At 47.1% G+C, this 57,671-nt stretch carries 35 protein-coding genes and 1 pseudogene (2 of these 36 cut by a window edge); 2 read left to right on the top strand and 34 right to left on the bottom strand.

All coding sequences use genetic code 11. The annotated features are described in order from the left end of the window. The 8 genes from AC58QO_RS00380 to AC58QO_RS00345 all read right to left on the bottom strand — a co-directional run. Positions 1-2,652 carry the 5' portion of a hypothetical protein gene (locus AC58QO_RS00380; protein ID WP_497262994.1) on the bottom strand. It extends 1,152 nt beyond the left edge of the window, so the window shows 2,652 of its 3,804 coding nt (coding positions 1-2,652); it begins with the start codon at positions 2,650-2,652; the stop codon falls past the left edge of the window. A 166-nt stretch (positions 2,653-2,818) separates the two neighbouring features. Then, entirely contained in the window at positions 2,819-8,008 is a 5,190-nt protein-coding gene (locus AC58QO_RS00375) for a fibronectin type III domain-containing protein (RefSeq protein ID WP_497262992.1), read from the bottom strand. Positions 8,009-8,209: 201 nt separating this feature from the next. Then, positions 8,210-9,832 (bottom strand): type 2 periplasmic-binding domain-containing protein, encoded by a 1,623-nt coding sequence (locus AC58QO_RS00370; protein WP_497262990.1) that lies wholly within the window; start codon positions 9,830-9,832, stop codon positions 8,210-8,212. A gap of 33 nt (positions 9,833-9,865) precedes the next feature. Next, positions 9,866-12,157, bottom strand: coding sequence for a glycosyl hydrolase family 28-related protein (locus tag AC58QO_RS00365; RefSeq protein ID WP_497262988.1), 2,292 nt, complete (start codon positions 12,155-12,157; stop codon positions 9,866-9,868). A gap of 125 nt (positions 12,158-12,282) precedes the next feature. Continuing rightward, on the bottom strand, positions 12,283-13,314 hold the full coding sequence (locus AC58QO_RS00360; RefSeq protein WP_497262986.1) for a Gfo/Idh/MocA family protein: 1,032 nt from the start codon (positions 13,312-13,314) through the stop codon (positions 12,283-12,285). 21 nt (positions 13,315-13,335) lie between these two features. Next, positions 13,336-14,367, bottom strand: a complete 1,032-nt coding sequence (locus tag AC58QO_RS00355) for a glycoside hydrolase family 5 protein (RefSeq protein WP_497262984.1) — start codon at positions 14,365-14,367, stop codon at positions 13,336-13,338. A 20-nt stretch (positions 14,368-14,387) separates the two neighbouring features. Further along, positions 14,388-15,035 (bottom strand): GntR family transcriptional regulator, encoded by a 648-nt coding sequence (locus AC58QO_RS00350; protein ID WP_497262982.1) that lies wholly within the window; start codon positions 15,033-15,035, stop codon positions 14,388-14,390. Between the two features lie 184 nt (positions 15,036-15,219). Further along, positions 15,220-16,101, bottom strand: coding sequence for an AraC family transcriptional regulator (locus AC58QO_RS00345; protein WP_497262980.1), 882 nt, complete (start codon positions 16,099-16,101; stop codon positions 15,220-15,222). 124 nt (positions 16,102-16,225) lie between these two features. Here AC58QO_RS00345 and AC58QO_RS00340 point away from each other — a divergent pair, with 124 nt between their 5' ends. Both AC58QO_RS00340 and AC58QO_RS00335 read left to right on the top strand, forming a co-directional pair. Next, positions 16,226-17,110 carry a sugar phosphate isomerase/epimerase family protein gene (locus AC58QO_RS00340; RefSeq protein ID WP_497262978.1) on the top strand — a complete coding sequence of 295 codons (885 nt, stop codon included), beginning with the start codon at positions 16,226-16,228 and terminating at the stop codon, positions 17,108-17,110. Between the two features lie 24 nt (positions 17,111-17,134). Then, positions 17,135-18,151: a Gfo/Idh/MocA family protein gene (locus AC58QO_RS00335; protein WP_497262976.1), complete on the top strand. Its 1,017-nt coding sequence runs from the start codon at positions 17,135-17,137 to the stop codon at positions 18,149-18,151. Between the two features lie 152 nt (positions 18,152-18,303). On the opposite strand, the gene AC58QO_RS00330 is transcribed toward AC58QO_RS00335, so the two are convergent. The 26 genes and pseudogenes from AC58QO_RS00330 to AC58QO_RS00205 all read right to left on the bottom strand — a co-directional run. Continuing rightward, entirely contained in the window at positions 18,304-18,531 is a 228-nt protein-coding gene (locus tag AC58QO_RS00330) for a hypothetical protein (protein WP_497262974.1), read from the bottom strand. Positions 18,532-18,541: 10 nt separating this feature from the next. Next, positions 18,542-18,886, bottom strand: a pseudogene (locus AC58QO_RS00325) (sigma factor); the annotation flags it as partial. Between the two features lie 74 nt (positions 18,887-18,960). Next, complete coding sequence (locus AC58QO_RS00320) at positions 18,961-20,133, bottom strand: oligogalacturonate lyase family protein (RefSeq protein ID WP_497262972.1); 1,173 nt, start codon at positions 20,131-20,133, stop codon at positions 18,961-18,963. Positions 20,134-20,188: 55 nt separating this feature from the next. Then, on the bottom strand, positions 20,189-22,792 hold the full coding sequence (locus tag AC58QO_RS00315; RefSeq protein ID WP_497262970.1) for a hypothetical protein: 2,604 nt from the start codon (positions 22,790-22,792) through the stop codon (positions 20,189-20,191). Between the two features lie 48 nt (positions 22,793-22,840). Next, positions 22,841-25,027, bottom strand: coding sequence for a glycoside hydrolase family 88/105 protein (locus AC58QO_RS00310; protein WP_497262968.1), 2,187 nt, complete (start codon positions 25,025-25,027; stop codon positions 22,841-22,843). A 142-nt stretch (positions 25,028-25,169) separates the two neighbouring features. Beyond that, positions 25,170-29,195 carry a LamG-like jellyroll fold domain-containing protein gene (locus AC58QO_RS00305; RefSeq protein WP_497262966.1) on the bottom strand — a complete coding sequence of 1,342 codons (4,026 nt, stop codon included), beginning with the start codon at positions 29,193-29,195 and terminating at the stop codon, positions 25,170-25,172. Positions 29,196-29,270: 75 nt separating this feature from the next. Beyond that, the gene (locus AC58QO_RS00300) at positions 29,271-29,894 is read right to left on the bottom strand and encodes an SGNH/GDSL hydrolase family protein (RefSeq protein WP_497262964.1); all 624 of its coding nucleotides are present in this window, start codon (positions 29,892-29,894) and stop codon (positions 29,271-29,273) included. 68 nt (positions 29,895-29,962) lie between these two features. After that, positions 29,963-32,212, bottom strand: a complete 2,250-nt coding sequence (locus tag AC58QO_RS00295) for a helix-turn-helix domain-containing protein (protein ID WP_497262962.1) — start codon at positions 32,210-32,212, stop codon at positions 29,963-29,965. 90 nt (positions 32,213-32,302) lie between these two features. Next, on the bottom strand, positions 32,303-33,850 hold the full coding sequence (locus tag AC58QO_RS00290) for an extracellular solute-binding protein (RefSeq protein ID WP_497262960.1): 1,548 nt from the start codon (positions 33,848-33,850) through the stop codon (positions 32,303-32,305). A 75-nt stretch (positions 33,851-33,925) separates the two neighbouring features. Beyond that, a complete protein-coding gene (locus AC58QO_RS00285; protein WP_497264342.1) occupies positions 33,926-34,768 on the bottom strand; it encodes a carbohydrate ABC transporter permease in 843 nt (280 codons plus the stop codon). Positions 34,769-34,839: 71 nt separating this feature from the next. Next, entirely contained in the window at positions 34,840-35,730 is an 891-nt protein-coding gene (locus AC58QO_RS00280; RefSeq protein WP_497264341.1) for an ABC transporter permease, read from the bottom strand. A gap of 191 nt (positions 35,731-35,921) precedes the next feature. Then, positions 35,922-37,100, bottom strand: a complete 1,179-nt coding sequence (locus AC58QO_RS00275; protein ID WP_497262958.1) for a TolB-like translocation protein — start codon at positions 37,098-37,100, stop codon at positions 35,922-35,924. Then, positions 37,088-38,377 (bottom strand): glycoside hydrolase family 28 protein, encoded by a 1,290-nt coding sequence (locus tag AC58QO_RS00270; RefSeq protein WP_497262956.1) that lies wholly within the window; start codon positions 38,375-38,377, stop codon positions 37,088-37,090. Before AC58QO_RS00270 ends, AC58QO_RS00275 begins: the two co-directional genes overlap by 13 nt. 728 nt (positions 38,378-39,105) lie before the next feature. After that, positions 39,106-39,777, bottom strand: a complete 672-nt coding sequence (locus AC58QO_RS00265; RefSeq protein WP_497262954.1) for an ABC transporter ATP-binding protein — start codon at positions 39,775-39,777, stop codon at positions 39,106-39,108. Between the two features lie 76 nt (positions 39,778-39,853). Continuing rightward, positions 39,854-40,357, bottom strand: a complete 504-nt coding sequence (gene sigK, locus AC58QO_RS00260) for an RNA polymerase sporulation sigma factor SigK (protein ID WP_497262952.1) — start codon at positions 40,355-40,357, stop codon at positions 39,854-39,856. 197 nt (positions 40,358-40,554) lie between these two features. Then, positions 40,555-43,116, bottom strand: a complete 2,562-nt coding sequence (locus AC58QO_RS00255) for a glycoside hydrolase family 2 protein (RefSeq protein WP_497262950.1) — start codon at positions 43,114-43,116, stop codon at positions 40,555-40,557. 29 nt (positions 43,117-43,145) lie between these two features. Then, positions 43,146-44,615, bottom strand: coding sequence for a sucrose phosphorylase (gene gtfA / locus AC58QO_RS00250; protein WP_497262948.1), 1,470 nt, complete (start codon positions 44,613-44,615; stop codon positions 43,146-43,148). Positions 44,616-44,652: 37 nt separating this feature from the next. Beyond that, on the bottom strand, positions 44,653-46,167 hold the full coding sequence (locus AC58QO_RS00245; RefSeq protein WP_497262946.1) for an FGGY-family carbohydrate kinase: 1,515 nt from the start codon (positions 46,165-46,167) through the stop codon (positions 44,653-44,655). A gap of 25 nt (positions 46,168-46,192) precedes the next feature. Beyond that, a complete protein-coding gene (locus AC58QO_RS00240) occupies positions 46,193-49,231 on the bottom strand; it encodes an FAD-dependent oxidoreductase (protein WP_497262944.1) in 3,039 nt (1,012 codons plus the stop codon). 32 nt (positions 49,232-49,263) lie between these two features. Next, the gene (locus AC58QO_RS00235) at positions 49,264-51,402 is read right to left on the bottom strand and encodes a Sip1-related alpha-galactosidase (protein ID WP_497262942.1); all 2,139 of its coding nucleotides are present in this window, start codon (positions 51,400-51,402) and stop codon (positions 49,264-49,266) included. Between the two features lie 14 nt (positions 51,403-51,416). Then, positions 51,417-52,388: an ROK family protein gene (locus AC58QO_RS00230; protein ID WP_497262940.1), complete on the bottom strand. Its 972-nt coding sequence runs from the start codon at positions 52,386-52,388 to the stop codon at positions 51,417-51,419. Further along, positions 52,385-53,017, bottom strand: a complete 633-nt coding sequence (locus AC58QO_RS00225) for a D-sedoheptulose-7-phosphate isomerase (protein WP_497262938.1) — start codon at positions 53,015-53,017, stop codon at positions 52,385-52,387. The genes AC58QO_RS00230 and AC58QO_RS00225 overlap by 4 nt, the downstream gene beginning before the upstream one ends. Before the next feature lie 24 nt (positions 53,018-53,041). Next, positions 53,042-54,328: a four-carbon acid sugar kinase family protein gene (locus AC58QO_RS00220; protein ID WP_497262936.1), complete on the bottom strand. Its 1,287-nt coding sequence runs from the start codon at positions 54,326-54,328 to the stop codon at positions 53,042-53,044. Continuing rightward, entirely contained in the window at positions 54,325-54,984 is a 660-nt protein-coding gene (locus AC58QO_RS00215; protein ID WP_497262934.1) for a class II aldolase/adducin family protein, read from the bottom strand. Before AC58QO_RS00215 ends, AC58QO_RS00220 begins: the two co-directional genes overlap by 4 nt. After that, positions 54,985-57,417, bottom strand: coding sequence for an alpha-mannosidase (locus AC58QO_RS00210; RefSeq protein WP_497262932.1), 2,433 nt, complete (start codon positions 57,415-57,417; stop codon positions 54,985-54,987). A 16-nt stretch (positions 57,418-57,433) separates the two neighbouring features. Beyond that, positions 57,434-57,671, bottom strand: the 3' end of a protein-coding gene (locus AC58QO_RS00205) for a class II fructose-bisphosphate aldolase (protein WP_497262930.1). 683 nt of this gene lie beyond the right edge of the window; only the last 238 of its 921 coding nucleotides appear in the window; the start codon falls outside the window, past its right edge; it ends in the stop codon at positions 57,434-57,436.

Raw genomic sequence — 57,671 nt, 5'->3', positions numbered from 1 at the left:
ATTCAATTGACGGTGGGTGACCACGGTCAGAAAGTCGCCAAACCCGTCAAAAACGATTCCCTTCGATCCCTGAGGTGTATCCGTTGGCTCTTGTGCACGATCGGCTGGTATGCCCGGATTAACGCGGACTCCCATAGCACCTGGTTTGAGTTGATCGATATGTGGAAATGGCTCTCCGTCTTTGACAAACCAAGCGAATCTACCTCTCACGCGCATATCACCAACCTGATCGTAGACCACCATATAGTCATTGCCGCTAAGCAGCACGCTTCTGGATTGATAGAACGGCTTCGCATATTCGCCTGCATTAGCTTGCACGAACTGCGCAAATCCAAAGTCGTACATCGGCTCGGTCAAATCATTTCTACCAATACTTCTATACTCGTGGCCTACAAGTACACCAAAATTACTGCTCGCTTGCACATCTCCCATATCATAATCGCCGACATCTTCCGCCCTGTTATAGCTGTAACGTTTGCCGGCCGCATAGTAGTAGAGGACGCCGCAGCCCCCTTGGCCTGCTCTGCCCCATCTGTAATTAGGGCCTTCATCAATTTGCTGAAGGTGTACGGAAACTTCACTTTCTTCTTCCACCGCCGCTCTTAAAATATAGCCATACCCCGTATACTTTGCAGATTTCAGTGGGGGTCTGGTTCCACTGTTCGGCTTCAGTCTACGGTCATAAAGCCATTTATACATGTTGGAGCCTGGAATTCGCTCTTCATGTGCAACAGCATCGGGCTTACAAATGTACATGAGATATTCAGCCAATAACGGTTCATATCGTTCCAGCCGCTCCGCGAGCAGCCGCACGGAATCGGTGGGAACCATCGGATCTAGATGCACGCCGCTATGTGCGCCCTGTGGCGGGTATGTCCGAGATCCATTGACCGGGGCGCTCAATGTGTTCAACATCCATTGCGTCCATTTGGTAATATTGGGATACATCAGCACATTATCCCCAAAGGTTCGATACACAAGTGCGCTCGTTTTCATCATGGGAACCAGTGCAGCCCAGTTATAGCAACCTAAATTTTCTGTCCATCTTCCTCCGTCGCTGCCCCACAAAGCCACATCAGGACGAATATGATATTTCATATTGCGTGCCATCGCGGTTTCGAACTGATCCACCCAGTTGAGGGCATGAGGATGGTTGGGAAACAAGGATGCCATTAGGGCAGGTACAGATCGGGCATCTGCGAGAAAATTGGGATGTCCCGATAATGTACATTCGATCGGCATAAAGCTTTCATCGCTATGGGCATAGGCCATAAAGGCGCTGCACGCCTTGAAATCATCAAACTGCTGTTGCGTCATCCTCGGAGCCGACATATCGAATACATAGACCCAACTAAAAAATTCTCTAGCCGACACAGGACCTGCTTGGTAAAGCTGGTTCATATTATGGGATAGATGATAAATAATCTCTTCCATAAAAGATGGGGTAAACGGCTGTTTCCTTACACCGTAATGCCACACCTCTACACCTGAAGCTGGCAAGCTTTCATCAGGAAAAAAGCGTGGAAATTGCTCCTTATCTTCCTCCCAGCGAAGAATCCAATTTTTCACTTTATTCAGATTCAGGAATTCATACCAATACCAGAGGTATTCTATATAGTTCTTTTGCTCGTATTGGGCATTTTTTTCACTGTTATACATGGCGAGAGCTGTTGTTCTAGAGCCGTTCATAAGCGGGTATTCCCATGACAGCGTGCCAACCAAGTCCGAAGACATGCTGTAACGGAAACGAATAGCTGTACCTTCAGATGACCCCCAAAGCGCATAATCTTGACTCTTCCATTGTTCGGACTGCTTCACGAAAAGACCGACGCTTATTCCATTTTGTACATCAGTAAATGACGCAACCGGTGTACCCCACCAGCTGTTATAACTCGCATAGGGCAGTAATTTAAATGGCAAATACCCCTCTTCATCCCTATACAGGTCGATCTTTTCATTCTCCCGATGCCGAGCATATCGGATTTGCGGTTGGAATGTATGCCAGTTGAGCACTAGCTTCGCTTGCGTTCCCTCCTCAAATCCGTTAAAATCCTCCTGCATTTCTAGGAATTCCATCTCATCAATGATTCTAAGCTTCAACTGATAGCTGCTCCCATCGATAAATCGAGCCCTGATGACGCAATCCGTGTAAACGCAACCTTTCGTCGGCAAGTCCAGCGAATAGGACTCCAATTGTTGGTCGGATTGTAAATAGGCAGTGCCTGCAATTTCTGCGTTAGCGCTCCGAATCATGAAGACAGGGTAATTGCCACTGTTGTCGCGTGTAGTATTTTTACGGATGGCTACAGAAAGCGTAGATGATTCTACAATTAAATTGTCGGGGTCATTTTCCTCAATCAATAGTCCCTTGTGTTCGGAATGCCCTAACGAATCGGCACCTGCAAGTCGATACGTACGCATAGTTCCAGTAGGTAGATCAGCCGTGAAATATAGTGATGCACGAGCTCCACCCTCTGGATGATCCTCCCTATCGGACAGCTGAAAGAGATGGTTATTCTCCTTCTCATCCTTCAACTGTAAGGAGTTGGCTCTCATGTCCACGTTGTTCAATTCAACGGGGTAAGACAAAAGCGTCTTAGGCCAGCGATATTTGTGATGGTTAAGTTCATCTTTAAGTATAATTTCATTCATCGGTTAGTCCCTCTCTCCACTAGTTGATTGCAGCTTTAGTCTAGTGACTTTAGATTTCCACTTCAATAATCACATTTTAAGTGCGACAACAGCGCAAAAAAACAACTGCCTCACGGGAATAAATACCCGGAAGCAGTTGCTTTATTTGTAGAGATGCCTGGCTTTCCTAGTGAGTAACGCGAACCGTCAGCACATCACTGGAGGTTATGCCAGCAGCATTGACCAGTTCGGCGCGATACTCGTACGTACCCACCGGCTTATTGCTCAAACTTGTTGCAGCCGTTTGGGCAGCTGGCGATCCACTTGTCAAAGATTGCGTATCAATTAGCACGCCATTCTCGTACAACTTGTAAGTGGTACCATTCGTGCCCCACCACATATTCATTGTAACTTTAAAGTTTCCGATGCCAGCCCAGTTATCCTGAGACAGTACGGGCTTTCCAGGTGTGGCATGATTCACTTGAACGACGTGTGTACTGCTTGTTGTTGTTCCGAAGCTGTTGATCAACTCCGCATAGTAACGATACGTACCATTCGGTTTCCCTGTTATGGCAGTCGACAAAGCTTGTGCATGCGGCGCATCATCCGTCAAGGTCACTTCTTTAATAAGCACGTCATTCTCATATAACCGGAAGAGGCTGCCGTTATTGCCATACCACATGTTCATCATGATTTGATAGGCACCATCCAGCAGACCTGTGTCATAACCGTTATCATCAGAGAGTACGGGGGTACCTGGCTTCCCTTGGCTTTTAGGCAATGGTAGTGTTTGTACGTTCAGATATAACGGCGTTGTACTTTCATAGCTTGCTGCATCAAGTGCTCTTAAAGTAAACGTGTACGATGTAGCTGGTGACAATCCCGACACCGTGAAGGCAGAGGCATCAGCGGCGGCTGTCCCCACCAAGCTGTTATTCGCATAGATGTGATACCCTGTCACGTGGATGATATCCAAGGCAGGTGTCCAATCTAAGCTGATTTCCGTGCTTGTGATCGAGGCAGCTGAGAATGAGCTTCCCGCTGGGAAGAATGGTCCTCGCTTATCTGCATACGGACCAGGCACAGTCACAATTCGCTCACCCGGACCATTCAAGTTATTGATCTCAACTTGAGGCGTCACATTCGACAGCACATTCCCCTTCAACACATGCCCGTAGTTAGCTTTCGTCATAACAATGCCACCATTGGCGATGTTCGCTAGACGATTGTTCTCAATAATCAGGTTCGTTGTATCGCCTACCTTATTATCGGACATCGTATCACTGCTGTAAAAAACAGCCGTTGTCACAATGCCGTTATACGGAGGTGCTTCTGTTTTAGGCGTTGGCACCCGCGTTGGGTCGCCAATGACCTGATTATCCCTGATATCAATGCCATACACACTGACGGCGTTGTATTTACCACTCGTGCCTTGTCTCGCTGAGTTTACCGAGATCGCGCCAATGTTGCTTCTCCTCGACACCCCGCTAATGAGATTGCCTTTTACAGTAACAAAATAAGCAGGAGTTAATCGGGCCGTACTTACAACTTGGGATGAATAGACATAGATGCCCTCTGAATCAATGCTACGGTTGTCTGCGGCTACGCCGTCGATTGCGTTACCATAGAACCATATCCCTTTGGCAGCATTCATTGCCGTATTTCTGTGAAATGTCACGTTGTCATTTAACGAAATCAGCGTAAACTTGCTTGTGCTATCAGGGATAATATCCCAAGGCTTGTCGAGTTGCAGTCTATTGCCCTGACGGCTGACAACTTTCCTTGCCTGTCCAAGTCCTTGCCCATCTGTAATGGTCATGTAGAGGCCTGACCAATTAATTACATAATCCGTCAGCGGTATAATAGGAGCAATCGTGATGCCTGTAGGAGTTGCGCCTAGTACAGCGCCTTCATTAAAATAACCGCCTGGCATTTCCACACAGAACGCTTCGCCGTCATTAAAAGTAGCGGCATCAGGTCCCGTACCTTCTACAACATTGTTAGCCATATGCACATTACTGCGGGCAAAAATTCCGTGTGTTTCATCCTGTGACTCTGGATGTGCGATGACATGGTTATTTTCGATAAACGCATAGCTAGCCGTCGTGACATTGTAACCATTGCTGTACTCCAAATCGTTGTTTCGCATACTGAGGTAGTAATTAACATAAGCTCTGTTCAGCTCAGCGGCCCACCCTCTGAAGTCATTGTCCTGGAACAGGAATCTTTCCTTCGCCAGTACGAGCACACCTAGACCTCTTCCGCTATTCCCCTTGGTCGTCAGGTCATAATCCAGCTTCACATGAGCGACAAACAGCTGCGTTGAAGTCCGTTTCGACATGTCATTATTATAGCCGCTGCCCCAATCGTGACCCAGCCAAATGAACGCATCTGGTCGATAATTGTTATTACTTAATTGAATGCCCAGCTTAGCTATTCCATGGTGTCCGATACTTTTCCCATCACCGGAGGACTGAATAAAGTTAGCGCCATTCGTCCCATTATAGAAGAGTACGGTATCGTCCTCGCCTTCACCCAAAATGACGATTTCGGCAGGGACGTCGATTCTCGAAGCATAATACGTGCCTTTGGGAAGCAGCACCACGCCTCCGCCACTGCTTTTCGCAGCTGTTATCGCACTTGCTATGCCAGCTGTGTCGTCTTGTGTATCATCTGGCGTCGCGCCATAATCTGTCGCCTTGAAGATCGCGTTCCACTTAAAGTTATTGGCCCATGCTACACCCAGTCCAAGTGGATCGGCACCCGCAGGGACAATTGTAAGCTTCTGTCCATTGTTCAATCCAGACCAGTGTGCCCCAGCATCGTTGGATATTTCTACGGCATACTCACCAAAGGCAATGTCAGGTACTTTAAATTTAGCAGAGTACGACGTCAATTCTTGTAACTCAGCTGTGAATGCATTCCCCTGCGTATTCACTAACCGAACAGCGGAAGCAGAGGCAGCACCAAATTCCGCAGCATCTAGATTTCTACCTGACATCTCAATCGTAAGACCCGCATAAGCTTCGTACTCGGAAATAAACAACGGTCTTGCTGCATTTAAAAGAGAAGATCGGCTCCAGCCATATGCATTTTTCACCCAAAGATCGTATAAACCGGCAACCGCCGTGTCAGGCAATCTAGTGACAAGGAAATTTCCATTGGTTGGATCGCTCTGTTCGATGGCGAGGCTAATCGCATCAGCCGGCGGCTCCGTAGATGGTTGACCCGTTGACAATTTGGCCTTCACTTCAACTTGACCCATATCAGCGCTGATCATGGCATTACCATTGATCGAAACTAGCGTACCTGGTTGCGCAGCATCCGATACTCGAATTACGACTGGCGGCTTGGTCCAGGATTCTCGATTCACTTTTAAAGGAATAGCGCTCTGAGCCTCATTGATTTGATTAACATCGTCGCGCAGCGCAGTACCTTTAATCGTATACTCGCCAGCAAACTCTGGTATGTATGCGAGTTGCAACTCCCCATTCGCGTTCGTTGTTGCAGAACCCACAGCTTTATCGATATAGGTGCCAACATAAGGCCCCCCTAGCTCGAAGGTAACAACACGGTTTGCAAGCGGAAGGTTCTGACTGTCATGTAGACGAGCGAGAATTTGAATGGTTTCCCCAGGTTTGCTCGTTTCCAACTGCGTACCTGTATAGGTCAGAATCGCTTCTTGATAGGAAGGTGTCGTCAATGGCATTACAGCTGTTGGCGGTGAGTACTTAAAGTTAACCATATTTCGAAGCTTATATTGATAAACCGTTCCTGCCTGCAAATTGCTATCGGTATACGTTGTTGAAGATCCGCTTACAACGGCAACCTCTGTAAATGCACTTTCCGCAGCAGATTTTCTCAAAATACTTATTTGGCTGGCTGAATTTGCATTACTCCAGTCCAGTTTGGCTGACATCGGTGTAACATAGGCAACAGAAGGATTGGAAATCGTATTTGCTGCAAAGGAATCGAAGAAAAATCCTTCCGCATACGCACCGCTGCCCGCAATTTGGGTCGCTCTGAGTGTGAAGCTTCCATTCACTTTGAAGGTTATATAAACACCTTTGTTAATACGAGTTACTGTTTTGGACTCGATGACATTTCCTTTTAGATCAAGGATCTCAAACATTTCGGTTGTTGCCTCTGTCGTCGCAAAGTCCGTGCTATACAAGGTGAACAGGTGATCATTCGTGTCTGTTAGTGTAAAGGTATAGCTGAAATTCGTTCCACTATACACGGTAAACTTCTTTCTTGGCTGCCCGCTGGTTGGGTTTTGCAAACTCCGAATATCTGTCGATGGGTTCTCTGAGACATAATAACTGCTTCTTACTGAGGTATATCCGGAAACGTACCCCGGTAGGCTCGATATGTCTGCTGCCAAAGGTGTATCCCGGCCACTGCTTAATTGTGTTGTATAGAAGGGTAGCAGGTAACCATCGCCGCCATATACACCTTTCCAATTCCCTTGTGTCGTTCGGTTTTCACCTAAGTATTCAGCTATCGTACTTTGTGTCGGTGTCGGTGTTGGGGTAGGCGTTGGTGTAACGGTTGGTGTTGGGGTAACAGTTGGCGTTGGTGTTGGTGTGACTGTTGGTGTTGGTGTAGGGGTTGTAGATGTTAGTTGTTCCGCCGATATTTGAATGTTATCCCAGTCAACGACCATTGGATTCGCATTCGTTCCAGAGAAATTCACAAGTCTCAAGTCGAAATTAGTGAAAGACCCCGCAATAAATTCATCGGTCTTCCCGTTCGCATCATCATTAGAAGCGCTAGCATTTCCGAAAATTTGAACAGGAACTGTCGCTGAATAGTGCGTAAATTTATTATCGCCTATAACCGTTGAAGAGCCGTTTTCCATGTAAACATTGCCTAAAAGTACATATGTCGAGTTCGCCAAACCTGTAATGGCATTCGTTCCATAAAAGCGCAAGAATAGGCCGGGCGACCTTGCATCATTTCTGGCAACAATGTCGTAATCCACATTAATTTTGATGTTCCACAATCCTGGGGTTAACGTATTAAGGGCATTTTTAGCGCTCGTTGCTTGTGATGAAGCTGGGGTTACGTTGACAGGAGCAAGGCTTTGACCAGGGACAGCTGCTAATCTTGCATAGGTTCCCGAAGCATTTGCACCAAGTGTGTTGCTTTTGCCCATTTCCTCGTAGACCTGACTGGACACGGTTAGCTTGGATGCGTCTGGATTGGATAAAACAACGGATGGTGAATTGGCTCCTTCAAAATCAAGATTCAAAATCGTCTTGTTGGTATCGCTTCCACTAGCCTTTACTGAGTTGCGTAGAACGGAACCGTTGCCTATGAGTAGACTTCCTATGATGATTAGGCTCAATGCAAAAACCATACATTTTTTCAACATTGTGATCCTCCTGTAAGAATTATTTGTCATCTAAAACAGGAATCTGTTAATTCTCATCAATCATCTCCCCCCCATGACGTTTGGTTCTCCGCTATTATATAAATGCAGGCAATTCCATTTCCATTGTCATTTATTAATGACATCTTTTCGCCGAAAAAAAGGAGAGGCGATCAATCCGCCTCTCCTTCTTCCAAGCAAAGCCTATTTCTTCATGCTGGCATATAGTTGGTTTGCTTCCATCTCCAGCTGTGCACCGCCATTATCGTTCCATTGTTTTACGAAATCGTCGAAGGCAGAGACTGGCATATCACCTCGTACGATGGCCGCGAAAGTATCCGTCTTCAGCTTGGTCAAATCGCCCCAAAACTTGCCAGAGGACGGCAAGCTGTCGGATTTGCCAAACAGGTCGCTTACAGGTTTGTTATACAGTTGGAAACGACCCAATAGATCCTTATTGTAATATTTGCTGATAATATCGGTATTTGCTTGAGCGCCCCATGCGGTAGTCCCGTTCGACCCGTCCGGTATGCCATCGGCCTGGAGTTTGGTCACGTCGTCATATGGCGCGATCCTCACAAGCCCGCCGCTCTCGCCTGCCGCCTCATCCGTATACTTCCAGTGCTTGTTTTTCTCTCCCCAAGCCAGAGCCAGCCATACCTTTTCATTGTTTTGAATTTCATCGATCATTTCCAGCGCTTTCTGCAGCTTCTCGGGCTCATTCTCCAGCTGTTTCCCGAAGGCCCATATATTGCCCGCTGTGCCCCAAGCCCAACCGCCGGATTTGCTTGCAGGTCCTGTAGGAGGAGGTCCAAATTCCGCAGTGCCGCCAGCATTTGCAGCATTCAGTGCACTGATGATAGAGTTCGGATTCTTCTCATCCAGCGAGCCTACATTGGCGGTATCGTTGAAGGCATACTTTCCTTGTGTAAATTTTGGCACCAGATCCTGGCCTGTGACAAAATCTGGATCAATATACCCTGCATTGTACCACTCTGCAAGCTTGGTGAGCGCTTGCTTCGTCTCAGGCTGCGTGGCAGCATTTACTACTTTGCCATCCTTGGTCATCCATTGCGTCGGCATGACACCATAGGCGCCAAAGATCGTATGGAATTGGTTATAGAACGAATTGCCGTTGGTGCTCATACCATATACACCAATTTTCTTGAGGGCAGCAAAGGCATTAGTAAACTCGTCGATCGTCTGCGGAATTTTATCGATACCGGCTTTCTTCAGCAGGTCCGTCCGCCACATTTGTTTGGTATTGAATTGACCTGAGAAATAAAACGTCGCAAGACCATAATTTTTCCCAGCTATGTTGCTGTAATACCAACCTTGAGGTGCTTGTTTATCCATATTGGCTTTGGTCCGGGGTGCATACTTCTCAATGGTTGCGATCGGCACTTCCGCCAGTAAGCCCTGGGAAACGTATTTGTTCAACTCTGCCGGATCCAGGACAAACATAACATCAGGAATATTTACGGAAGATAACTGCAATTGAAGCTTCTGGGTATAGTCATTGAAGGCTGTCGTATAAACCTTCTTCAATTTGATATTAAAATGATTCTCCAAATACTGCGATGCATAATTCGATGCGGTTGAAACTCCGGGATAGTTGACCCAATCCAATGTAATCGGGGCCTTAGCCGCCGGGCTTGAATTTACTTTGGTATTGGCGCTCCCCGCCGGGCCTGAATTCGGACTTGTGTCTGGCGTAGTATTGCCATTGCCGCAGCTCATCAGCATCATACTCGCGATCCATAGCAGCAAGCCACCTTTTAGCCACCCTTGCATCCAATTCCCTTTAATTTCTCTTTCGTTCTGCATCTTACTGCCTCCTACCACCGGACCTAGAACGTTTTAATACCCGCTAATATCGTTATTTGGAACCGTCACACTGGTAAATGTATTGCCGACCTTGATCAACCCGTTGCTGTTCAAATCCTTTGTAATGCCATTATTCAATGTATTCAGAGAATTTTTCTGTATATTGACTGCCTCGGAAATCGTCCGCAATTGGCTCCAGCCCGTATTACGGTAAGCATAGATCCCATTGATATCTGGTGCCTCCGAAAAACCTCCCACAGCAGGTGCAGGCAGCACGCCGGTGATCTGATTGCCTTTAATATCCGTGCCGTAAGCGAGGTTGCCGAAGATATATGGAGCCATGTTGTCTTCGGGAGAGAGACGCAGTCCGACACCAGCGACTTTGGATAAAGGTGAATATCCAGTTACAATATTGCGTTCCAGTCGGTTGAAATAGCTGATGTTGAACCGTGTCGTGTTCGGATTGTATACGGTGTTGGCCAATACTCCCTCGCTGTCGATAGAAGTATTCTCCGCAATGACGCCGCCAATATTATCGCCGTAAAACCAGAAGCCCTTGCCATTGTTGGTCGAAGTATTTTTATAATAAACACTTTGGCGCAAAGGGAGAAAAACGATAAATTTGCTGGTAGAATCGGGTGCTACCTTCCAATTGTCTTTAACAGTGATTGTACTTGCTGTTTGATTTAATGCCGTAACTTCATTTAACTGGCCCATCCCTTTGCCGTCAACAATCAGCATTGACCATTTATCCCATCTGTGATTCGTAACATCCCAATCCAAAGCCGATAAACCGGTTCCCGTAATCACTTTGCCCGATATCGATGAGACCGAACCGTACATCTTGGTTCCTCCGCCCGCCGATTCCCCCATGATCGCTTCACCGTCATTGTTGTTGATTCTGCCGAGATTCCGAATGTCGTTGTTAGTTAAGTAAGCTTGAGATCGCACGGTGAAACCATGGTTATCACCGCGATTATATTCGGGATGGCCGATAATCGTATTGTTCTGAGCAATACTGTAGTTAGCTAGGAGATGCACAGCCCCACCGGTGTATTCGAACACATTATTCGAAATATCGAGAAATTGCGTGACATAAGAGCTAGACATGGCAGCAGCCGTCGTCTTGAATGTACTCCCTTGGATCGCCACATTTTTGAAAGCCACAATGTTCAAACCAATGCCCCGCTGACCCACTGTCTGATCACGGTTAATTGTGAAATCCACAGTGACATCCTTCACGAAAATATTGATAGCCGTGCGAGCGTCGGAATGCGTTACGTTGGAATCGAAATCATGCCCCAATTTCAAGGCCATATCAGGGTAATTGGTGCCTGCCACATGGATGGTTAACCGCGCTACACCGACTTTGCCTAACGTAGTTCCATCATTCTTCGTATTGATTACGGAGACACCGCCGGTTGCGTCGTATTTGATAATAGTTCCTGTCTGGCTTTGTCCCTGAATGCTAACACCGGAAGGGAGTGAAAGAGTATCAGTAATGCGGTAGGTACCGTTCGGCAAATATAGTACACCGGCGCCCCAAGTGCTCTCAATCGTATCAATACCGGCTTGCAGGGCAGCCGTATCGTCGGTGGTCCCATTGCCTGTTGCACCATAGGACAGAGCGCTGTGCTGGCTCCAGACCAAATCAGTGGCCCAGAAGACGCCCAATCCCAGCGGATCAAAGCCTGCAGAGCGGGTCGAGTACGTTTGGTTGCCACTGAAGGTATACCAGGTGGAGCCCCCATCGGTACTGACTTGCACGGTATATCCCTGATTTGGGCAGGTTGGCACCGTGAAATCAACGGCATACGGGTTAACGGACGTCACGGTTGCATTGTACGTATTAGCACCATTAACCATCCGTACCATCGTATTGGTCGTACCCCCATATTCAGCAAAAGCCAAATTTCTGCCAACCAGTTTGGAAGTCTGCCCTGTCCATGGATTATTATTGTAAATCCAGTCAATGAACGGGGCGTTAACTTTAAAAGAACTGCTCCAGCCCAAATTGTTGCTCGCTTCCATGGTATAGATGCCCGGCGATTGCGATGAAGGTACCGTACAGGTCACATAGTGACCACCCGGATCGATATAAGAAATCGGACAATACGTGCTGGTTCCTGTAAATCTGACCTGTGTGACACCGCTTTCAAAATATTCTCCGTAAACCGTCAATAACTCCCCTGGCTTAACAGCCTCCGATACACGATAGACAACAGGCGCAACAGTTGGTGCGGCAAAAACCTGAAACGGCAGAAAAAAGCTTGATAAAAGCACCAGCAATACGGCATTGATCCATACTTTGCTTAACTTCATCATACAACTCCCTCTCATTTGGTTTGCAACGAGGCTTCGTCACCGGAGCCTTATCCCGTTGTAGAATGAGTATACCTTCGGATGCCATTCCACTTCTATTATCATTTTTTAAAGGGGGGATGTGCCAGTCAAGACGGGATATGGACAACTTGTTTCTTGGCAGCTGACTCGTAACAGGCATACATGACATGGATCGTTTTTAAATATTCTGCACCTGACGATTCATAAGTTAAAGGCTTACGCAATCCGTCAATAAAATGCTGCTGTGTGGCAATGGTGCTGCCGCCTTTCCATCCGTTCTGTGGAATTTCGTAGCTGTACGCTTGCTCCGTGCCTCCACGCGGTGTGTAGAAGATTGCACCGTTTTCATTCAATCTCAACTTTCCCTCCGTTCCTTCGACCGTCATATACCCATAAGTTGGACTGCGTACCTGTTCCATATAGGTAACACGATTAGCATCATAAATACCGATAACACCGTTTACAAAATTAAGGTGTATGACAGCTAAATCCTCTCCCGAGATGACTGAATTAATCGTCTTGGTGCGGCAATAAACACTTTCTATTTCACCAAACAGGTAGCGGTATGTGTCGATAAAGTGGATACCCGTCTCGAATAGCAAAAACTTCTCCATATGCTTAAAATACGGTTGAATCTGATAAGGATTATTCCCCCACCCATCGCCAGGCCGCATGGCAAAATAAGCAGTGAATACCTCGCCCAGCATCCCCGAGTTGATCATTCGTTTGATTTCCCGGTACCATGCCTGCCAACGCCAATTTTCGTTGATCATTAACGTGACGTTTTTATTCCGGCAGTAGGCGACAAGCTCCTCACTTTCTTCCAACGTAGGTGCCAAAGGCTTCTGGCACAGAACCGGCAACCCGAGATCTGCCGATAAACGGGTGTAAGCCAAATGCGATGCAGGCGGTGTGCAGATATCGATAAAATCCGGCTGTACCGCCGCAATGGCTTGATCCCACTGATCATACGACTGCAGCCCGTATTTATCCGCTAATTGCTTTGCATTGTCCAACGTCAGACTGAGGATAGCACGAATCTCGGCTCCTTCCACGGCTTGCCAGGCTTCCAATTGAATTTCAGCAAAATGGCCAGCGCCAATCATGATGCCAATCAAAGGTTTCGCACTTGCAGTCATAGGACGATGGCTCCCTCCTTGTTATACACCTGTAATTTCCTTGAGCTTGCTGAAAAATTGCTGTTTGCGTTCCGTATTGATCCCCCACTGTACCGGCGGGCATTGAAAGCCATCGCTGTAATTGTTTTCTCCCGGATCAAAGTAGCCCCATGATACGCCCCGCTTAATCGAAATCAGCATGTGATTGGTTGGTTTATCGAAATCGAAATGATCATCTTCGTTATTGAGAATCGGCTGACCCCGATACGCTTCGCGATCTTGGATAATATCGATTTGCTGTGAAGCCCACAACTCATTGCTGGTATTGCCGTGGATGAGTATAAAATCGGATACGGCGATCACGTTATTCGTAGGTATTGCCGATCCGCAGAAACTTGTACCAATCAACAATGGCAGGTCAGGATTGACTGCTCGGCCCACGATGCGGGCTAACTCAATTAACTCATGCATTCTACCGTTCAAGATGACGTCATAGGAATAGACGATATTGCATTCATTCGCAATCTCGATTAAAACATTCGTGTAGCCTTGCCGTACTACCCACGCCGTTGCATTTGCTACAGCTTGCTTGACTGCGCGTTCGCCACTAAAACGGATATCCTGGCCAAAATATAAGAATCCGAGAATGACGACCATCCCCAACTCATCTGCCCGATCCATGATAGCCTCAAGCCGGCGCATATAAGCCGGGTCCAGCTCCCCGTTGGAACTGTAGGCAGAATTATGCCATGGCTGAAGCCTGGAATATCCCTCTGGACTTCCTCCCTGGAGGTTCAAAGTAATGGCCAGCAAGCCGTGTTCCTTCCATATCGGCATTTGTGCGATAAATTCCCTCGTATTCCTATCCGCATCCCATACCCCTGTATCCGGGTAAGCCCATCTTTGGAAAGTTTCTGGATTCTTATCGTCATAAATCCCTTGCACCATCCTGCTGTTCATTAATAAACCTTCAATTCGCAGTCCGTCCCAATACCGGCCATGATAAGTCCATTCCCCATTAATCCGAAAGCGCCCGCTATCAATCGAAATTTGAGTGTATCGTGTTTTTCTCATTTTGTTATCTCCTCATTTACTTATTTGTAAATATGGTAGGTACCTAATCGAAGATGGGGAATCGTGTTCTGAATATGCTCCCGCATTTGAGCTTCCGCCTTACCCCCATCTTTCTTACTTAACGCCTCAATAATTTGGAGATGTTCGTCGAAGGTTTCATCCGGATTTCTGTATAGACCCTGCAATTGGCTTGTCACCAAAACTTGTGTGGAACGAATGGTGTTTGCTAGAATCGGATCTCCAGCTATCGCCACCAGCATCGTATGAAATTGAACATCTGCTTTGTAGTAGGCTTCTGCACTTCCTTGTTTAAATTGTTCATAGGCTTCCTCAAACAAGATCTTCATATAGGCGACATCCGCAGCACTTACACGAGATGCGGCCAAGCGGCACACAAGACCTTCCAGCACGGCCCGAATTTCAAAGACAGAAATCATATCTTCCACAGTAAATTCTTTGATGTACCAGCCTTTTGGCGTAGCAACAAGTAGGCCTTCCTTTTCCAATTCGCCGAGCGCTTTGCGTAATGGGGTTCGGCTGACACCCAATGTTTGAGAAAGCGAATTTTGGATCAGATATTCATTGGGTTTCAATTCCTTGTTGATGATCATTTCCTTGATGCGCTTATAGACAGCGGCATCTAATGTATCGGGAGATTGCAATAACATACATACATTTCCTTTCTATATGCAGAATATCGAGTCATTGCCCGATAACGTTGCGAATTTACATATAAGTATGAGCAGCGCCTCCACATGATTGTATTCATTGTATACAATACAGCTTTAGGATATGCCTAATCCCAAAACTTGTCAATCTCAGGAGGAAAACTTCCCTCCAAAGACATGACAATTATTTTTTACATTGTGAAGGACTGTAGTATTTGAACTGTTTAAAGATGCGAATAAAATAGTTAATGCTTCCAAAACCAACCCGATCCGCTACCTCAGTCACCGAAATGTCAGTTGTTCGTAACAAGTGTTCCGCCACGTTAACACGGTGCAAATTGACAAATTCTACGAATGTACGCCCCGTCATGCGCTTGAACGTTTTGCAAAAATGATGGATGCTCATATTGACCATCTGTGCGGCCTCTTCCAAGGCGATGTGCCTTGCGTAAGCTTCTCGAATGAATGCGAATAATAGATCAAAACTTTTCGTTCGTCTACGTTCATCAATAAGCTGCGTGCCCCTGTCTTCTATGTGCTCGAGATTATTATTCCGTCTGATTGCTGCAGTAAGAATCAATTGTAAATACGAGCGAACAGCTAATTCGTAGCCAAGTTTTTTCTCTTCAAACTCACTGATGATTTGAAGAACCGCTCTTTCAAATTGTCCATAGTCCAGTTCTTCAGCGCTCAATTTTACAGGAAACCTCTTCTGTCCTAACATAAATGGCAAGATCATGGCACCGTATAAAGGATCACCAGCATCACTACTGAACAACGACTTATTAAAAACTATCGCATAAAAATCAACATCCATATTGTTAACTGAATAGCCTGAATGCAGCTCACCCGAATGTACAAACAGCAAGTCACCCGGCGAACTTTCGTAGGGGCTCCCTCCGATATCAAATACGGCATGTCCTTTTACTATGTAAATGATTTCCAGATGATCGTGCCAGTGTAAATATAACACTCGTTCACCTGCGCCAAAATTATGAAACACGTTGATAGGGAATTGTTTTTCAGGCAAATATGTCATTTCTTTCAGTTCCTGATTAGCCGTCACCGTTTTCTTCCCTCCACGCAATAACAAAATTGTGCAACTTTTCAACACGATCATGTATAGATCAGAATTTCTTGTTTCGTTATCATTAATTATATACTCGCTTTACAACAGGGAGGCAACTATTTTGCAAAACATTCGTATCGGAACGCTTGTCAATGGCCAAGATGCCGTAAGGGTCATACCACAAATTGTAAAGCACGGATTTGAAAGCTTCCAACTTTCCTTTTGGCAATCAACGGGGACGTTAGATTTGAAGGAAACTGCCAATAAAATTCAAGATTTGATGCATGAACATGGAACTGTCATTTCCAGTCTATCTATCTTCGGTAACGCGTTGACAGGGCACGATGGAAATGCGGATACACTTGCCAGTTGGGAAAGGTTAATTGATCATGCCCACTTATTTGGCGCTGATACGATAACGGGGTTTACAGGACGTTTGGTCGACCAATCGATACCCGAATCTATTCCAAGGTATAAGGAAGTGTTCGGTGAATTAGCCCGCCGTGCTGAAGCGAATGGCGTCAAAATCGCATTTGAAAATTGTCCAATGGGTGGAACCTGGCACAAGGGAGATTGGAACATTGCCCATAACCCAACGGCATGGGAGTTAATGTTTAATGCAACCCCGTTTGACAATATCGGTCTTGAGTGGGAGCCTTGCCATCAGATGACACAGTTGATTGATCCAATTCCCCAGCTGCGCAAGTGGGCTCATAAAGTGTTCCACGTACATGGGAAGGATGCCACGATCGCATGGGACATCGTGAAGGAAAATGGTATTAACGGACCCAAAGAATTTGTTTGGCACCGAACGCCAGGGTTCGGAGATACGAATTGGACCGATATTATTACGATCCTTCGCCAGTCAGGTTACAAGCAAACCATTGACATTGAGGGATGGCATGATCCTGTCTATCGTGATGAGTTAGAAATGACTGGTCAAGTACATGCTTTGAATTACTTAAAAAATTGCCGAGGCGGCTCTTTTGTCCCTAACCCCATATAAACTCTACACAGGAGGAATTCAGCTATGAAAGCAATTAGAATTGTCCAAGCCGGTTGCGGTGGAATGGCGAATGCATGGATTCGATACGCTTTAGAACGTCCAGACGCGGAACTCGTTGCCTTGGTAGACATTTATGAAGATGCTGCGAACAAAATGAATGAGAAATATGGACTTTCCCTTCCTTGGTATTCGACTGTCGAAGAAGCTATTCGCTTATCCAATGCAAACGTTGTCTTTGATTGCACAATTCCAGCAGCTCATAAAGAGGTTGCAACCGCTGCGCTCCATGGCGGTTGCCATATCCTTAGTGAGAAACCAATGGCCGCTACGTTAGAGGAAGCCGAACAGCTTGCCGAATTGGCATCATCTCAACCAGAATTGCAATATGCGATTATGCAAAATCGTCGCTATTTGAAGGATATCCGAGCGCTGCGTGGACTCATAGCTCAAGAAGTTATTGGTCATGTGAGCTTCGTTACCGCAGATTTTTTTATCGGTGCTCACTTCGGAGGTTTTCGTGATGCCATGAGTAGCCCGCTCATTCTAGATATGGCTATCCATACTTTCGACCAAGCTCGTTTTATCATTCAAGCAAATCCAGTATCTGTGTACTGCCATGAGTTTAATCCTAAAGGCTCCTGGTACGAAGGATATGCTGCCGCCGCTTGTATATTCGAATTTGATAATGGCGCTGTCTTCACTTACAACGGTTCATGGTGTTCGGAAGGAGCTCCGACTTCTTGGGAGGCAGCTTGGCGTATCGCAGGCAGCAAGGGCACAGCGATTTGGAATCAATCAGCACCTTATGCCGAAATCGTTACTCCAGGCCAAGATAATAAGTTCATCTATGACTATCAACGAATTGAAGCGCCATACGTCTGGACAGGACGTGAGGGTCACACCGGTTGCTTAGATGAAATGTTTCAGGCAATTGTTGAAGGTCGGAAGGCTGAAACTTCCTTTTCGGATAATATTTTTAGTACTAGGATGGTATTCGGTGCAATTGAGAGCGCAAGGACAGGGCGAAAGGTGTCTCTCTAGTGTTCAGTATCAATCCTATTTTTAAAAAAGTACAAACGGCCTCGGTGTGATTCGTGATTACACCGAGGCTATTTCTGCGTATCTCAAATGATACTATTTCGTCATAAAATGTAGTTTTTATGTATAGTTTAGTGTTGCTTCTATATGGATAATTATCGAATCCGCATCTCGGCTAATTGTGAATCCTTTAGTGAATGAATCTGCTTCCCATCGAGGGTGTAAACACCTTCGTCGGACACGTCTAGGCAACCGGTCATATTCATCAGCGTAGAATTACCTGAACCTGACGGTCCCATAATTGGTTTGCCCAGCATGTTCAAAATCGTCTGCACAACCTCCAAATTCGTCCGTCCGCTCTTCACCACCAAGCTCACGTTCATCCAAAATTTACATATTTATGAAAATTTCGAACTTCTCGATTTTCAACAACTGTACCGCGTCCACCACATCGTCCGCCTCGCTGCCGAGGATATCAATTAAAGTAATCTCTTTCCCCTCTTTGTCCGTTCCAATGGGATCATGCAAGGACACCTCTTTCCGCGTTTTCTTCAATGACCGCAGATGCATCAGAATCTCATTTTCAATACAACGTGCTGCAAAAGTCGCCAGCTTTGTCCCTTTGTTTGGAGATAAAGATTCAATAGCTTTGATCAGGCCGATCGTCCCAATAGAGATCAAATCTTCCAAATCTTCTCCGGTATTGTCGAATTTTTTGAGGTTGTGGACACGAAGCAATGTAAAATCAGTTCAAGGGATATACCCTCAATACAATGATCGTAAGCATTCGGAAGGTCTCCTCCTCTTGGGCTTTACCCTTCTATCCGCTTATCACTTTTCAACGTCTTTTTCCAATCTGCCCTAGCCATATATACATTGGATTTGCCGCCCTTGTCGGAAGAGAACAGGACATGCTGATCATCCCGGGTAAAGATAGCATGCGGATGTGACATCTGGCTGCGCCAGGAAGTGCCATGTGCACATAGCAGGCCCATTTCTATCGAATCCCCTTCGTATTTTAACAAGGACATATAATTCCCACTATCTTTCATTACTTCGCGGATGTGCGCACGATCGCCGACACCCATCGTTTCCTGATAGTTCATCTGTACATGGGACGGCCGAGTGTAAGGATAATAATATCTTCTCTCATTCGAACCATCGGTGTTTATGAAAATATCGCCATGCAACAAAAATTCATCACCGATCCGCTCCCTAGATGAATACTGAGCCCCAACCCTTCCGCTGGCAGTAAAAAATTCATGTCCGATCCGTTCCAACCCTACCTTCTGATCCACTAGCGGATACACCTTGTCATGGTCTATGCGCGCCGTCCACATTCTCTGAACCTGAAGCCAAGGACCTTCATGGCAAAATAAAATAATATTCGAATCGACCGGACTTATATTCACATGAGAAATATACTGCCCTTCTCCCCACACCACATAGGGAGCTTTTCTCTCAATATCAAAGCGGATGACTACGCTCCTTGGTCTGCGGAAGTGTTTTTCCCTATGTGTTGAATAAGTACCACCACTATCTGTACAAAGCTCCATATGCTCCACATACGAAAAAGCGAGAAATTTCCCAGCATTGTCAACAGATAGATCGCTGGGCGTAAAGCCGCGTGGAATTTCCATAAGCTCCTCGGTTTCTAGATTATCAAGTCGAACGCGCATCAGCGTGCGGTCTGCAAAATAATAAACAACATGATTCCAGGCATCGAGTACGGAGCTGTACGGAATAACCCCCTCCCGATCGGTGATTTTCACCATTTGCCCATCCTTGAACCTCAATGTATATAATTGCATCGAACCGGTACGATTAGACGCTAGAAGGATATAATTATTTTCGCAATCAATCAATGTTTTGGTGAAATAAGGATGATACGTATCGCCAGAATTGTCGGTAAGCTGAATGACTTCGACATCCGTCAACTCGTCATGCTTCCTGGTGATTGTTGAGTAATATACATCGCCTTTCATAGTTTCCACTCCTCGTTATTGGCCTCCTGAAGAATTCTTTCATCTTCATGCATGCCTAGATTCTAAAATTCAGTATCTTTTCCTGCCCCGCAATGTTCAGATAAGTCAGACCGCTGCCGTACTCCGCTTTGGCATAACGATTCTCTAGCAGTGGATATGGCTCACCGACGATGGGGGAACCGGCCCATGTGCAAGGCTGATCCCAGCTAAGCCTCACTTCACCTTGAGAAGGAGAAACATAAGTGAGATCCTCCCCATCCTTACGAATATGAGCCTTCGACACTGCTTCTACAAACGAGGCAAAGCTTCGGTACTCCGACTTGCTGCCCAACTGCAGCAGCCAAATGTTGCTTTTCTCCAAACACAGAAGCTCCCGGTCTTTATAAGCCCCCTGCTTTGTAACGGTGTACGGCTTGGAAGAATAGACAGCGACATACGCATCTTTGCTCCGGCCGAACAGCCAGCCCCCGGCTTCCACGCATTCATCCATTTGGCCTTTCGGAAAATAGCAGTGTGTGAAGCCCACCACATCCTTAATGCGAAAAATATAGGCAAGCACATTCTTGCACACGATCGTCTTCGGAACGACATAGTTGCCTCCCCAATAGGAAGGGCGAGTCGTCTCCGAGTTATTGTCGTAACAGGTGACGAACACCGGCACCTGACCGTCCAGCAAAGCTTGCCCTGCGTGAGACTGGAAGCCGTGTCTGCCTTTTCTGGATTCAACCATACCAGATACCATATAGTCCTTCGTTCGATAGGTTGCGCAGTTGACGCCGCCCAACCCTTCATTCGGGAACAGGCCCATCCTGGTTTTGGTGAACAGCTCTTCCTCCGTGTTTGCGATGTCCTCGAGCCCCGGATTCGGCATGTATGTGCTACTACACAGCGCAACTGCGCCGATTGAGCACTTATCGTACAGCTTCTTGGGCTGGCCGAACATCAGCCAGTTGAGATGGCTCATGCTTTCCTGCTCCGGATACATGATCATGCCTTCATAGCTGCGGCCGTGGGTTGTAGCCAGAACTCCCTGGTAGCTATGGGATGCGATCATGAAGCAGATCGAATCGAGCAGCTTCCGGGCGAGCAGCCGGGCATAGCTGTTCTCCTCGCCGAAATCGTACATATTCAGAAGAGAGAGCATATCTTCCTCATAGTAGGTATTGGAATGCCATTCCATGAATCCGTAGGTGCCCTTCTCCTTCATCCAGCGTTCGGCGTTCATTCGCCCCTTTAACGCGTGGAACAGCCCATTCTGTTCACTATTCGGAAATATCTCCAAGGGAAACATCAGCCCTGCTAAATATTCCGCACTGTAGAACAGCATTTCATGGTTCTCCGAACGGGTAAACATCATGGACTTGCCCGGTTCATCCGTCCCATACTTGAAGCCTAAGATACATTGCTTTATCTTTTCCTTTAATGAGCCTGGTAGCAGTGGACTATCTTTATAAAGTGCATACATCCTCAGCAGCCCGTGAAGAGCAAAATCCGCGCAGTCGTAACGTTTATTAATAAACTCGATTCCCTGTTCAATCGCTGTAAAATCAATCGCCAACTCGACATTGCCGCCCTCTGCGGATTTCCATACCAGCTTAGCCAGCTCATAATAAACAACACGAACTCGATCGTCAGATCCATCCATGGATGCATACTGCTGCAGCACAAATTGCTTCCGCTCCGCAAATCTGAGCTCAGGCACCTTCTCCCAAAATCTTGGTGTGGAGAAGCTGCACTTCACGCCAGAAATCCGTTCTCCCGATATGGTTCTATAATCTATTTGTACGGTGTAAGAGTTCAGAGGCTTTAGTTCCGAAGTGTCTCCCAGCTCGACCACTGCAGCGCCTCCGGAAGCCCTCTGCAGCGAGCAAGCTGGTACCAGCTTGCTTCGCAACACTTGGCGATCGCCCCCAGTCAGGCTTAGCTCGAACTCACCGCCGCTTCTCATCATTTCATCCGTCAGCAACTCAATACGCTGATTCGCGCCCAGGTGCGGACGCTCCATGTAGAAGGAGGAGAGCTCCGCTTCAATCTGATCTCGTTCCTTCTGATCTTCCCCAAGCAGCGGCAGCGAGCTGTGCAGTCCATTGCCCTCCATCATAAAGGTAAAGGAGTTGGTGCAATGAAGATGAACGTTCAGCAGCAGAAGCTGACAATGATTCACTCCCGGCTTGAGTTGAAGCTCGACATGCTGCTTACCTCCACTCCGACCGACCTGCCATTTGGTAAAAACGATCTTGCCGTTAATCGCGACCGCGATGCTTCCGGTGTAGTCTAAGCTGCAAGCGATCGTCTGCTCCTTATCGGACACCAGCTGAGTGTACGCGAATACCGTCATCAAGCGAGCAAAAACGCCAAACCTGGCCCAAGTAACCTTTTTGTCCGAAGGATGCGCCCGATGCAGCCTCCATTGCTCCTGCTGGCCAAACAATCGCTGTTCCTGCCCTTCGGCAGGAGGGACTTTCAGAAGCTGAGCGAATACGTGATTCGCCTCATCTAATCTTGACTGGTACGGTTCGATAGGTACGATGTAATTGTCATAGTAAAGATCGGACACATCAAGCTCGTAAGGCCCGGCATAAAGCCACTCAGTTACCGGTTGACCGCTGACGATAGGCTTACAGTAAGCATGGTGCTTGGACTGGGATGCCATGTTCATTGTTCTGCTCCCTTGTAGTTAATTATTTGCAAGCTAAAGGCTATACCCTCATAACGTCCCTAACATACGGTTCATATTGTCGGCTTCGATTCCAGCAAGCAGGACGATGCCAATGCCATGTGGGTCATTCGTAACCGCCTTAAGATCATACTTGTAATAATTAGGGGAGTAGGAATATTTCGACCCGCAGCACACACCGTGGACCGATCCATTTCCCTCAAAAGCATGGCTGATTAATCCGCTCCACGCTTTACGAACAGCTTCTGCATAAAGTCTGGGCTTATCCAGCCAGCCAAATCGCACTCCTCTAGCAAAGGCATACATGAACATCGATGTGCAGGACGTTTCCTCGAAGGCATCTTCATCCGTCAATACTTGATGCCACAAGCCATTCTTCCCTTGGCGAGCAAGCAACCCTTCGGAGAAATCTCGGAAAAAGGAAAGCAATGTCGCCCTGTCCTGATGGTCTTCCGGCATCACCTCTAGCAGCTCTGACAAAGAAAAAATAACCCAACCGTTCCCGCGCCCCCAAGGGATCCCAGTAGCCATATTGAATTTGAAATCATAGACATGAGACATCAGTTTTTTTTCGGGGATATATAAGTATTTCTTAAAAAGAATGAACTGACTGGCCGCATCATCAAGCCATTTACGTTCACCTGTCAACTTGTAATATCGGATCAGGAATGGGGTGCTCATGTACAAGTCGTCCGCCCATAGCGTATTTTCCATGTAATAACCTTTGGATTCCCGATAAAATGCACCGTCATCCTGCCGTTCTTGCGTGCTTGCCATATAATCGGCAATGTGATGCGCCAGCCTGACAAAACCGTCATCCTGCGCCTCTTTATTGGCCTCCAGCATTGCACTGCCGATCGAACCGCAGTCGTCCAGCATCTTCATATCCACCAGCTTCGTGTTAATGGCTGGATACCCATACTGCTCACGGTCCCACAGAGCGTAGTCGTACATCGTCGTACACATTCTTAAATGTTGTAGTACGTATCGCACAAAATCAGTTCGGGCGAGCTTTCTGCCTGTCTGGAGAAGACCATACAGTGTCACACCAATCGGGTAATTCCATCTTGCATAACGGGCATTTTGCAGGTAAGGTCTAATCCAAACGCCAGGCTTATCGATTCGCCAGTAGGTATCATTGTTAGTACCTGCTTCAAACAAACGGTACATCGTTTGCAGCTGGTCTGGGACGATACTTTCAGCACGCTCCATCGGTCCTACGTAAAACCAACATTCATCTGTGCCTTTTACCGGGTGTGGCTGACTAAACGAATACCCCTCATCTCCAGCAGTCACTTCCAGTGTGAAACCCCAGTCTTCCTCCCCGCAAGTTGACTCAACTAACCAATTGTGTACCCCGTATGCGAGATGAACCTCAAGCTCAAATGGCCCTATCGTCTCGGACATAGCGACGAGTTCGCTGTCAACCCAGATGCGCAACTGGCCCGCTGACCGCCCTTTCACAGTGAACCGATTCCGACCCGGGAGGCGGGAGCTCCCTTTCGCCCAAGCATAAACCACCTTATTCGGCAGGATACCAAAAATTCTTGCACAGTTCATCAGCGACTGCTCATCAGCCGTTCGAACCTGAGAAGGAAACCACCGAACAGCCGAGTCCAATTCGGAGCCTTTCACATCGGGGAAGTTGGTCTCTCCGAACCGTTCATCATCTAATGGCTCCGAATACAACCAACCGCCACAGTCATATCGATCACTAAACGGGTTCATAAAATCTAAAGGAGTGGAATGGCTGCGGTTTGAACCGAATAAGCAGCCGAAACCGGAAGCTACCTTTTGGAAAATAAGTAGGGAGGCATTCCAGCCCACCTGTAACTTTACCTCAACAATTTTGCGCGTTTCTACATTTACCTCTTCAGCTACGCCCGATTTATAAAGCAACTTGCCATTCAGCAGCAGCTTCGTAGGACCATAACAATTGACTGCCGTTTCAACAGACCTCACGTTATCACTCCAAAGCATGCCAAGTGCGAAGGCATATTGACCATCGGCAGCTTCAGGATGTTTATCCTGCATATTAAAATCAAATCTGCCATCTTGCAGCTGTGGGATTGAAAGCCTGCTATAACATCGGAACACGAACGGATGCGGGGGATTATTCGCTATGTATGCGCCTGCTATCGTTTCAAGGATGGCGTCCGTGTCCTGATTTGCCAGTTTATATGTCATACTGGCTTCTACATCAAAATACCGTTTCATTCTTTCTTCTCCTTCCGCCATAAATAGAGGTTCCTTGCTTGGAACCTCTCGCGCCAGCATCGATGCGTCACACGACACATAGACGACTGGCGCGGTTGGAGTTCCAAAGCTAGAAAACAATCATGATTTGCTTAGCAGTTTCCTAGTTACTCGCAAGTGCTGCAATATCCGTTCCCGATAATGCGTTGTTAAAGGCATATACTTCGTCGATCTTGCCGTTAAAAGCATTCGAAAAATCCGGCCGTCTTCCTATAAACACATGTTCGGTGTTATTATATTGCGTCGACGGAATCGCGGTGAGATTGGAGTTACTTAATGCACCGTTGACGTAAATTCTTAATGCGGCACCAGGCTCAAATACACCCGCCAGATGGACCCATTGGCCAACCGGCAGCGTCCCTGCCGTCAATACGGTAATGGAAGAAGTTGCACCCGTGGCAATCTGGAAGACGCCTTTGCCTGCGGAATTTGTATACAGGCTCCAGGACCTTGAACCTGTGCCGTTCTCCTTCGAGATAATTCTCCCATTGCTCGCGAAGCTGTCGACATAGACCCAGGCGGCAACAGACATGGCACCTGTAAATTGCAGTTCAGTCGGAGTTCCTAGATCGACTTCATCGTTCGAACCATCGAAATCCAGACTGTTCCCAATCTTGCCGGCTGTCCAAACGGGGCCGTTAATTAGGGTTCCGTTCAAATGATTGCCCGAGGAATCCGATGCAACTGTTCCCGATGTCTCGTCAAGCTTCCAGTAACCCACAGCCGATGGTGATGGTATCGCTACTGTAAACTGAATTGTATACGTATTGCTCGTCGTTCCATCGGAAGACGTCACCGTTACGACAGCAGTGCCCGGCAGACTCGCCGGTAGGTCATACGCCACTGTAGAAGGCGATGCTGAGCTGGCATCCAGCGATGTCGCCGACACCGTCGGAACGCTAGAGCCGGACGGCAGTACGACATTGTAGCTGTACGTACCTGAATCGAACCCGGCAACAACCTGCCCATTCACCTGCAGGTCACCGAGCATCGCCGGTACGCGCACCTTGTACTCTGCTTGGTTGGCGCCATTCACTGAGCTGTTCGCCGTAATGGTTGCAGTACCGGCATACACACCAGCGACGTTAACGGACGATACGTCGATAACCGACGATGATGTAATCGTAGCTGCCGCACTGCTAGATTTCCAATCGGCATTCAGATTAGATGTGTTTGGAAATGGCTTTGTGGAGTCAAGCTGAATCGTTTGCCCAAATGGCACTGTTTCGGCTGTATTATCTGCTTTAATCGTAATTGGCACCGAATATCCATTAGCTAACCGCACGAACAAGGTCGAGTATTCAACAGCCCGGTTAAATGAAGCTTTCGTACGGTCCACAGTAACCGTAAACGTTACGGAACTGTTGCTTCCGAATGTTCCAGTGGACGGCGTAACCGAATACCAATCTTCTTCCGCGTTGCGTCGAATCGTATAACTGCCGGATCCACTAAGTGTGCCTGTCGAAATCGTGAACGTAGCGAAACTGCTCGTTTCTGGAATGCTAACCAGATACTTATCGGACTGGAACGGGATCGGCCGTTTCGGAAACAGGCTGCTCGACCCTTGTTCAAAAGCTCCAATATCAGGCGCCGTACCGGCATACGTATTCGTGAAATTGTTAACGATGGTTCCCATATCTACAACGTTAACTTCCCTTGCCGAATTGATGCCAGAAGTCGTCGGTGTAAAGACACCTGCATCGGGATTTGTCATCTTGCCAATTTTGAACAGACCATGCGTTTCGGCTCCTGGATTTGCATAAATATCCCCGGATCCATCGGCATCCGTGCTTCGTCCGAGCGCATCATAATCGAAATTCGTACCAGGGTTTACAGCAGGACTATTATCCTCAATGTTGTAATAATTAGACGAACCCTTAGTAAGATCCCTCATCACGACAATGAGATTATTTCGCGTACCGCCATACCAGTTTTTCGGCGTACTGCTGCCAGTAATCGCTTTGGGAACGGCATAAATCGTATTGTTGAAGAACCAGGTTTCACCTTTATACACAGTACTGCTGTTGCCGCCTAATTTGACTACCGACCCCGTGCCTGTTCGTCTATAATCATTTAGATTATGAAACACATTATTGAACGCATAGCTCGGTCCAACCATGTTCGGAGCGAAGCTGGTGCCGGTATAGCTCATCTCGAACCGATTGTCGAACACCCGAATATTGGACTGTCCGCCGTCAAATTCGACACTATCATCATTGGCATATCCAAAGAAGTTGCCGTAGATGTCTGCATCCTTATAAAATCCGCCGCTCTCTTGATTATTGTAATAACCGCTGATCACGTCATTGAACCGGTGGTACTCATCCGTGCCACTGAAGTCGTTATACCTGACCACCAGACCGCCTGCGCTTCGCAGATACATCGCCTCGGGTCCTTGCGGGTGAGAATTGCTATACACTTGCCCATCGGAGGTGACGCCTCCCCAAGGGTTCGCATAGCCTCTTGGTTCATGCACATAACTGCGTTCTACAACGATGTTCTTCGCGTCCTCGATCCGGAAGCCGGCATCACCTTCCAGCATATCTCCCAGCGCATCGATGGGTGTGCCATAACCGACATCACTCTTATTGATATAGGCCAACTGTGCAGCTGTATGCACGGTATCGACTGCCGTACGCCCCCAGCCGGAAATATCCGCATTTGTAATTCGAACGTCATGATCCGTGCTGTTCAGGTAGATGCCATTCTTGCTGCCGCCCTTAACAATGAAGCCATCCAGTATCGTATATACCGAATTCGTAACTGTCACGGCATTCTGCGTTAGCGTACCGGCATCGATGGTGAGCCCTGTATCGTTCACGATTTTGATCCAGCCACTGTTCGTTCCAGTCAGCCCGTTAATGACCAACCCGCCACTCGTATATAAACTGGATAACGATATCGTCTGCGCGATCACAGGGGTGGAGGTCCAGGTTTGAACCGTTCCCGTCTCCGATTTAATGAGAGTGCTTCCGTAGTAGACCTCCGACTTGACATCGTAGGACGTATTCTCATCCAACCTCACAATACTGCCTGAGAAAATCTCCTTGCCTGGAATATAAATGGGATCCAATGCATTCTTCCACACCGTGTCCGTTGTCTTCTTGTAGGACAGATGACGAATCAGATCATCTCTCCCACCAGCAATATAAACACTAATGGAGTTGAAAGAAGGCGTCAGCGTCAATCCGTAAACCGCAGTAGGCATTCCAGCCACCACTGTCACTTGAGCTGAAGCTGTGTATACCGTAGGGGTTGTGTTCGGCGGCGTAGTTGTCGTAGATGTGGCTGTGATGGTCGAAGTTCCTGTATTCACCGCTGTGACAAGCCCTGTGTTGGCATCGACAGTAGCGACGGAGGAATTGCTGCTGCTCCAGACGACTGCCTGCGGTGCTCCGGATGGAGCTACGGTGGCAATAAGTGTTTCCGTGCCCGCCTTTTCGATGGACGTAGACGTCTTATTCAAGGTGACGCCTGTAATGGTGCTCGGTGCCGTACCGCCTGTTTGAACGAGGCTGATATCGTCTACATAAGCGGTCATGCTGCCGCTGACGGCGCTGCTCGAGAACACGTAGATCCGCATATATTTCGCGTTTGCGGGCACTGTGAAGTTATTTTGATACAATGTGTATCCAGATGTCGTTGTCCCCGTAACCGAGCCAACGATTACATCCGAACCGACTGTAGTGGAACCGGTCGTGTAGAAGTTATCAGGCCCTACTTTGTCATAAAACCGGACGACCATTCCGGTCGAGGATGCCGAGTTCGTAGCAGCAGTTACATTCAAGTAAAAGGAAAGGTTGTAGGTCTGACCGGGAATGACTGACACGAATTGCTGCGCCGGCGTCTTCTGACTGCCCGAACCTGCCGATACCTTTAAGGCATTGTTGCCAGAATGGGCATATGTGGAACCCGCCGGGCTGCCATTTGTAACTTTCGATCCCGTAGAATCAATCTTCCAGCTGTCAAAGATTAGGACGCCTGAACCTGTCGCACTCTCGAACCCACCGTTCAGTAGATTGCCATTTCCGAAAGCAGCAGCTGGCTTCGCCATTCCGAACGGGATATACACTAGTACCAAGCAAAACATGATGAGCTTGCATAATCGACTTTTCAACACGTTACTCATTCAGTAGTTCCTCCTTTTGTTGGATCCTAACAGATTAGTACGTTTTGCGCGTTATGAGCTTCGTTATTGTAGGTTTCAATTGTTGTGTAAGTAGCCGGCAATGAAGGCAGCTTGCTGCCTTTGGACCTGCGAGAAGTAATGGACATGATCGCAGAACAGCGTCTCGCCATCGCCCAGCTTATGAGTAAATCTGTATAAATCTATGGATTGGACGCCAGCAGCCTCCATAACTCGATCGGCAACTTCGTTATAGTTAATTACGTCACGATTAAACCGTGCAAATTTCTTCATCCGCTCCTCATGAATGGCATCATCAACAGGAGTCGTCCTCACCCAAACAATTCGAGTAGGCAGAGGTTGCATGAGTTGTAAAATGGCCTGCAAATTAGCTTCATATGAGTCCATTGAAACTTGCAACTCGCCCGTCGACGGATTTCGTTTGATATCATGCAGCCCGCAATTCAGTAGCAAAATCGAATGATCAAAGGAGCGATTAGCGACGAGATAGGATAAATATTGCAGAACCATCCCGCTATCCCCACCATTTGCGCCTCTCATTGCGTCAGGGAGATCTTGGTTTTCGCTGATTGCATGGAGATCCTTCTTACGATCATACATGATTTCACTTTCGAGCATTTGCTCCAAATAGACCCCGTAATCGATCGATATACTGTCCCCTACAACGAACAATTTATTCAACCTTATTCCTCCTTTCAAATGCCCCGATACCGATACAGTTCCTAAACATACCTCCTCTGATGGCCGTTTTAATGTTCCGTCTGTTCACGATATTTGCCAGGTGTTATATTCTCCGAACTTTTGAATGAGCGGATAAAGTTGCCCGAATTGCTAAAATGCAACTTCTGCGCGATATCGCTGATCGTCATATCCGTCTCCCGCAGCCATCGTTTGGCAATGCCAAGACGAACTTTAGCCAGATACTCGCCAAAATTAATGCCCATTTCCTGTCGGAACACACGGCTAACATAGACAGGATGATAATTTAACCTTTCTGCGCATGATTCCAATGTAAGATTGGTTTCGGCTTCGTTATCAATCATGCTGCAGACCTCTTTAGATATGCGGTGATGCGCCTTGTCTTTTTGCTCACTAACCACCTTGACTAATGGCGTGATCAGCACTTGCATAAACCAACTTTCAATTTCCGGAATCGTCTTAATTTCAAACAACCGTTTAAATAAGGAGACCGTTCCATCGTAGGGCATAACACCACCAATTTCCTGATGAAGACGAAGCAGGTCGGTTAGCAGCCTCGCCACAAAGATTTGGTAATCCCGATGGTCAGCCGCATTCTTGTGAATTTCCTGAAGAAATAGGCTAAGCTTCTGCCTAATCTCATCCTCATTGCCTAGTTTGATCGAATCGATCAACTCATTCTCCATCTGCATGGGAAAAATGGGGGGCAGTTCACGGTTCGGCTGAACTTCGTCGAAGAAAAGCAGCGATTCTTGCTCATAGCGAATTCTGTATTTCAGGGCCTCTAACCCTTCCAAATAAGCCTTCGGTATCTCCTTCAAGTCTGTATGAACCCTGCTAACTCCGATGCTCAGTGGCAATCGCAAAAACTGCTTCACCTTTTTCTGAATGTCCATCGCCCGTTCAAAAGCGAGAAGTCGAGCCTCCTGGGAGTCGTCACCTTCACTGCCTATGATCAACACTTGCGACTGGTTAATGACAATTGACTCAAAGCGCTCACGAGCCGGAACGATCTCACTGGCAATATTGCTAATCGCAAACATCAGCAGGTAGCGATCCTGCTCCGTGTAGCTGGTGCCTTCAAGCGTGTCAAATTCGGATACAAGTACCACATATTGCTTCAGATTTGTTGGGTAATTGTAGCTCCGCATCATCTCTTCAATTTCATTGCGACGCCATTCGCCTAATATCAGCTTGGTGACGAAAAACTGCTTCAATTGATCGCTCATTTGTTGCCGTAAGTGAAGCAGAGACTTCAATTTTCCGCTGATAATGTCGATCTCGCTGCCTTTGTCCGAACCCGATACTAAATCGCGGAGCACGCCGTACCATCTTTTAATAGGTGAGTAAATAACCCGTGAACTGTAGAGCGACACCAAGATGGTAAGAATTAAAATACCAGAGCAGATATAAATGGTGTATCGGCCAATTTCCCTAGAGTCTTTCGAAATATCATCAAGCGAAATGACCGATAAATACAGCCAATTGTTGTAGCTCGAACGATAGGGAATAATAACCGAAGGCTTGCCATTCAGCTCAGCGGTAACTGCCTTATCATTCTCCAGCAAGGCTGTTTGCGCCACAACAGATTCGAGTGCGCTATGCAAATGCTCATCCGCGCTCGTTCCAGCAACAAACTTCCGATCTTCGTCCATAATGAACATTTCGCCAAACTCTTTATTTTTAGCAAGGATGGCATTAAGATCATCAAGCGAAATATCGACGAGCAACAAGGCAATTGGATTAGCGGAATGCAGGGGCAGCCTTTCAACGACCGTGACTGTTTTGTCGGATAAGTAATACCGATTAAATTGCTGACCAGCCTCCGTGTAGCGAGAGAAAGGTGCTGGATCCGAATAGTACGTAAAACTGCTAAAACGGCCCCCACTGCTGATCAACCAATTTTTTTGAAGATTGACAAGCACGACATCCGAGATGCCAAGTTCATAGGACTGCATAAAGGAAATTTCCTGCTGAATTTGCCCTACAGCCTGAAAGTCGTGTTGGGTAACGGCTTTGTTTAGCGTCTGGGCGACTAGCGTGGAGTACATTAATTGATTCATCATCTTATCAACCATACTTAATTCCTTTTCCGTTCGAAGATGAATCTGAGCCAATATCAAATCGTTGCCACGGACCACTTTCTCTTTTATCGAATTCGAGGAGATGACATAGGAAAGTAACCCCAGCGTAATAACCGGAATGGCACCCAGCAAAATACTGATTGCCAGCAGCTTGGTAAAGTATCGAGACACCTCAATGTTCATGCGCTTTCTTCCCGACCCATTTAAAAACTTCATTGCTACTCCTCCGTTATGACGACTGGGGCTTCCTCTGGTAGACGGTACAAAAGAAAGCCCAGGCATTTGTTCACTTGTAAATAAAAATGGCTACTTTTTAACCGCCTGATAAGCAGCATTTATTTCTTCAATATACTTAGTGCCCCCGCTGGTCTTCCATTGCTCAACCGCTTTCTTCCATCCTGCCGCGTCAAGCTCGCCGAGAATAAATTTGCTTTGAGCGTCGTTGATGGTTTGATCCAACGTCTTGCCAAGCGTGGTATACGTTGCCGATTTATAAGGCGCCGCAGGATTGAACACAGCAACCTTCTCATTCTCCCTGCGGACTTCTGCCGATCTAGCGACTTGCGGATCATCCGATTTTAATTGCGGCAGCAAATCCGTCAATATATTCATGTTATAGATGCCTGGGCCCGCGCCTGTCGACTTGGTGAAGCCGTCTTGATCCTTCCACACGATCTTTCCGCCGTCCAACGTATAGTGGACTCCTTCAATTCCATAGTTAAGCAGGAGTTGTGCTTCCTTACTGCCCAATTTGTCAATAAAACCCAATACCTGACGCAGCTGTTCCTCTGTCTTTACGTTTTTCTTTGGAATCATCATCATCAAGTTGAATCCGCTTTCACCTCGTGACTTGATACCAGCCGGACCTGTAAATTGATTAATCATCATCACTTGTGCTTTGGGATCATTTTTCTGAACTGATTTCTCCCGCGTGGAATCAGAAACCTGAAAATAAATACCCGCTTTGCCACCGTAGAAAATTTCATTCTTCTTGTTGGAATCCACCAGTAGGAAATCTTGGTTAACGCCATGATCGTCATATAACTTCTTCATTGCGTTAAGAGCATCTGTATACTGTGGTGTCAGCACAGCCGGAACCAATTTGCCGCCGTCTTCCGCCCATTCATTCGGTCCGCCTAGCCAGGTCATCAACGCTTTGAGATCCGAGAAACCGTTATCCATCACCCATCCGGTTGTATCGTTCTTCCCGTTCTTGTCTGGATCGCCAGTTCCGAAAGCAACCGCTGTTTTCAACAGTTCCTCCGGCGTTGACGGCGCTTTAAGACCCAAATTGTCCAACCAGTCCTTGCGAATAAAGATTGTGCTTCTTGCTTTATCTCGGGCACGATAAATGCCGTAGTTTTTTCCTTTGTATGAAGCATTGTTCAGGACACCTGCGTCAAGACGCTTCAAATTAGGGTAATCTTTTAAATATGGCGTTAAGTCCCAGAACACACCAGCATCAACGGCATTTGCAACTGCCGGTAGATTTAAATCGGCCACAACGACCGTCGGCAAATCTCCTGCCGCAAGTGATGCGGTCAACTTGTCATTGTATGCCGCGTTCGGTACCCAATTGATGCTCAGCTTGGAGTTGGTAACTTCCATCAGTTTCTTCATGACGTCGCTGTCAGCTGCTGGCGCATTTGGCGAGGTGTACATAGCCATCAAGGAGATATTCACCGCTTCAGCTGGTTTGGCGCTAGCTGTTCCCGGTGTCGCCGTTGTGGTAGATGCCGTAGTTGCCGTCGGTGTATCTCCACTTTTTGTTCCATTGCTGCATGCTGCTAGTAGCGCAGTGCTAAGCATGAGGACAACCATGACCTTTGTTTTCTGACCCGTAACCGTTTTCATTTTGTTAATACCCTCTTTCTATTCAAATTATATATTAAATGATGGCGAACTGCACTCCCGAAGGCCATGCTATCATCATCCTTTAACCGATCCGAGCAGGACACCTTTGGTAAAATATTTCTGCAAAAATGGATATAGAAGCAAAATCGGAAGCGTCGCGACCACGATAACAGATGCACGAACGATGTTCGAAGGTGGAATGTAGCTGAACTCGTCATCGCCAACCCCAGCCGTGCTAACCGTTACGATCTGCCGGAGCAAAACTTGAATCGGCCATTTGGACTGGTCGTTCAAATACAAAATCGCAGATAGGAACGTGTTCCAGTGTCCCACAGCATAGAAAAGCGAAATCGTAGCGATGGCCGGTAGTGACAAGGGCAGAATGATGCGAAACAAAATAAATGGATCGTTGGCGCCATCGATTTTCGCCGATTCTTCCAATTCATCGGGAATGGCCTGGAAGAAACTTTTGAGTATGATTAGAATGAACGGACTAATCAGCCCAGTCAGCCATAGCGACCAGTAGGAATTCATCAACCCCAACGATTTTACAAGCAAGAAGTTAGGAATCAACCCGCCAGCAAACAGCATGGTGAACACAATCATCATCATAACGGGCTTTCGGCCTTTTAAATATTTTCTAGATAGTGGATAAGCGAGCAACGCCGTCACAATGACATTGAGCGCAGTCCCTACTACCGTTATGAAAATTGTAGTCATTAGGCTTCGTGGCAACGTGTTGGAGGAGAAAATAAACCGGAATCCATCGAAGCTAAAACGTGTCGGGAACAGGAGAAACGGATGCGCCGCCAGTTCCGAAGAAGCCGCAATGGATGTGGCAAATACGTGCAAAATCGGTATAAAACAAATCAGTGCATAGAGAAGTAACAGCGAATAGTTGATCCAATCGAATAGCATGTTCCCCGAGTGCCTACGGGTTGCGCTGATCGGTAAAGAAATGTTTGCTGTTGTTGGTTTCGTCTGTTCCATTACCATATACCCTCTTCTCCGAACTTTTTAGCCAAACGGTTGGCAAGAAACACCATAATCAAACCTGCTACCGATTTGAATAGACCGACCGTGGTGCTGTAGCTAAACTGGGCACCAAGAACCCCTATCGTATAAATATAAGTATCAAATACATCCGCCACGCCACGATTCATCGCATTCGACATCAGGAACACATGATCGAAGCTGAGATCCATGATATCCCCTACTTTAAGAATAAGCAGAATGACAACAACATTCCGTATGCCAGGAAGTGTAATATGCCATACTTGCCGCAGCCTGCTAGCTCCGTCGATCTCTGCCGCCTCGTATAGACTCGTGTCCACACCGGCTATCGCCGCAAGATAAATGATTGTACCCCAGCCTGCATCATGCCAGATGGATTGAATCGTATATAAGGGGCGGAACCATGTGGCGTCGAGCATAAAGTTAACTTTGTTGCCGCCGAGCGACACCAATAGATTGTTAACGATCCCGCCTTCTGTCGTCAGCATCAGGTAAGAGAGAGACACGACAACGACCCAGGAAAGAAAATGCGGTAAATAAATAACCGTCTGGATGAATCGCTTAAATAACTGTTTCCGAACTTCATTCAACATGAGGGCAAGAATGATTGGGATCGGAAAAGCAAATACAAAGCCATACACGAACAACATCAACGTATTTCGAAGTAATTGAAGAAACGTATCTTCCGTGAACATCCTATGGAAATGTTTGAATCCGACCCAAGGGCTGCCCGAAAACCCTAGAAACGGCTGAAAATCTTGAAACGCGATAACGTTCCCAAGCATGGGCAAGTAACGAAAAATAATGAAATATAATATACCGGGAATCATCATCAGGTATAGCCATCGATGTTTACCTAACTCCATACGCACTACCTGTAACACCACCTTGTCAAATGATAAGTCGCTTGCAAACTCACTATAACTGGATTAGAGATTATCCGTATATGCTCTTTGCTGAACCAAGTGCCAGACAACGCTGCTTTTCATTCGATTATCATTAGTTAGCCTCATTATCATTCGTTAAGATTGAAGCGTTACTACCTTTACATTCATGATTATAGATCGAGACCTCGCAAATCCATCAGGTAAACGTGCCGCCATCCTTCATGCGTTGAATCGAAGGAGATCGCCGTGCCCTGTCGATTCCAGCGTGGATGTAAATCACAGCGGATATCACCGTCCAGTTCAGGCATCGAATAGTACGAGGCCAGCTTCATCCCCCTCATGGTGTGTAAATTGTATATGTACAAATGTCGATAAGAATCGCTATCTGGATAACTGTCATACAGTATGAATCTCCGATCTGGCGAGTAGCTGCAATGTCCATCCTCGAGGAAAAACGACTTGTCGATCGTCTCTACCTCGCGCGTCTTGTCTTTCCACACATACAGTTGAGCCCCCTCATGGTTCGTTGCCGCTTCACCAGCATGAATCGTAAGACGCTCACGATCCCTCCAATGATAATGGGACGCATACCCATAGTCGGCAAGTAAAAATAAATCGGAACCGTCAATATTCATCGTCACGACGGCTGTCTTCCACATATTTTCCTTATCTGGAAAACAACGCACCAGAATGACAAGGCGGGAGCCGTCAGCGTTAAAGGTGATGTGGTTAATCAATATTTTCCTGTCCTCACCATGAAAATACGCTTTCGTAAACTCCCATATTCGTTGCAAGGAAATCGTCAGCCGACTGATTCCTGACAACAGGTCAATCAAATAGATACCATCATTTTGCGAATGGGTGACGTTCGCATAATGGTCCGATTCGCCGGCATAGCCATATCCCGGACGGAAATCGTACATACGGGGGAAATTGATGCTGACTGCATATCGGCCAGTCGGATCGACATTGGCAACCGGCCTTTCTAATTGATGAGACTTGCCCGTTCTCAGATTCAGCACGACGCCTTCATAAGAATTGCCGTTCCTTAAATTATAAATAACGGTATCCAGTGGGTACGCGGGATGCCATTGCAGCATGCTCCCCTGTTGGAAGTTCCATGCAGTCGTTTCTCCGATAACGGTGAAGTTGTTGTTCTGTAAATCTATATAACCAAGCTCGGCTCGATCTTCCGCAAGCGGGAGCCGATCACAAAACGCTACTCTATGGCATAAATGATACCGATCGTTCCCGCTCCATGCAGGTGTGTCATAATAGCCAAAAAAATAATGGCCATCTTCCTTGGTTAACCGCTCTGCCTTCACCAATTCATCCTTTATCCGATCCATTGCTCATCGCCCCCCGCTTCAATATGCGTGTGATTGTAGATAACATTCTCCGAATAGGCGAGACATATCTCATGACGTTTTTGTTCAGCCGCCTCTACGCAGTCGAAAACTTGAATATGCTCAAGTCGCACATTCTTTCCATACGCAATCGTCATATAAGCGGGCTTGATCATAAATTCAGTATCCCGCTGCTCTTTCAGCGTTCGCTTGCCGGTAATCGGTTTGTTTCGTTGGCCGAAAGGCGTATAACCTGTAATGCGCATTGTGACATCTTGAAACGACATATTATCGAGCAAGCTGTCCGGTGCTCCTTGCACAACAATCGTGCTTTGCGTACTGATAAAAAGATCGCGGAAAGCTACATCTCGCACGGAGCCCAACTTTGAGTCAGCATGCCGCTTCTCGATATCGATGAACAGCGGTAACACCGGCTTGATATGGTAGAGGTCTGCTGATTCAATCGTGATACCGCTCATTCGCACCCTCTCCACTGTGCCTCCGTCTTTGACGAATATGCCGATCCCGATCGAGGCATTGATGGTGCAGTGATTGAAATAAATGTCACTGATATTCCCGTACGTCTCCGTTCCTATCTTAATTGCCGTATTCGGTGTCTCTAGGACGCAATTCGTCACGAAGATAGGTCCGCACGCCTGTTGCTCAGTGCTCTTGATTGGGATGCAATCGTCCCCTGTTGACAGGTGGCAATCCGTAATGAAAACATGGCGGCAACTGTCGGGCACGATGCCGTCCGTATTCAAATGATAGCGATAATTCTGTATGGAAACTCTAGTGATATAAACCGTATCGCACTGCTTCAAGTGGACCGTCCAAAACGAGCTGTCCCGAATACGAATATCTTCCAACGTGACCGATCGGCAATTATCGAAGTAGCAGGTGCATACCCGCAGTTCAGGCGGCTGCGGTACCTCCCACCAGGAACCAAACTTCTCCGTGCCGAATCCCCGAATCGTTCCTTTCCCCGTAATACCGAACAATTCGGCATTTGTCGCTTTAAACAAAATCCTACTCTCGTAAACGCCTGCCCAATCTTCACGATAATCGGCACGATCCGTCGAAGCCCAAAGCGTAGCGCCTATTTCCAGATGCAGTATTACCCCGCTCTTTAGCTCGATACTTCCAATCAAATATTCGCCTGTGGGAACGTTAACCGTCCCTCCACCTATCCGGTGACATTCGTCTATCGCTTCCTGAAAAGCTGTGCTGTCCAGTTTCGATCGATCCCCGACAGCTCCGAAAAGCTTCACATTCAACATGTTCGACCACGATCCTTTCCTTATTAAATTCAGTAGAGGATAACCTATTTCATTACATTCAACAAAGATTTTTGAACACGAATGTATCGTAACGTGTTCGAGAATTATCCGTATATATTCATTACCTAACTAGTTAGCTATTTACTAGGCACGCTCACATTTTTATGTATTCTAGTCGGAATATTCCCTACAAAACCAAAGGAATCGTCAGACAATAAAAAACTGCAGAACTCGTCCGTCAGTCGAGCGATATCTACAGTGCATTCTGTGCAATTTGGTTATTTGATTAATGTAAACAACTAATTCATGAACTCGCCTCTTTTCGGGTTGGTGGCATCAGCCGCAGCTGTTGCCTTGACATTATCACCATGTTAAAGTTTGTCGATAATCCAACGTTGGCTGAAACCTGCAAAATCCCCATTCTTTTCCTTTCAAAGCGGCCATGATCATCATCAGAAATGATATATAACGGAACTTTTTGACACTAGAGCGAAATCTCGCATCGCACATACTGTGTTGGGGCATTTCCTTACTCCGAAATGTCGTAGTTGATACGAGCATCCCCCCTTTGCAACCATGATACTTAAACTGTAAAAAGGTGTAGTTTCCTCAAATTATCGAGTAAAAACTACACCTTTGTATAAAAATAAATTGGTTTTTCAGTATCTAACAAATAATCGCATCTATAGTATCTAAATCTTTATTTGCTAAATGGCATTTGGAAGTTTCTAATGCACCAACCGTCCATCCCGAAACCGCACTACCCGCTTCGCCTGCTCCGCAACCTGCCGATCATGCGTAATCACAATAATTGTCCGTCCCTGCTCATTCAATCGCCTGAAAATATCCATGATCTCCGCGCCAGTCTTTGAATCCAGCGCCCCCGTCGGCTCATCTGCCAGAATGATCGGCGGGTCACCCGCCAATGTCCGCGCTATGGCAACACGTTGTTGCTGTCCACCGGACAGCTCCGAAGGGAAGTGTTTCCTGCGATCCAGCAAATCCACAGCTTCCAGCGCTTGCAAGACAAGCGGCTCCCGTTGTTTTCTCGATAATCCCCGATATATCAGCGGCAACTCCACATTTTCATACGCGCTTAACCTTGGCAGCAGGTTAAAGCTTTGAAAAACAAACCCGATCTTCTTATTCCGAATCTCAGCTAGTTGTGAGTCCTTCAAGGCGTGAATCTGCTTGCCGTCGAGCACATACAAGCCTTCATCCGAAACGTCCAAACAGCCGATGATGTTCATCAGCGTGGACTTTCTGGAGCCCGAAGGCCCCATAATAGCAACAAATTCACCTTGCACGATATCCAGCAAAATGTCATCCAATGCTCGAATCGTCTCGCCGCCCATATAGTAAAATTTACTAACATTTTCAATTTGGATTAAGGCTGTCATTGTCTTCGCCTCCATTATTTGATGCCAAATGAATGAAGTCTACGATTCAATTCTTTTACCTCTTCGCCTTATAAAACTAATGATACAGCTTCATGAGCGCCCTTTTTTCGATCCTTGAAACGTAACTCCTTGAAATACCCAGTTCCTTAACAATCTCCCGCTGCGTCCGCTCTTCGCCACCTAACTCCAACCCGAACCTTCCGACTACGACTTCTTTCTCACGGTCGTCCAAAATTTCCAGATTTCTGTAAATTTTTCTCTTTTCAATCTTTAGCTGCACCGCATCCACCACATCGTCCGCCTCGCTGCCGAGGATATCAATCAAAGTAATCTCATTCCCCTCTTTATCTGTGCCGATGGGATCATGCAATGACACATCTTTCCTGGTTTTCTTCAAGGAACGCAGATGCATTAGAATCTCGTTCTCGATACAGCGTGCCGCAAAAGTCGCCAGCTTTGTCCCTTTGTTTGGAGAGAAAGATTCAATCGCTTTGATCAGGCCGATCGTCCCAATAGAGATCAAATCTTCCAAATCTTCTCCGGTATTGTCGAATTTTTTGAGGTTGTGGACACGAAGCAACGTAACTTTTCAAATACCTTGTTGAGATCCAGCTAAGTCACTGACCTCGAATTGTAACACTATCCCTTCTTCTTGTCTTAAAGTTTAATGCCATTTGATACGCGATTTTATTAAATAGGCATTAAAAGAAAAATCCAGTGGGTGTTAGCCCAAAAAACCGGCACAGGATAACCCTGACCGGTTTATTGATCGTATGGCTATTGGACAAACCGCTTATCAGCATTAAGAGCCTGAACGGACAGCACGCTGTCATTCCCGGCACCTTTCCAGGCAGCCGTTACTGTGCGACTCTCCCCCGGGAGCAGATGAAATCCGCTGTGGCTAATATAGACCGAGCCTTTGGCATCCACGGATCGTTCATCATCGATTCGCACAAGCAAGGCTGCACACTCCCCTCTGTTTGTAACGCTGATGCTCCAATTTGGACCATTGCATTCCGATTGAATATCCAGCACCGAGCGCGGAAGCTCCAGCATTGGCTGAAGATTTTCCTTCGTGGTGAACAGATAACGATTAGAGGCAATTACAATACCAGATGGCATCTTGAGCTGGAGTGTAAGAAAAAACAGATTTCCATTAATCTCAGGTAATTGACAGCTAATATCTCCGAAACTTTCCGCTTGGTTAGCTCCCACGTTTATCGTGCGACTGCCGCTTGCAAAGCTGTTGCCGAAAGCTCCTTCCATTGACCAATGAAGCTCAGCCTCTGTGTAATCCTGGGTATCGCCGTTTGTCACCCACATTTCCGCTTCAAAATTTGATTCGTTCGCCCACGCCTGCTTCGCGAATTTTGCCGTTACAGAAACTGTGTTGTACGCCTGTGCCGAGGCATAAAACAAATGCTTCGGGCGGCCGTAATAATCAACGGCCGATGTGCACGCTGCCATGGGATAAGGTTCGTTGAACATCCACGGCAAAACGCCGCTGTTGCGGAATTTCCGAGCACGATTCCTTTCGATGGCGTAACGTACACCCTCTGCCTGCAAGAATTGGGTCGCTTCAATGGCCGTTTCAAGATCGGGAAGCTCACCGAAGATGTCACGCCATTGTTTTTCCTGTACCCACCAGGAGCCTAGGTGATACCACACTGGGTTTTGCAGCGTAACAGGCCAGCGGTTTTCCGGCTTCAGCGTCGCTTCCAGCGCTTTTAAGTTCGTGAGGCCGTCCGCACCGAATTCGCTGTGTAATAAATTAGCTCCCGCATTGAAAAGCGTATATTGTGCAGTTAATCCTTCATGGTGCCAAGGACCATGAACATCGTGCAGGTCGTCCGGCCGATTCCGACTCATATTGATACCGTTGAACGGCAGTGGACCTGACGGTGAGCAAGGCAGCCATAAGCGGTCCGGATCCAGTCGTTTAACTGTCGCTTTGAGCGCTGCAAGCACAGGTTCTTCCCCGTTTAATGGAAGCTTATCCAATGACTCCAGTTCATTGCCCCCGCACCACAGCACGAGTGAGGGATGGTTCCGCTTGAGGGGGATGAAGCTTTCCGCTTCCTGTATGACTTGGCTGATGAACGACTCGTCTTCTTTCGGCTTACTGTTAAAAGCAGAGCTGGTCAGGTTGAACTCCTGCCAGACCATGATTCCAAACCGGTTGCACAGGTTGTAGAAAGCATCCGTCTCAATTAGGCCCACACCATTGACCCGAATTAGATTCACGTTTGCTTCCTTCGCAAGCATGAGCAGATGCTCGAGCTTTTCCAAGCGCTCTACACCGTAAAGGACATCAATCGGCACCCAATTATACCCTTTGACATAGACCTTGCGGCCATTCAAGGTGAAGGTGTACGACAGTGCCGTCGGATGTGATGTTTCATTAGGCGAGAACTCCACCTTTCGGATGCCGAACTCGGTCTCTTTACGATAGATGAGCTCGTCTGATCCTGTCTCCTTGACATTAACGGTCAGCTGGTATAGTGGCTGGGCACCTTCTCCGTTTGGCCACCACAGCTCGGGATTGTCAATGGGCAGCATGACCTCGAGACTTGTTACTCCCTCCGACAGCGTTTGACTGTAACTGCTAATGTTGGCAACTTGGCACCCGTTATGATCGATAACTATTTCAACTTCAGCCGATAATTGTTTCTCTGAAGATAGCTCGATGCATACAGTAACCTCCGCACGAGTAAAATCCTTATTCAGCTGGGGCCGGGCGTAAACATCCTTGACCGTTACCGATCCGGAAAATTCAATGTACACCTCCTGCCAAATACCTAAATGAATCATACGAGGTGTAAAATCCCACCAATAATTCATTCTCGTTTTCGTATGCCCGACTTTGGACGTTCGCCCCATCTGGGACTCGGAAGGAGGAGCCGGATCTAGGACCACGGTCAACAAGTTATCTGCCCCGTATTTTAAATGGGAAGCGACATCATACTCGGCAGGTGTAAACATAGACTCATGGGTGCCTAACAGCGTGCCGTTCAGGTAAATATGCGCACTGTAATCAATACCAAGGAGGTGAAGCCGTGCGCATCTGCCCTCGTTCTCTGCTTCAACAAAAAACGTCTTGCGGTATACCCAAGAGCGCTGCGGAATCCACTCCAGCATAAGGCTGTTTTGTTCAAAATAAGGATTAGGCACGGTCCCATTGTCCCAAAGGTCCTGATGAATGCTCCCTGGAACCGTCGCCGTAATCCACGGACGCGGATCAGTCGGCTCGTAACTTTCTACCTGTTTTGTCCGCCATGCCTCGTCGATAAAATCCAGTATTTTCCAATTATTTCCATTTAAATAGAGCTTCCTATTCATAGCTGATCCCTCCATACTGTTGGCGTTATTTAGACGAAATATTGACTCATTTCACCGTTATTTTCTACATAATCGATGACGGTTCGCTTCGTTTTCAAATCGATAAACAACGTACAAGAGTGGCTATCCTTGTGCCAGGAAAGATGAACTTCATCCTTAGCAGATTCCAGAACTTTAAAATCTCCATCAAAGGCGGGATATTCGTTTCTGAATCTAATAAGCTTTAACAAGCGTTGAACAACGTCTTTTTCCAAAGAAGCTTCAATTTCTTGCATGGTGTAGTTGTGACGGTTCATTGCTCGATTTTCCCCCGTCGCTTTGACAGCCTCATAATCATTTTCTCCTGCCAATAAGCCAACATAATACACTTGCGGAATACCCGGAGCAAAAAATTGAATCGCCCTAGCCGCGATATAGGCATCATCATTGCGACCCAGAACCGTATAGTAGGTTCCGCCAATTTGGTGAACATCAAAACCGCCTTCGCCTTTATGCTCATCGGAAACGATCAGGCTAAGCGTTGAGCCTCTTTCTACACATAGATCGACTACATTTCTTGCAGCTTTCGTATCGACCACATCATTCAAATCTGGCAAAACAGGAATACCGTCATGGCAATCCAACATGGTAAATTGCTTGCTGGGACGTACCTTTAAATAGTCACAAAGCTTTTCGCTAGAGTTATTCAGCATCGTTTCAAGAATCGTATAAGGCAAAATAAAATCATAGATCCAGTAGCCGCGTTCAGCCAGTTTGTTTTGGATTTTGTAATGAGCATGCACTTCAGGCAATAGCTCAATGCCTTGGGAATCGGCCATATCCTTAATCCAATCAAGGAAATCGTAGATTTCAGGCTCTACGAAGAAACAGCTTGTTCCCAGCTTCTTAATAACAAAGCCGACCGCATCCAGTCTCACTGTCTTCACATTATTTTGGGAGAAGTTGGCGAAGAAATCCGTTAAAAGCTGTTTAACCTTCTCTGATTTAATATCGAGGTCAATCTGCTCGGAAGGATCTTCCTTGCCGAATGTGGTCCATACGGTTTCCTCGGTACCCGTTTCTTCAATTTGAAAAGTAGAATAGGGTCTCGGTCTTCTCAAGAAAATCTTATCGACATCCTCGGTGACAGGCTTTCCGTCCTCCCAGACCTTATCTAACGTAATAAACAGATCTGCATATTCGGATTTGCGTCCATTTTTCAAAAAATCCTGAAAATACGTCGATTTCCTGGAAATATGGTTAACCATTAAGTCGACAAGCACATCATAATGGTGACCTATCGCCTTTATTTCCTCCCAGGTTCCAAACGCAGGCTCAATTTCCAAATAAGTTAACGGTGCAAAGCCCCTATCCCCTGACGAAGGAAACGGAGGCAATATATGAATGCCACCTTTAAAAATATCTGAAAAATAATTGCGCAGCACGAGATGAAGGGACTTTAAATCTCCCCCAAGGGAGTCTGGGTACGTAATCAGCTGTACTTGATTCTTCTGTGGCATCGTAGTCCTCCTAGCGTTGAGATGTATGAATTATCGATTAAAATACATTACTAGACTGTTGTCTTAACCACATGTCATATTCTAAAAGCATTGGTCGAAGATGAGTGAAGCCATTCTCGAAGATGGACTGGTACCGATCGTGATTTGCGAGATCTGGCCTATAAATTTGCAATCTTCCTGTAGGAACAACACGCATCGCCTCTTCAAAGGAAGAATACACACCGGCACCGACCCCAGCCGTTAACGCCGCGCCGAGCAGCGTCGCTTCCGGCAAATCGGGATGATGCAGCTCGATACCCGACACGTCTGCTTTAATTTGAAGCCAGTGCTTGTTTTTGGCCCCGCCACCAACCACAACCAACTTATTGATGGGTTCTCCGCCTACTTTTTCAGCTTCAAGTCGCAACCATTCCATATGGTAGGCATTTCCTTCCAGAATAGCTTTGAACATGTCACCGCGATGATGGCGCGCAGTAAGACCAATCCAAGCTGCTTGTGCCATGGCATTCGGAGCTGGTGCACCGCATCCGGATAAATAAGGATAATACAGAATACCGGTCGGGGCTGAAACCTGATTAAGCAAGCCCAGTATTTCCGAATAGGATAATTCTCCTGTACCCAGGAGGTCTCTCAACCATTCAACGGAACCTCCTGACGCAGAGTGACCTCCCATCCAAAACATTTGACCCGCCAAAGGATGACGTCCAAACGCTAGCCCCGAATGGTAATCGTTCTTTCCGAGCGCTCTAGTTCCAAAGCTTCCTACTAACGTTTCGGCCGTGCCCATCGAATTATATACATTGCGCTGTTCAGGTTGTCCTATCGTCAGCGAAGCACATACATGATCATGCCCGGCGAGACAAACCGTCGTCGTTGGCCCTAAACCGAACCTATGACCAACATCTGGGAGAATCTTGCCAACAGCAGTACCCGTTGCAACGACTGTAGGGAAATGACTTTCCTTTAGTCCGAAATGATGAATCAAAGGCAAGTTCCACTCCCGCTTATCCATTCGATAGACGAATGTTCGAGCTGCAAGCGTTTCTTCTTCCGCAAATTTTCCAGTCAGCATGTAGGCAACATAGGAAGAAACGGATAGCCAGACGCTGCCGTTTAATGCATCGGAATGCGTTTCTTGAAGCCAAAGCAGCTTTGACAATCCTTGTTTGAACGAGGGATGCAGTCCACTTTGAAAAAACTGTTCATAAGCGTCAATCTCCTGCTTAATTCGTTTCTCATGAGGAAGTGAGCACGATTCGAACCACGGTATAATCTTCGTTCGAGCCGTACCTGTTTGGCGATCGACAAGCAGCCCGCTTTCAGCCATACTCGTGATACCAACAGAACGAATGGATGTGACTCCTGCAGTAGAGGCAACCTCTTGGATTAACAATCCAATGGTATGCCACAAATCCTGCGGATCGTAGTACACGTAACCTTGTGGATGTTGCTGCTTCTGGTTCATTCGAATTGCTGTAGCAAGCAGCTTCCCTTTTTCATCCGCAATGCCAGCTTTCAAATTCGTTGTTCCGATATCTAGGGCTAGAAACACGGCTGCCACCTCCTTCTAATCACGTTCATCCCTTCTTCTCCTCATAGGCACGTAAAATGGATTCACTGTTCATTTCAATATCCAGCTGCGTCTGAAGTGGATATGTATGCCGATAGGGCTCCTCGTTATCCAGCCAACTACGTAAGCTTGTTGAATTCGTATCAAGCGATTGCCCGCTAATCGCCCGCAGCTGTTGAAGTGCTTGCTTCGCAAGAAGCGATCGGCCATCACTGACATATTGAATCAACACTTCATATCCAAGTCTGCTTCCACACCGGGCAAGCGCCCTGCCAATAACCAGTTCCAGCATCGCTCTTCTTTCCAAAAAATAGTCGGATTGCGGAGCGCTGGTGCTCATCTGGGCATGTAAATATGGAATTCGGTGCAATCGTTCCAATAGAGGAATGACATCGCGATCTCCTAGTCTTTCCGCTCCTTGACTTACCGCATCCACATAATAGTAGAGACCTAGCCAAGTATCTCTAAAGTCATCTTCACTTGGCTGCATCAGCTGGACGACCCTCTCCCATACGGCAATTGCGCGTGAATCCTGCGTTTGTGCAAGGGAGTATAACAAGTAAACGACATCAGGCATCGCACCGTGATCTGGCGGCAGTTGGACATACATCATATCCGCCGTCCGACGCGGAAGCTCAGTACCTTGCAGCTCTTCCATAATCCTTGCGATCAGTACGGGAACAGCTGCTTTACTTCCAAGCATAGCTAATGCTTGCGCCAGTCGGAGCTCCCGTATCCCTGTTGCGTGCCCCATCGCCTCCATCAGGTAAGGAACGATTCTCTGTCCTAACGAGCATATTTCTACGAAAGGAATGCGCTCCCTGTAGATTTCATTCATCCGCATATTGGCATATTCATAGAGCGGTTGGTCCGATTCTATTTGCTCTACTAAAAGTTTGAGTTCTTCATTAGTGTATTTAATAGGCGCAAGTTGTCTTGTTCTAATCGCTTCCGGCAAAATTCCTTCGCGAATTAAGCGATCTTGCAGCTCCTTAATCTCAATGCTCCTGGGTGGAACGCCAGTTCGCACGGCTAATGCAGCGGCAAGCGCGGCTACGCCTCCCAAATTTTCCAAATCAGACTGCATCCGAATAGCAGGGAGCGCATCATGCGTAGCAGAAATGGCTTTTCCCGCTACTAACAAGCCTTCAATCCCTTTCGGCAACAGCAAGCGATACGGAATTTCAATTTCTAAATTAGGAGGGATGAGACCGATATTTATCCAATCCGCCCCGCTAACCCCTTTTACATCATGATTGCTAAAATGAATATTGATCACATCCGGCCAACTACGTTGCAGCAGCTGATCGGATAACTGCATCACGTTTTCGCCAACAATATGCCGGCTTTCCCGTGTAGCGACATAAATGCCATGGTCATGCAATTGCGGGTCGCCTCTCCGGCGTCCTGCCATGATCGCACGTGTGTAGTCCACTATATTCGAAACATCGACCATACTTGTAAAATTATTCTGAATCTTATCGGGTTTACTATATTGCGAGAGGGAATACCACATCACGGTATGGTCTTTCGCAGAGCCGTACACGAATTCTGCTCCTGCAAAAGCAGCCACATCGCCATCGCCGGTCGCATCAACCACGACATCGGCGTAGATCGCAAGAGGTCCCCAACGGGTAGCGACCATCACACCGCATACGCGGTTCTTTTCCATCAACGCTGCATATGTAAAGGCATTGAAGAGCAGATCAACATGTTGACGCTTCGCTTCCTGCTGCAGTGCGAACATCTTGGCTTCAATGTTCCATTTATGACCCTTGTAGCCGATACCTTGCTGCGCAGTTAATACAGCATCATGAATGCGGGCTGCGAAGCCTTCCCTTCGACCAAACCAATAGCTGTCTACCCCGCCAAAGGTCCCAGTTCCACCTAGCCCAGGATTCATATCGATGAGCATCGTGCTTACGCCTTCGCCTCCCGCTGTGATCGATGCGCATGCACCGCTTGAACCTCCGCCGATCACGAGGACATCGACTTTTTTACATGTAGGGACATCCGTTTTTACTAATTTGCTGGCGTTAGGTAGTCCAACGTGATAACCGAAAGAGCTCTCATCTGGCTCTTCTAGTAACTGAGCAGCCAGCTGCATACCCGCAAGTGTTGCTGTAGTCGGATCTAATCTCTGAATCTGCTCGACGAAATGAGACTGTGTTTTCGCCTGCGCTCCATTATAAAGCGGCACTGGTCCGTGAAGCTCAAAGGACGACGAGCACAAATTAGCTTTACGGAAAGCTGAAACGTTCTGTACTAGATAGGAGGTCAATTCCATGCCTCGCAGACGAGCTGCCAGTTCCCGTTCACCAGCTGCTTCAAGCTGATTCTCACTGGTTAATTCCATCCAATATTCCACGTAATAATGCTGTTCATCCCGATAGCCATGTACCAGGTTCACTTTGTCATCCAGCAGTCCCAGACTGCTTGGAACCATGAGTTTATCCGCCTGCTGATCTTCCTCAGGCCAAGTGACGCCAGTAAACTCTAGCGTTCTTGCAAACGCTGCCGTTTTCCCATAAGCAAATGAATCAACAGGATGACCAGTCATCTGTGAGACTACATTCGTTTCCGTCATATCGATTAAACGCTTACAGAGGACCACTTGGCTGCCCGTTTTATTCGCGATTACGAGCCCTTCCAGCGCGTTACCATTCTTAACAATAGCAACTGGAAGTGAAGCATAAAGGAGGGCAATATCGTGCGTAAGCAGCTTATCTTCCAGTGCACGCTTCAACCGGTCAGGATGCAACGGCAAATACGTCTTGTCAGCTGCAAACGTTTCTTCACCAGCTTGCGCAATGACAAATTGAATAAGCTCAGGTCGGTTCAAGCTCGCAGAAAGATCAAGCCACGGACGAAGAGGGGCGGTTAGTTCCCGCCCCAAATACGTACGTGGCTCGATGATCATGACCCGTTGTCCGGCTTTCGCCAATTCCACCGCGCAGGCGATGCCAGCAAAAGACCCGCCAACGATGACAACATCTTTATCTTCCAGAACAGGAGTATCTGCTTCCCAATGGGTCATCTTTTCCATGTCATCTCACCTCATGTGTACACAGCTATTGTTTATTCCGAAACGGTAAGAACAACTTGAAGCTTGTCTTCCAGATTAGGAATTTCAACTTCATACAATTGTTTACTTACCAATACGACAGGAAGCGTCTTGCCATTTACGTCCACGGCTACTTCTCTGCCAGCGCATATGAACCGGAATTTTCCGCCTTCTTTCAATTGGAAGGAAACGGAAGAACCTTCTGACTTCACATGGCTTACTGCATCGGTAGCGACATACTTATCGGTCAAACCAATTGGTGTTGCCGCACCTGCAACTGGAATAAATAAGTAAAGCGCACATTGTGCCGGCTGAAGTACGAAGTTATGGTGTTCATTCGAATGCATAAGCTTCATCTCGCCAGAGAAATGCTCGTAAAGGACGAACTGTTCGCCTTTCAATCCTGGTACGTCTGAAGGGCTTACTGTGCCTGTGATTTCGTCTTTAAACTTACCGATGTGGAATGCAGCTACAACGCCGGAATCTCGCGCCGTGTTCCATAGTTTTAAAGGCACTTTGTCCTTCGTCGGATCGAGGAATAAGCAGTCAGCCGTAGGGCTAGGCGTTTGTTCACAGCGAATAATACTTCCGTTCTGGTAAATAAGCGGCCAAATTTTTGAAGGATCGGTATTGCCTGGCGCGTCGCTGAAATAAACAGGTCCACCGCTGACCGAGCGAAGTACCGCATTTTGAATATCATCATGATTCTTCGTCCAGTACATATCCCAATCGCCATAATAGAACGCACCGTGATAGTAGGAGTTGTAAGCATTTTGCAAAGCATGCTCGGCAAAACCAAATTCATCTTGAGGAACGAAATCATCGCTGTTGCGAGAAACAGAAGATTTCGGACGGTGCCACATATTCTCAGCCGCCATCCCCATACAGTTAATGATCGTGTTGTTAAAATGTAAGGATGCCGATGCTTCCAGTGCCTGATGCGCCGCCGCTGCCGCTTCACCAATCGACCATTCATGCTTCGTGAAATTTACGACAGCGCTTTGGCTGTCCACCTTGACAAAATCGACGCCTTGACGCTCCAAGAAACCATGCCAGGCATGCCAGAAACCAAAACCGCGTCCCGCATCCGGATAAGGAATTAAGCTCCCTTTCGCATTGCTGTAGAGATAGTCGCTATATTGCTTCGCGATTGGAGAATCTGGGTGAATACCGCCCCAATAACCAGCAATCGTATGCCAAACGCCAACCCAGCGAATGCCATGTTGCTCTTTCAGCTTGCGGACCGTTTCGCCAAGCCCTTGCGGGAACTTTTCTTGATCGGCTTGGAAAGAGGATAGCTTCTTATCAATCGTTTGTGACCAACCATCATCGATCATCACCCATTGCACAGGCAGTCCAGCTGCCTGAAGCTCTTCCGCTTTGGTCAGCAAACCTTCCTCGTTGACTTGATGATAAAATGCATCCCAACTACACCAGCCAAGGGAATCCAGAATTTCAGGGTACGCTTTCTGCGCGCGAGGCAGTGTCGGGTAGTCAAGGGCATGTAACGCTGTGTCAACTTGATTTTCCATTAACTGATAAGGATCTGCACCTGTGCCTAGGACAAAAGAAAGTGCCTGACATTTGGTTCTTCCACCTTGATGAGATGACACTCGGATTTGTAATCCTGACGCAGCGCCGCAAACATCTGTACGGAATTCAGGGCCGCAAACGGGCAGCAGATGAAAATAGGAAGCTTCCTTTCCCTTACGCCAAAGCAAAGATTGTGTACGTTCAGGTAACGTTGACCAGTCGTGATCAAAATGAGGTCGAGTCCACCAATCTTTATGCTGATAATTGGCCATTAAACCGTCTACTTGTTCCATTTCCTGCGCATGAATGATAATGCCATTCTGTGCGGCAAAACAGAGCTGTTTCCCGAAATCATTGGCATTGATCAACTCCCCCTGCACCGAGGCCAGCACCACGGAATCATAAGCGCGAAACCGCAGCTGAACAACGGCCGTATCACTCTCATTGCGGAAAATTTGATTCGTTTCCGTATACGCACCGCGCTCATCCGATCCTGCTGTTACATCACTTGCACTGTATTGAAGCGGTATTGCTGGACCATTGTCAGGTGTCACTGTAACACCAATACGGCCAAGAACGGACTGTAAGCCGTTTGAACTTATCTCATTTCCTTGTAGCATAAGGTCCTCCTTCTCTACTTCCGCTGTTGTTCATATTCATGAAGTGCAACCGATAAACTGGCGGCATCTCCGACATTATCTTGTAATCCAGAAGGAACAATTCGGCAAACACCAAGTGCAATCGGTAAAGCTTCACGCTGCAGCTCGGCCATAACCAAAGGTGCTAACATGGCCTCTTGGCGCTCATAGATACTGCCAATGACAATTGTATCGGGATTCAGGATATCCACCAGAATCGCCAGTCCGCGACCTAGCTGCCTACTCACGGTTCGAATCACTGTCATAGCTAGTGCATCTCCGGCATGAGCAGCTTCAAACACATCTTTCGCCGTCAACGCTTTTTGATCGGCCTGTAAAAGTGTCGACTCCCCGACTCGTACACCGTCTTCTACTAACTTTTGAGCTAATCTAGCAATCCCGCCGCCACTGCAAAAGCCTTCGAACGAGCCATATTTCCCATAGCCTAGAGGTCCATCTTCCGCTAAGCGAATATGCCCTACTTCACCGGCCATATCATTGGCACCGCCATAGATGCGACCATTTAAAATAAGCCCGGCACCCATGCCGGTTCCAAATGTCAAGAAAACCATATTTTCCGAACCACGTCCGGCTCCCCATTTCCATTCCGCCAACGCACAAGCGTTAGCATCATTTTGCAAGCCGACAGGGACGCTGAAACGATCTCGGAAAGGCGTCAACACATCAATACGATCCCAACCAGGCAAATTAGGAGGAGACAAGACCAAACCATCTTTACTGCTCAAAGGACCGCCGCAGCTTATACCGATGGCCTGTAAAGTACCTGCATTGTTGCGCTTCAGCAATTGTTCCAACGCATCGCCAAGCTGCACTAGTGCCTTTTCGGGCGTTGCAGGTGTCGGGAAGCTTATTTTATCAATGATGTTAACCGTCTCAGAAGCCGATCTTCCAAGTACCGCAGCACATTTCGTACCTCCGATATCAATGCCGCCTAGCAGGAGACTCATACGAAGAATGCCTCCTCTAACATCATACAAAGCACATGATAGATCGGAAGATGGCGTTCCTGAATGTCTGGTGTTGAGCTGTACGGCACGCGAACGATGACATCGCAAAGTTCTTTCAGTCGACCGCCGCCGTCACCTGTTAGACCAATCGTCGTTACGCCCATTGATTTGGCGACTTGTACAGCGTGAACAATGTTGGCAGAGTTCCCAGATGTACTGAAAACAACGAGGGTATCCTCTTGTCGACCGTACCCATACACTTGCTGCGCGAATACCATATCTGCTGCTACATCATTATTGAATGCTGTTGCAAAGGCTGTATGGCTCACTAGTGAAATCGCTGGAAGCGCTCCCTGCAAATGATCCGCTAGGTAAGTCCCCTGCTCTTCGCCGTGAACCATCATCAGATCTCTTTGCTTCTTAGAGAGTTTACGAGGCGACATAAAACCTTTCATTAATTCGCCTACCACGTGTTCACAGTCCGCTGCACTTCCTCCGTTGCCGGCCAGCAGCATTTTGCCTCCCTTTTCAAACGAGAGCTTCATCGCCTCAAATGCAGCTTGAATGGATGCACGACATGGCTCCAAATCTGGATATTTCACGAAAAGTTGCTCAAACGTTGTACTCATGCGCCAATCTCCTCCCTGCTGATCTTAAGTTTGTTTCAAATGTTCAATCGCTTCTATGAAAAAGGATTCCGTGCCGAAGCTGCCTGATTTCAGTACCAAAAACCTTTGCGGTATCTGGAGGGTTAAACAGGATGGCAAACCTGGCTGAATTTCTTGCCAAATGCAAAGTCCGTCAATTCCCAGCTTGTCGCAAACTGCGGCGGACGTTTCTCCACCAGCAATTAGCAGTCGTTGTTGCCCTGTCTCCTCGACGACAGACCGTACTACGTCGGACAGTGCATTCGAAACAAGCACGGATACCTGAGTATTGTTGAAGCCAAGCTCGGCCCCCTTCACTTTCGTTGTCGCCACCTTCATCGGGCTGTTCGACGCATGAATGAGGACATCATGACCTTCCTTCAGCATCCGTGAAGCGTCTTCAACGATTTTGGCGCAATGGGCCTGCTTTTCCGATGGATCAAATAAGAGCATCGATTCAAGCTCCAGAGCTTGCAGCCCTTGCTTTTTGGCATAGGCAATTTGTGCCGCGCTTTGCGGCATTAAGCTGCCTGCTGCACATAGCACCGCTGATCTTCCCAGCTCTGGCAGTTGATTCTTATTCTCCGCTTCAACATCTGCTGGCTTTTCTAGTAAAGCTAATTCCTCCGCCAGCGCCGAGCTGCCGCAAAGAATGGCTTCATGTTGAACGGCTTGCGCTATGATTTGAAGCGATTGCTGATCACGCACGTCTAGGATCACATAATGAAAGCCTTCATTCTTCATTCTAGCGATTTCATCTTGCAGCACGGATGAGCCTTGATCAATCCGATCTATGGGAATGAGTCCTACACGGCGAACCGTTTGTGATTGTAAAATATCAACCAAATTGGATTGAAGCATGGGATGGACAGGATCATGACGAAATTCAGATTCTTCCAATTTTTTACCATGTACATAATGAATACCGTCCTGTGTCGTACGCCCATTTTTCGGGAAACCAAGTACAATGATGCCAAAAGATGCCTCAAGGGCATCTAACATGGCATCGAATTCGGCGCCGATATTGCCTCGGAACACGGAGCACGTTTTATTCATAAAACGTGTAACCCCCGCATCCTTCAGCTTCTTTGTCATCTGAAACACTTTTTTGTAAGCAATTTCTGGCGTGTCCAATCGGGAGTGTGTGTCAAGGACGAGTACTTCCGGCTCGTTCTCTTTGCTCTGATACGTCCACGCTTCCATCGGGTAGACATGCGTTGTAATGCCTGCCTTTGCATACATAATCCCGATGTCATTCGCACCTGTAATATCGTCTGCGATAATACCGATCACTCCGAAAACCTCCTTCTTGGCCGATAACCGGACTCATTCAAGAAGCTCTGAACAACATCTTCTGGCAGCTTGCGCAAGGAAATGCCTGAGCTCTTCGCCACGACATACATATGGCAAGCCATTTCAAGCGTATGCATAGCCATCCTTGCTTCCTTCACGTTCTTGTCGTAAACAAGCACACCGTGGTTTTCGAGGAAGAGTACGTTAGCTTTGCAAGCTTTCTCGCGCACAGCTTCACCAAGCTCGCGGGAACCTGGATGAAAATAAGGAACGCGCTCAATTCGCTCCAAGTAATACATCGTTTCCACAAACCATTCGGACGGCAGACTCTCTGACGAGCAAGCTAGCATCGTGCTGTAAAAGGGGGAAGCATGAAGGACAGCGCCTACGTCTTGGCGAGACTCATAAATCGCCTGATGCATGGGAACTTCTTTCGACGGTTTCTTTCCTGCCGAAGAAGAGGAAGTTCCCTCCAAGATCGAGCACTCGACGAAATCATCTTCGCCGAGCTCTCCTAAATCCGTTCCGCTTGCGGTAATTAGATAATGGCCATCTGTGGTTCGCGCACTGATGTTGCCGGCGTTTCCCCAAGCCAAGCCGTTATTCAGCATGTATCGCCCAGCTTCCTGCAACTGCTGCCAAACCGATGCGTCCATTTATTCCACGTCCCATTCCAACAGATTGGTTTCTTTAATCGGCAATTCTGGATTGTGCGGCACGCGGAAAGTTTTGATTTCGCATGGTTTGAAATCCGCTTTAATGACACGCTTCCATCTTGGCAAGTTAATTTCAGCAGATGTTGCCGTTTTGTTCGTCTCATACACACGAATAATGAGATCCTGATTATCTTCTGCTTTCTTGATCGCACTCACAATAATATTGTCTTTATTGACGTTCACATAAGAATCCGTTTGCGCAAGCTCTCCCTCATGGAACGATTCGATCACGGCAATCGGCTTGCAGTTCAGTTCCGCTGCACGCTTCACTGTGCCTGCTTGCTCCCAAGTTCCTTCATGCGGCAGCAAGGAGTAGGAGAAACGTTGGATACCTTGATCGATAAAGGAATACTCGCCGTTTGGATCCGGTTCGAAAGGTACGTGATGCGCGTAAATCGGACTTCTTAGTACCGTCATCGCCATTTCCTGGTTGTGAATGCTGTAGCTGTATTTCGCATCGTTCATCAAGCTAAGGCCGTACATGATATTGCCTTTGCGAGTAACGCCGGAATAGTCAATCCACGTTAACCCAGGCTCTTCTTCACCATTATGTTCACGCTCAATCGTCCCATACGGAATTTCGTAGGTTTGCTTGCTGAAGATAACATTCACAGGGAACACCAGCTTTAACATTTTGAACGATTCGCGCCAGTCTACCATCACTTGAACATCGATCTGATCGCGATCTGGGTACATAGCGAAATCTTGAACAAGCTTAGAGCTGCCATATTCACTGACGACACGGATGACCGATTTCACGGGACCGTGCTCAACACGGAATACCTTTTTCGCTTTAAAGGCACCTGCTTTTTGGTTAAAATGCAGGACATCGTGGCTCCATGTATCAGATTTATCATCGAGTACGATCGGCTTCGCGCCTTCACCTTTTAACACTTCATGATCGGCAACTTTATCGAACAAGCTTTTAATAAAGCCTGTTTCTTTATCAAACTCCAAGCGGAAACGCTTGTTTTCCATCATCACATCACTGGCCACAATCGGTTCTCCAACTGGTTTATGTGAAGTCGATTCAGCTACTAATTTATACACGCGATAACCCATCGAAGGCAGGTCTGCCATAAAGCTTAGACGGAAACGGCCGTTGGCGGATGCCTGAGATTGCACCGTTTGGAACGGAACTGGGTTCCCCTTATCATCTAATAAAACGGTCGTTGGTTTGATACCGCCGACTTCAAGCTCGACATTCACACGGCTTTCCCATGCATGCGGGTTAAAGACAACGATAGGTTTCATAGAAACATCCTGCTCGATGTTGATGTTCCAAGATAATGATTGAACCGCATAATTCAATGAACGGTCGGCAATCGCCATCGCTTCTCCGTACAAATACATCGCATCTTCATATGCAGGCTCAAGACTAGTTCCCGCGAGAATGTCATGGAATTGGTTGAAGAGTACATTTTTCCATGCTTGATTGAACTCAGCCGGATAGGGTTGACCTGTAATCCATGAAGCAAGTGCGGAGTACTTTTCTGCTGCCATGAGACGATTTTCGGCTTTACGGTTCCAATGCTTAATCCCGGAGTGAGCCGCATAACAACCGCTAGCATGGTGCTGTAAGTCATCATGTACCACAGGCAGGTTTAAATTTCTGCTCTCCATCTGCTTGAAATACTCATCTGGTGTCGCAAATTCAAGTTTAGGCAGTGCAGGGTCCGCGTTCATGCGGCGAATGCTCTCGATATTTTCCTTCGTCGGGCCCCCGCCATGATTACCAACACCATAGAACAACATAAGTTCGTTCAACGGCTCTTTGAACTCGCCTAGGCAACGGCGAACATGGTTTTCCAAATCTTTGCCCCAAGATAAATATTCATACATAATGCGGAAGGTCATGACTTGTGAGCCATCATCGGATTCCCACATGAACAGACGGCTAGGCAGTCCTTTTTCATTTGGCATCGGACGCATCATCACGTAATAGTCCATACCGCTCTTCTTCAGAATTTGCGGAAGCATGCCGTTATGCCCAAAGCTGTCTACGTTATAGCCAACTTTAGCCGTTACACCGAATTTCTCCTTGAAATAATGCTGGCCATACAAGCCTTGACGGACAAAAGATTCCCCATTCGGAATGTTGCAGTCCGGTTGAATCCACCAACCGCCTACAATGTTCCAGCGACCTTCTTGCACGCGCTTTTTAATTTCAGCGAACATTGCAGGTTCATTATTTTCAATCCACTCGTACATCGCAGCAGAGCTGGAAGTAAAAATAAAATCTTCTGATTCCGTCATACGATCTAATGCGGAACGGAAAGTAGCTTTCGCTTCTTGGAAACCTTCCTGCCATTGCCATAACCAAACTGGATCTAGATGTGCGTTGCCGATCATGTAGAGCTTATTTTCTTTCATCGTGAGAACCCCCAGATTAGTTGTTAAAAGCATCCGCTTTCCCTGTGCTGCTCAAAAATTCATTCATTTTTTCCATAACCGTTTGCGTTACCGCATCACGACCAGCTTGCAGCATTTCAGGTGACAAGTTCTTGCATTCTTCGTTCGTCATGCGTTCTTCACGACCAAGTGCATTGAGCAAGGATAGCTCCAAATCCGTCGCAATATTCACTTTGCTGACTCCGCCGCCAGGCAGATGATAGGCATTGCGCATC

Source organism: Paenibacillus sp. J31R30 (assembly GCF_059692115.1).
Note: the sequence above shows the minus strand (reverse complement) of the source record. Positions and strands in the feature narration are given on the sequence as shown.

Excerpts from the sequence above, each read along its gene's own strand:
- AC58QO_RS00290 (WP_497262960.1), bottom strand. The coding sequence starts at position 33,850 with ATGAAAACGGTTACGGGTCAGAAAACAAAGGTCATGGTTGTCCTCATG.
- AC58QO_RS00320 (WP_497262972.1), bottom strand. The coding sequence starts at position 20,133 with ATGAAAGGCGATGTATATTACTCAACAATCACCAGGAAGCATGACGAG.
- AC58QO_RS00370 (WP_497262990.1), bottom strand. The coding sequence starts at position 9,832 with ATGCAGAACGAAAGAGAAATTAAAGGGAATTGGATGCAAGGGTGGCTA.
- AC58QO_RS00230 (WP_497262940.1), bottom strand. The coding sequence starts at position 52,388 with ATGAGTCTCCTGCTAGGCGGCATTGATATCGGAGGTACGAAATGTGCT.
- AC58QO_RS00240 (WP_497262944.1), bottom strand. The coding sequence starts at position 49,231 with ATGGAAAAGATGACCCATTGGGAAGCAGATACTCCTGTTCTGGAAGAT.
- AC58QO_RS00235 (WP_497262942.1), bottom strand. The coding sequence starts at position 51,402 with ATGCTACAAGGAAATGAGATAAGTTCAAACGGCTTACAGTCCGTTCTT.
- AC58QO_RS00270 (WP_497262956.1), bottom strand. The coding sequence starts at position 38,377 with ATGTTGAATGTGAAGCTTTTCGGAGCTGTCGGGGATCGATCGAAACTG.
- AC58QO_RS00350 (WP_497262982.1), bottom strand. The coding sequence starts at position 15,035 with ATGTTATTGCAATCTCCCGATACATTAGATGCCGCTGTCTATAAGCGC.
- AC58QO_RS00295 (WP_497262962.1), bottom strand. The coding sequence starts at position 32,212 with ATGAAGTTTTTAAATGGGTCGGGAAGAAAGCGCATGAACATTGAGGTG.
- AC58QO_RS00360 (WP_497262986.1), bottom strand. The coding sequence starts at position 13,314 with ATGACTGCAAGTGCGAAACCTTTGATTGGCATCATGATTGGCGCTGGC.
- AC58QO_RS00355 (WP_497262984.1), bottom strand. The coding sequence starts at position 14,367 with ATGAGAAAAACACGATACACTCAAATTTCGATTGATAGCGGGCGCTTT.
- gtfA (WP_497262948.1), bottom strand. The coding sequence starts at position 44,615 with ATGCCACAGAAGAATCAAGTACAGCTGATTACGTACCCAGACTCCCTT.
- AC58QO_RS00210 (WP_497262932.1), bottom strand. The coding sequence starts at position 57,417 with ATGAAAGAAAATAAGCTCTACATGATCGGCAACGCACATCTAGATCCA.
- AC58QO_RS00215 (WP_497262934.1), bottom strand. The coding sequence starts at position 54,984 with ATGGACGCATCGGTTTGGCAGCAGTTGCAGGAAGCTGGGCGATACATG.
- AC58QO_RS00330 (WP_497262974.1), bottom strand. The coding sequence starts at position 18,531 with ATGAACGTGAGCTTGGTGGTGAAGAGCGGACGGACGAATTTGGAGGTT.
- AC58QO_RS00335 (WP_497262976.1), top strand. The coding sequence starts at position 17,135 with ATGAAAGCAATTAGAATTGTCCAAGCCGGTTGCGGTGGAATGGCGAAT.
- AC58QO_RS00375 (WP_497262992.1), bottom strand. The coding sequence starts at position 8,008 with ATGTTGAAAAAATGTATGGTTTTTGCATTGAGCCTAATCATCATAGGA.
- AC58QO_RS00275 (WP_497262958.1), bottom strand. The coding sequence starts at position 37,100 with ATGGATCGGATAAAGGATGAATTGGTGAAGGCAGAGCGGTTAACCAAG.
- AC58QO_RS00265 (WP_497262954.1), bottom strand. The coding sequence starts at position 39,777 with ATGACAGCCTTAATCCAAATTGAAAATGTTAGTAAATTTTACTATATG.
- AC58QO_RS00315 (WP_497262970.1), bottom strand. The coding sequence starts at position 22,792 with ATGAACATGGCATCCCAGTCCAAGCACCATGCTTACTGTAAGCCTATC.
- AC58QO_RS00365 (WP_497262988.1), bottom strand. The coding sequence starts at position 12,157 with ATGATGAAGTTAAGCAAAGTATGGATCAATGCCGTATTGCTGGTGCTT.
- AC58QO_RS00285 (WP_497264342.1), bottom strand. The coding sequence starts at position 34,768 with ATGCTATTCGATTGGATCAACTATTCGCTGTTACTTCTCTATGCACTG.
- AC58QO_RS00225 (WP_497262938.1), bottom strand. The coding sequence starts at position 53,017 with ATGAGTACAACGTTTGAGCAACTTTTCGTGAAATATCCAGATTTGGAG.
- AC58QO_RS00310 (WP_497262968.1), bottom strand. The coding sequence starts at position 25,027 with ATGAAACGGTATTTTGATGTAGAAGCCAGTATGACATATAAACTGGCA.
- AC58QO_RS00255 (WP_497262950.1), bottom strand. The coding sequence starts at position 43,116 with ATGAATAGGAAGCTCTATTTAAATGGAAATAATTGGAAAATACTGGAT.
- AC58QO_RS00305 (WP_497262966.1), bottom strand. The coding sequence starts at position 29,195 with ATGAGTAACGTGTTGAAAAGTCGATTATGCAAGCTCATCATGTTTTGC.
- AC58QO_RS00280 (WP_497264341.1), bottom strand. The coding sequence starts at position 35,730 with ATGGAGTTAGGTAAACATCGATGGCTATACCTGATGATGATTCCCGGT.